Source organism: Aquabacterium sp. A08 (assembly GCF_011742065.1).
This window is the reverse complement of the sequence record NZ_JAAQQT010000520.1, coordinates 1-43251: the sequence shown is the minus strand read 5'-3', so window position 1 is coordinate 43251 and position 43251 is coordinate 1. Positions and strand designations below refer to the sequence as shown.

Genomic DNA, 43251 nt, shown 5'->3' with positions numbered 1-43251 from the left:
CTGGGCAAGCCCAACCTGTTTTGGGGCGTGACCGCGGGCAACATGGACTCCATGATCAACCGCTACACGGCGGACCGCAAAATCCGCTCCGACGACGCTTACACCCCCGGCGACGTGGGCGGCAAGCGCCCGGACCGCGCCGCCACCGTGTACAGCCAGCGCTGCCGCGAGGCCTACAAAGACGTGCCCATCGTGCTGGGCGGCATCGAAGGCAGCCTGCGCCGCATCGCCCACTACGACTACTGGACCGAAACCGTGCGCCGCAGCGTGGTGCTGGACAGCAAGTGCGACATCCTGCTGTACGGCAACGCCGAGCGCGCCCTGGTGGAGGTGGCGCACCGGCTGGCCAAGCGCGAGCCCATCGAGTCCATCACCGACGTGCGCGGCACCGCCTTCGTGCGCCGCAGCACGCCCGAGGGCTGGTTCCAGATCGACTCCACCGAGGTGGACCAGCCAGGCCGGGTGGATGCCCACACCAACCCCTACCTGATGGTGTCGGAGCAGGCCAAGGCCCAGGGCCAGAGTTGCGCCCGCGACGACGAAGCGCAAGCCCAGGCCGACGCGGCCAACGCCCAGCGCACGGCCGATGCCGCGCTGGACGCCGCCGGGGGGCACGCCGTCGGCCACAAGGCCCAGGCCGGCGCGGTGCAGCCCTTGCGCTTTGTCAGCAACCCGGCCTTGCCTTTCCAAGGCAAGCCGCCGCGCGACAAGACCGTCATCCGCCTGCCCAGTTTCGAGCAGGTCAAGGCCGACCCGGTGCTGTACGCCCACGCCAACCGGGTGCTGCACCTGGAAACCAACCCCGGCAACGCCCGCGCGCTGGTGCAGGCCCACGGCAGCGGCTCGTCCGCACGCGACGTCTGGGTCAACCCCCCGCCCATCCCGCTGACCACGGCCGAGATGGACCACGTGTTCGACCTGCCTTACGCCCGCAGCCCGCACCCCAGCTACGCCGACGAACACGGCCGCCACGACGGCGCCACCAAAATCCCGGCGTGGGAGATGATCCGCTTCAGCGTCAACATCATGCGCGGCTGTTTCGGCGGCTGCACCTTCTGCTCCATCACCGAGCACGAGGGCCGCATCATCCAGAGCCGCTCGGAAGACTCCATCATCCGCGAGCTGGAGGACATCCGCGACAAGGTCGAGGGCTTCACCGGCGTCATCTCCGACCTGGGCGGCCCCACCGCCAACATGTACCGCATCGGCTGCAAAACGCCCGAGATCGAGGCCGCCTGCCGCAAGCCTTCGTGTGTGTACCCGGGCATCTGCTCCAACCTCAACACCAGCCACGACCCACTCATCAAAATCTACCGCCGCGCGCGGGCGCTCAAGGGCATCAAGAAGATCCTGATCGGCTCCGGTCTGCGCTACGACCTGGCGGTGAAAAGCCCCGAGTACGTCAAGGAACTGGTGCAGCACCACGTCGGCGGCTACCTGAAGATCGCGCCCGAGCACACCGAAAGCGGCCCGCTGTCCAAGATGATGAAGCCCGGTATCGGCAGCTACGACCGCTTCAAGCAGATGTTCGAGAAGTACAGCGAGGAAGCGGGCAAGAAGCAGTACCTGATCCCGTACTTCATCGCCGCCCACCCCGGCACCAGCGACGAGGACATGATGAACCTCGCCCTCTGGCTCAAGCGCAACGGTTTCCGCGCCGACCAGGTGCAGACCTTCTACCCCAGCCCCATGGCCACCGCCACGGCCATGTACCACACGGGGCTGAACACGCTCAAGGGCATCCACCGCGACGAGCGCGCCGAGCGGGTGGACATCGTCAAAGGCGACAAGCGCCGCCGCCTGCACAAGGCGTTCTTGCGCTACCACGATCCGAACAACTGGCCGCTGCTGCGCGAGGCCTTGAAGCGCATGGGCCGTGCCGACCTGATCGGCAACGGCAAGCAGCACCTGATTCCCACCTTCCAGCCGCTGACGGACGGTGGCTACCAGAGCCCGCGCCGCACCAATTCCACGCCGTCGGCCAAGCCGGGCGGCGCCCCGGCCGCGGGCGCAGGGGGGCGCACCGCCAAGGCACCGGTGCGCGGCCAGTTGCTGACGCAGCACACCGGTCTGCCGCCGCGCGCCGGTGTGGCCGGTCCCGCCATTGGGCGGCCTGCCGCGCCCGCCAAGCCGGGTTCACCCGTGGGCAAGGGCAAGCGCCGGGGCTGAACCGGCTGATGCCGCCCCGAGCGGCGGCGGGGCGCCACCCTAGAATGCGGCCATGGCTTTGTTCACAGACCCCAGTTCGGTCACCCACGGCATCCAGCTGGCCGTGGCGCCGGTGTTTTTGCTCACCGCCGTCTCCGGCATGATCGCTGCGGTGGCGGGGCGGCTGGCCCGCATCATCGACCGGGCCCGGGTGCTGGAAGAGCGCCTGCAGGGCCAAGCCGAACGGGACGCCCCGGCCCTGCAGGAACTGGCGCGCCTGCGCCTTCGTGGCCTGCTGGCCAACAGCTCCATCGCCAGCCTGACGCTGTGTGCCTTCCTCATCGGGCTGACGATCCTGCTGCTGTTCCTGGGCGAAACCACCGATTTCCAGAGCAACCGCGGCGCCATCCTGAGTTTTTTGGGCGGGGTGCTCTGCTTCATGCTGGCGCTGGCCTGCTTCCTGGCCGAAACCGTGCTGTCCACCCAGATCATGAACTTCGGCCAGGGCCTGCGCCGCTGACGCCTCACGGCCGGACCCCGTGCCGCGGGCTGCGCCGGCCGGTCCCTGCCGGGCCCGGCGCCTGCGGGCTTACTGGCCGAAGTCCAGCGGCAGGCCCACGTAGTTTTCGGCGATGGTGCGCGCGCCGTTCTCGCTGTGGATCAGGTAGTCCAGCTCGGCGTCCTGGAACTTCTGGCCGATCTCGCCGTTTTCCGGGAAGTGGTGCATCAGGCTGGTGAACCACCACGAGAAGCGCTCGGCGCGCCAGATGCGCTTGAGGCATTTCTCGGAATAGGCGTCCACGCCGGCCTCGGACTTCTCCTGGTAGAACTCGATCAGCGCGTTGGCCAGGTACTTCACGTCGGTGGCGGCCAGGTTCAGGCCTTTGGCCCCGGTGGGCGGCACGATGTGGCCGGCGTCGCCCGCCAGGAACATGCGGCCAAAACGCAGCGGTTCGGTCACAAAGCTGCGCAGCGGGGCGATGCTCTTTTCAATCGACGGGCCGGTCACCAGCTGCTCGGCCGCTTCCGGGTCCAGGCGGCGCTTGAGTTCGTCCCAGAAGGCCTGATCGGACCACTGCTCCACCTGGTCGGTCAGCGGCACTTGCAGGTAATAGCGGCTGCGGGTCAGGCTGCGCTGCGAGGCCAGGGCGAAGCCGCGAGTGCTGTTCGCGTAAATCAGCTCGTGGTGCACCGGCGGCGTGTCCGACAGCAGGCCCAGCCAGCCGAAGGGGTAGACCTTCTCGAATTCCTTGATCGCGCCCTTGGGCACGCTGGCGCGGCAGACGCCGTGGAAGCCGTCGCAGCCGGCGATGAAGTCGCACTCGATCGTCTGGCTCTGGCCGTCTTTGTCGTAGGTCACGCGCGGGCGGTCGGTGCCGTAGTCGTGCACCGCCACGTTCGTCGCCCCGTACACGGTGGTCAGGCCGGCGGCGGTGCGGGCGTCCATCAGGTCGCGGGTCACCTCGGTCTGGCCGTACACCATCACCTTCTTGCCGCCGGTGAGTTTGTCCATGTCGATGCGGTGGCGCTGGCCCTGGAACAGCAGGTCGAAACCGGTGTGCACCAGGCCTTCGGCGTGCATGCGGGTGCCCACGCCGGCTTCGTCCAGCACGTCCATCGTCACCTGTTCCAGCACGCCGGCGCGGATGCGGCCGAGCACGTAGTCGGGGCTCTGGCGTTCAACGATGACGGCATCGATGCCGGCCTTGTGCAGCAACTGGCCGAGCAGCAGACCGGACGGGCCGGCCCCGACGATGGCAACCTGGGTACGCATGAAACATCTCCTGTGGGGTGAAAGTTGAGCGCCATCGTAGGCGCCGAACCCGCCGGGCAGAAGGGGTGGTGTCGGTGTTTTGTGCGATCAGCGAACGCTTTGTGCGATCATCGCGCAAATGTTTGGATGCCGATCCCCGCAGGAGCCGCGCCGTGGCGATTGAAAAAACCGATTTCATTGAGGGCATGGCCAAGGGCATGGCGGTGCTGGAAAGCTTTGACACCGACCGCCAGCGCCTCAACGCCACGCTGGCCGCGCAACGCACCGGCCTGACCCGCGCCGCCGCGCGCCGCCACCTGCTGACCCTGGCCCACCTGGGCTACCTGGACAGCGACGGCAGCTATTTTTGGCTGTCGCCCAAGGTGTTGCGGTTTTCCGGCAGCTACCTGGCCAGCGCGCGGCTGCCGCGCGCGGTGCAGCCGGTGCTCAACCGGTTGGCGGCGCAGTCGCGCGACGCGTTTTCGGTGGCGGTGCTGGAGGGCGATTCGGTCGTCATCGTGGCGCGCAGCGTGTCGCTGGCCGCCTCGAACGGGGCGCTCGACTGGGACGGCAGCTCGCTCGGCCAGCCCGTCCCAAGGGTGCAGGCCGTGCGCCTGCTGGCCCATGGCCTGCACCTGGGCGCGCGCCTGCCGGTGCACGCCACCTCCACCGGGCGGGTGCTGCTGGCCGCCTTGCCGCGCCCGGCCTTCACCGCCTGGCTCAAGGGCCGCGACCTGCCGCGCCTGACGCCGCACACCGTGACCGAGCCCCAGGCGCTGCGGCAGATCGTGGCGGCGGTGCGCCAGGCCGACCACTGCATCGCCAGCGAGGAGCACGAACTGGGCGTGCACGCGGTGGCGGTGCCGGTGCGCAACATGGCCGGCGCCACCGTGGCGGCGCTGAACGCGGTGGTGTCGCAGCAGCGGCTGCAGTCTGGGGTGGTGCAGCGCGAGTTGCTGCCCCTGCTGCAGGACGCGGCCCGCGAACTCCGGCCCCAGGTATGAAGCGTGGGTGGACGGGCAGGACGCGCGCGCTGTTCGCGGCGTTCCTGATCGGCTGGGCGCTGGCAGCGACGGTCCGCGTGCAGGCGGCCGAGGCGGTCTGGCTGACCGGCCGCGTGGTGGCGGTGGTCGATGGCGACACCGTGCAGGTGTACGACGGCACGCAGCGCCACACCGTGCGGCTGGCCGCCATCGACGCGCCGGAGCGCCGGCAAGCCCACAGCCAGCGCGCCCGCCAGCAGCTGGCGGCCTGGGTAGCGCAGCGCGAGGTGCTGGTCACCCACCGCCGCACCGACCGCTACCGGCGGCTGGTCGGGCAGGTTTGGCTCGACGGCGAAGACGTCGGCCTGCGTCTGGTGCGCGCCGGCTTGGCCTGGCACGCCACCCCCTACCAGCGCGAGCAGGACCCCGCCGACCGCCAGGCCTACGCGGCGGCGCAAGCGCAGGCCCGCGCCGAGCGGCTGGGCCTCTGGTCCGACGAGGCGCCGCAGCCCCCTTGGCTGTTCCGGCGCCAACCCCGCATGGCGCCCCCTTGAGCACCGACCTGGGGACGGTGCAGCCGGCGGACTCGCCCGCCCACGATCGGCGTTTTGGTTGAAATGTGGTGGCTAAATCCTTGTCGGGAATGGTATTTTTCAACTATCCCGAAAAACTGTGGATAACTTTGTTGAAAACCCCTGAAAATGCCGCGCCAAGGCTTGTGCGACAAGGCCTGCATTGGCTTGCCCACGATTTGTGCAGCGTGGACGTGTCCATACAAATCAACAACTTGGCGATGTTTTGGGGCGGCCCTGTCGATTTCCGGGGTCTGACCCGCAGGGCGCCGGGGCTGCGCCAAAAATGTGCATAAAAGTCCGGGGTTTGCACGCGTGGCGGCCATTTGGGGCGGGCAAACGGGCCGCAGCGGTCCCCAGGCGCTGGGGTCAAAGGTGTGGACAAGCTTGGGGCAGGTGCTGCAAGTGCTTGTCTGCCCAGGGGTTTTGTCGGCCTGCTTAAAGCGCAGGCAGTGCGCGCGGGCGCTTCAGGGTTCGACCAGGTGCCCGGTTTTCACCAGGATCAGGCAACCGGTCTCGCTGTAGGGCTGGTGCGCGCTCAGGTGCGGGCTGCGCAGCCAGGTGCCGGCGGGGTAGTGGCCGTGCTCGTCGGAAAACACGCCTTCCAGCACCCAGATTTCTTCGCCGCCGTGGTGGCGGTGGGGCTGGAACACCGTGCCCGGCGCCCAGCGCACCAGGGCCGTGTGCTGGGTGCCGAAGCTGTGCAGGGGCAGCACCGACAGCCCGGGCACCAGACCCGGACGGAACCCGGCCCGGCGCGTGTCCACCGCCAGTTGGGCCCCGTCGTCGGGCGACTGGTAGCGCAGCTTGACGAAGAGGGTGCAGCCCTCCCGCGAATACGGCGCATGGTGGGAGCCTGGCGGGTTCTTCAGGTAAGTGCCGGGGCCGTGGTCGCCGTGTTCGTCACTGAAGGTGCCGTCCAGCACCAGAATTTCCTCGCCCAGGTCGTGCCGGTGCGATCCGAAGCGGGCGCCGGGCGCGTAGCGGACGAGGGAGGTGGCGCGGGCCACCTCGCCACCGTCGCGCTCCAGCAGGCGCCGCTGCACCCCGGCGTGGGGCGACCCGACCCAGGGCAGTTGGGTGCTGTCGACCACGCAGCGTAGCGTCCAGTCGGCGTTCAGGCGGGTGGGGGGCTGGGGGGTGGCGCTCATGCGGCGATTCTCCTCAAACGGTCCCGCGCGGGCCGGGCGCGGCGTGCACAACCCCACGGCCCGTGCCGTCACCTGGGCGGGCCCGCCCGACCGGCCCTGCGCATGGGCTACAGTGGTGCCACCCTGGTTGTACCGGGTACGTGCCATTGGCCCCTGCCTGCATCGGTGGGCGCCGGACCGTGCCCCCATCGAAAGAATCCCCATGCAAACCCGCGCAGCCGTGGCCTGGAAGGCCGGCCAACCCCTGACCATCGAAACCGTGGACCTGCAAGGCCCCAAATTCGGCGAGGTGCTCGTCGAAATCAAGGCCACCGGCATCTGCCACACCGACTACTACACCCTCAGCGGCGCCGACCCCGAGGGCATCTTCCCCGCCATCCTGGGCCACGAAGGCGCGGGCGTGGTGGTGGACGTGGGCCCGGGCGTGACCACCCTGAAAAAAGGCGACCACGTCATCCCGCTCTACACCCCGGAATGCCGCCAGTGCAAGTTCTGCCTGAGCCGCAAGACCAACCTGTGTCAGCTCATCCGCGGCACCCAGGGCAAGGGCCTGATGCCCGACGCCACCAGCCGTTTCAGCCTCAACGGCGAGCCCATCTTCCACTACATGGGCACCAGCACCTTCGCCAACCACACCGTGGTGCCCGAGATCGCGCTGGCCAAGATCCGCCCCGACGCGCCGTTCGACAAGGTCTGCTACATCGGCTGCGGCGTCACCACCGGCATCGGCGCCGTCCTCTTCACCGCCAAGGTGGAAGCGGGCGCCAACGTGGTGGTCTTCGGTTTGGGCGGCATCGGCCTGAACGTGATCCAGGGCGCCAAGATGGTGGGTGCCGACAAGATCATCGGTGTGGACCTGAACCCGGGCCGCGAAGCCATGGCGCGCCAGTTCGGCATGACCCACTTCCTGAACCCGAAGGACATTGAGGCGGCAGGCGGCAACATTGTGGACGCCATCGTGCAACTCACGGATGGCGGCGCCGACTACAGCTTCGAGTGCATCGGCAACACGAAGGTGATGCGCCAGGCGCTGGAGTGCACCCACAAAGGCTGGGGCCGCAGCATCATCATCGGCGTGGCCGAAGCGGGCGCCGAAATCTCCACCCGCCCGTTCCAGCTCGTCACCGGCCGCAAGTGGGAGGGCTCGGCCTTTGGCGGCGCGCGCGGCCGCACCGACGTGCCCAAGATCGTGGACTGGTACATGGACGGCAAGATCGACATCGACAGCCTGATCACCCACAAGCTCAAGCTGGAGCAGATCAACGAAGGCTTTGACCTGATGAAGCGCGGCGAGTCCATCCGCGCGGTGGTCGAGTTCTGAGCGCGTGGCGATGCACCCCCTGACCCCCACCGATCCCTGCAGCCCTTGCGGCGCGAGCGTTCCCGCTGAAGTCGTTGCTCCCACGCTGCGCAGCGAGCACGCCTGCTTCGGCGGCGTGCAGCGCTTCTACCAGCACGACTCGGCCACCATCGGCCTGCCGATGCGCTTTGCCGTCTACCAGCCGCCCCAGGCCCAACAGGGCCCGGTGCCGGCGGTGGTCTACCTCGCGGGGCTGACCTGCACCGAAGAAACCTTCACCGTCAAGGCCGGTGCGCAACGCGTGGCCGCCGAGCTGGGGCTGGCCCTGCTCATGCCCGACACCAGCCCGCGCGGCACCGACGTGCCCGGTCAGTCCGACGCTTGGGACTTTGGTGTGGCGGCCGGCTTTTACCTGGACGCCACCCAGGCGCCGTGGTCCGCCCACTGGCGCATGGAAAGCTACCTGCTGGACGAGTTGCTGCCGTTGCTGGGCGAGCACCTGCCCATCTCGGTGCGGCGCTTGGGCCTCATGGGCCACTCCATGGGCGGGCACGGCGCGCTCACCCTGGCCTACCGCCACCCGGACCGTTTTCGCAGCCTCAGCGCCTTTGCGCCCATCTGCGCGCCCATGCAGTGCCCGTGGGGCCAGAAAGCCTACACCGGCTACCTGGGCGAGGACCGCAGCGCCTGGGCCGCGCACGACGCGACCGAGCTGATCCGCCAGCGCCACGCCAGTGGCCTGCCGCCTTTGTTTCCCCAAGGCATCTTGGTGGACCAGGGGCTGGCCGACCCATTCCTGGCCGAACAGTTGCACCCGCACCTGCTGGAACAGGCCTGTTCAGAAACCGCCCAGCCCCTGACCCTGCGCCGCCACGCCGCTTACGACCACGGCTACTACTTCATCGCCAGCTTCGTGGAAGACCATTTGCGTCACCACGCGGCCAGTTTGTAGATCGCTGCGCGGTCGGGAGACCGCCGGGGTTGCGGCGTTTGACCCCAAGTCTCAGGGCACATGGCGCCCTGTTGGCTTGTCAGTCCGCTGCAAGGGCGCCACAGATAATTATGAATTCACTTGCGCCACGCAGGGTGCAGTGCCCCAGTCCCGGAGACCCCCATGACCGCACCGACGAGCTACCACGACTTCTTCCGCCGCTCCATCGACGACCGCGACGCCTTCTGGGCCGAACAGGCCCAACTGATCGACTGGCACAAGCCCTACGACCGCGTCTGCAACTACGACAACGCGCCCTTTGCCCGCTGGTTCGAGGGCGGTCAGACCAACCTGTGCCACAACGCGGTGGACCGCCACCTGAAAGACCGCGCCGACCAGAACGCGCTGATCTTCGTCTCCACCGAAACCGACACCGAAAAAGCCTACAGCTTCCGCGAACTGCACACCGAGGTGCAGCGCATGGCCGCCATCCTGCAAAGCCTTGGCGTGGGCAAGGGCGACCGGGTGCTGATCTACATGCCCATGATCGCCGAAGCCTGCTTCGCCATGCTGGCCTGCGTGCGCATCGGTGCCATCCACTCGGTGGTGTTCGGCGGCTTCGCCAGCCACAGCCTGGCCAGCCGCATCGACGACGCCCAGCCCAAGCTGGTCATCAGCGCCGACGCCGGCATGCGCAGCGGCAAGGTGGTGCCCTACAAGCACCTGCTGGACGAGGCCATCCACCTGTCCGTCAACAAGCCCGCCAAGGTGCTGATGGTCAACCGCGGCCTGGCCGCGTTTGCGCCGGTGGCCGGCCGCGACGAGGACTACGCCACCCTGCGCGACCAGCACCTGAACGCGCAGGTGCCGTGCGAGTGGGTGGACAGCACCCACCCCAGCTACATCCTCTACACCAGCGGCACCACCGGCAAGCCCAAGGGCGTGCAGCGCGACACCGCCGGCTACGCCGTGGCCTTGGCCGCGTCCATGAAGCACATCTACATGGGCAACCCGGGCGAGACCTATTTCTCCACCTCCGACATCGGCTGGGTGGTGGGCCACAGCTACATCATTTATGGCCCGCTGCTCAACGGCATGGCCACCATCATGTACGAAGGCCTGCCCACCCGCCCGGACGCCGGCATCTGGTGGCAGCTGGTCGAAAAGTACAAGGTCAGCGTCATGTTCTCGGCCCCCACCGCCGCGCGCGTGCTCAAAAAGCAGGACCCGGCCTACCTGAGCAAGCACGACCTGTCCAGCCTCAAGGCGCTGTTCCTCGCCGGCGAGCCGCTGGACGAACCCACCGCCAACTGGATCGCCGAGGCCATCGGCAAGCCCATCATCGACAACTACTGGCAGACCGAAACCGGCTGGCCCATCATGGCCATCTGCAACGGCGTCGAGCGCGCGCCCACCAAGTTCGGCTCGCCGGGCAAGGCGGTGTACGGCTTTGACGTGCGGCTGATCGACGAAAACACCGGCGAAGAGATCACCGAGCCCAACAAGAAGGGCGTGATCGCGGTCAATGGCCCGCTGCCGCCCGGCTGCCTGCAAACCATCTGGGGCGACGACGAGCGCTACGTCAAGACCTACTGGTCCAGCATCCACAACAAGGTGATGTACTCCACCTTCGACTGGGGTGTGAAGGACGCCGACGGCTACTTCTTCATCCTGGGCCGCACCGACGACGTGATCAACGTCGCCGGCCACCGCCTGGGCACCCGCGAGATCGAGGAAAGCCTCTCCAGCCACCCGGCCGTGGCCGAAGTGGCCGTGGTGGGTGTGGCCGATCAACTCAAAGGCCAGGTGGCGGTGGCGTTCGCGGTGCTCAAGGACGCGTCGCTGGCCGCCACGGCAGAGGACGCCGGCAAACTGGAAGCTGCGATGATGAAGGTGGTAGACGAGCAACTCGGTGCGGTCGCCCGCCCGGCGCGGGTGCGCTTCGTCCACGTGTTGCCCAAGACCCGCTCCGGCAAGCTGCTGCGCCGCGCCATCCAGGCGGTGTGCGAAGGCCGCGACCCCGGCGACCTGACCACCATGGACGACCCGGCCGCGCTGCAGCAGATCAAGGACCTGCTGGCCTGACCCCCAGCCACCCGGGCTCTGCCTGGGCGGTTGCGCGCGCCGTGCCCCCTGGTGGGGCACGGCGTCTTTGTTGGTGGCGGCAATCGGGTTATCATGCCCATCAGAGATCTTAGGGCTTGGTTATATATGCAGGAAATCATCGATCCAGCGGCCGGTGTCGAAAAGGCCCGCGTGTTCGAATTGGCCGCCGAATTGTTTGGCATTTTGGCCACGCCCATGCGTTTGCGCATACTCAGTGCTTTGTGCGACAAGGAAAAATCGGTGTCCGAATTGCTGGCCGACATCGACACCACCCAGCCCAACCTGTCGCAACACCTGAACCTGCTGTACCGCGCCGGCGTGCTGGCCAAGCGCAAGGAAGGCACCCAGGTCATCTACCGGGTGCAGAGCGAGAAGGCGGTCACCCTGTGCCGCACGGTGTGCACCCAGATCGCCATCGAAATGGACGAGCCCTCGGCCATCCCCGCCGCCGACCGGCTCTCGCCGCGCATCGGCGGCTGAACCCGGGCAAGCCCTCGGGTGTGCCGGCGCGGCGCCGGCCTACAATGGGGCATGACTGCTTCTGTACCTTGTCGCCTGTGGTGGCGCAGCGCCTGCCTCGCCGCCTTGGCTGTTGTGGTGCTGGCCGGTTGCGGCAGCGTGAATGTGGGCTTCAGCATCCCGGTGGGCCCGCACACCGGCGTTGGCGTGTCGGTCGGCTCTGACGGTCGCGTCGGCGTGGGCGTTGGGGTGTCCGCCGGCGGTGGCACGGTCAGTGTCGGCACCTCCGGTCAGTTGCCTGTCAACAAAGACGACGACACTGCCGAAAAGAAATAAATCATTGAACGCCACGCCCCACCGGCCACGCCGGTTTCCAGCGGGTGCGGCGTCGGAGACAAGCACAAAAGCATTGCTATCCCCAGGCGAACGATGGCACAATGTCGGATTGCACAGGTCCTTCCAAACACTGTCGCATCCGCCAATCGGTCCAGCCGTGTCGCGGAAGGTTTTTCCAACCAGCTAATGTTTCCCAAAGGGGAACGGAGGTCAGCGAATCCATGAGCGAGACGAACAGCGTCTACGTTGCCTACAACGGCAACTCGTATCTCTTCGGCGGCAACGCGCCGTATGTGGAAGAGATGTACGAAAACTACCTGGCCGATCCCACCAGCATCCCCGATTCCTGGCGCGCCTACTTTGACGCGCTGCAGAACGTGCCCGCCGTGGACGGCAGCGACGCCCGCGACGTGCCGCACCAGCCGGTCATCAACGCCTTCGCCGAGCGCGCCAAGCAGGGCGTGACCCAGGTGGTGATTGCCGCCGGCGCCGATTCCGACCTGGGCCGCAAACGCGTGTTCACCCAGCAGCTGATCGCCGCCTACCGCAACGTGGGTCAACGCTGGGCCGACCTCGACCCGCTCAAGCGCGCCGAACGCGAGTACATCCCCGAGCTGGACCCGACCTTCTACGGCTTCTCCGACGCCGACCTGGAAACCGTGTTCAACACCAGCAACACGTTCTTCGGCCGGGAAACCATGCCGCTGCGCGAGCTGATGAACGCGCTGCGCGAGACCTACTGCGGCACCATCGGCGCCGAGTACATGTACATCACCGACCAGACGCAAAAGCGCTGGTGGCAGGAAAAGCTGGAAGCGATCCGCAGCAAGCCCAACTTCACCGCCGACAAGAAAAAGCACATCCTCGAACGCCTGACCGCGGCCGAGGGCCTGGAGCGTTTCCTGCACACCAAGTACGTGGGCCAGAAGCGCTTCTCGCTGGAAGGTGGCGAGAGCTTCATCGCCGCAATGGACGAGCTGATCCAGCAGGCCGGCGCGCAGGGCGTGCAGGAAATCGTCATCGGCATGGCCCACCGCGGCCGCCTGAACGTGCTGGTCAACACCCTGGGCAAGATGCCCAAGGACCTGTTCGCCGAGTTCGACCACACCGCCCCCGAGGACCTGCCCGCCGGTGACGTGAAGTACCACCAGGGCTTCAGTTCCGACGTGTCCACCCCTGGCGGCCCGGTGCACCTGAGCCTGGCGTTCAACCCGTCGCACCTGGAAATCGTCAACCCGGTGGTCGAGGGCTCGGTGCGCGCCCGCATGGACCGCCGCGGCGACCCGCAAGGCAAGCAGGTGCTGCCGGTGTTGGTGCATGGCGATGCCGCCTTCGCCGGCCAGGGCGTGAACCAGGAAACCCTGGCGCTGGCCCAGACCCGTGGCTACACCACGGGCGGCACGGTGCACATCATCATCAACAACCAGATCGGTTTCACCACCTCCGACCCGCGCGACCTGCGCTCCACGCTGTACTGCACGGACATCGTCAAGGGGGTGGAGTCGCCGGTGCTGCACGTCAACGGCGACGACCCCGAAGCCGTGGTGCTGTGCATGCAGTTGGCGCTGGAATACCGCATGACCTTCCGCCGCGACGTGGTGGTGGACATCATCTGCTTCCGCAAGCTGGGCCACAACGAGCAGGACACCCCCTCGCTGACCCAGCCGCTGATGTACAAGAAGATCGCGGCCCACCCCGGCACCCGCAAGCTGTACGCCGACAAGCTGGCCGCACAGGGCCTGGGCGACACGCTGGGTGAGGACATGGCCAAGGCCTACCGCGCCGCGTTGGACGAAGGCCGCCACACCGTGGACCCGGTGCTGACCAACTTCAAGAGCAAGTACGCGGTCGACTGGGCCCCGTTCCTGGGCAAGAAGTGGACCGACGCCGGCGACACCGCCATCCCGTTGACCGAGTGGAAGCGCCTGGCCGAGAAGATCACCACGCTGCCCGACACCGTGACCCCGCACCAGCTGGTCAAGAAGGTCTACGCCGACCGTGCGGCCATGGGCCGTGGCGAGGTGAACGTGGACTGGGGCATGGGCGAGCACATGGCGTTTGCCTCGCTGGTGGCCAGCGGCTACCCGGTGCGCCTGTCGGGCGAGGACTGCGGCCGCGGCACCTTCACCCACCGCCATGCCGTCATCCACGACCAGAACCGCGAGAAGTGGAACGAAGGCACCTACATCCCGCTGCAGAACGTGGCCGAGAACCAGGCCCCGTTCGTCGTCATCGACTCCATTCTGTCGGAAGAGGCGGTGCTGGGCTTTGAATACGGCTACGCCGGTTCCGACCCGAACAGCCTGGTGATCTGGGAAGCCCAGTTCGGCGACTTCGCCAACGGTGCCCAGGTGGTGATCGACCAGTTCATCGCCTCCGGCGAAGTGAAGTGGGGCCGCCTCAACGGCCTGACGCTGATGCTGCCGCACGGCTACGAAGGCCAGGGCCCCGAGCACAGCTCGGCCCGCCTGGAGCGCTTCATGCAGCTGGCCGCCGACACCAACATGCAGATCGTGCAGCCGACGACGGCCAGCCAGATCTTCCATGTGCTGCGTCGCCAGATGGTGCGCAACCTGCGCAAGCCGCTGATCATCATGACGCCCAAGTCGCTGCTTCGCAACAAGGACGCCACCTCGCCGCTGACCGAGTTCACCAAGGGCAGCTTCCAGACGGTGATTCCGGAGCAAAACGCCGAGGTGGTGAAGAACGCCGCGAACGTCAAACGCGTCATCGCCTGTTCGGGCAAGGTCTATTACGACCTGGTCAAGAAGCGCGAAGAAAAAGGTGCGCAAGACGTGGCCATCATCCGCGTCGAACAGCTCTACCCCTTCCCGCACAAGGCCTTCGGGGCCGAGCTCAAGCGCTACCACAATGCCACCGACATCGTGTGGTGCCAGGACGAGCCGCAGAACCAGGGCGCCTGGTTCTTCGTGCAGCACAACATCCACGAGAACATGCTGGACGGTCAGCGCCTGGGTTACGCCGGCCGCGCCGCGTCGGCTTCGCCGGCCGTGGGTTACGCCCACCTGCACCAGGATCAGCAGAAGCACCTGGTGGACGCGGCGTTTGCCAAGCTCAAGGGCTTCATCCTGACCAAATAAGTTCCCGAACAGAACAACGCATACAAGGACCGTTACATCATGGCTATCGTAGAAGTCAAAGTGCCGCAGTTGTCGGAGTCCGTGGCCGAGGCCACGCTGCTGCAGTGGAAGAAAAAAGTCGGTGACACCGTCGCGGCCGACGAAATCCTGATCGAGATCGAGACCGACAAGGTGGTGCTGGAAGTGCCTGCGCCTGGCGCCGGCGTGCTGGCCGAATTGGTGGTGGGCGACGGCGGCACCGTCGTGTCCGACCAACTGATCGCCCGCATCGACACCGACGGCAAGGTGGCCGCCGCGGCGCCCGCGGCCGCCCCGGCCGCTGCTGCAGCGGCTCCGGCGCCCGCCGCGGCTGCTGCCACCGGCAAGGACATGAGTGGCGTGGCCATGCCCGCCGCCGCCAAGCTGATGGCCGACGCCGGCATGGCCGCCGGTTCCGTGGCCGGTACCGGCAAAGACGGCCGCGTGACCAAAGGCGACGTGCTGGCCGCGGCCGCCGCGCCCAAGGCCGTGGCCGCCCCGGTGGCCATCCCCACCGGCGCCCCGACCAAGGTGCTGCCGCAGGTGGCCGCTCCCACCGTGGACCTGGGCAACCGCCCCGAGCAGCGCGTGCCGATGAGCCGACTGCGCGCTCGCGTGGCCGAGCGCCTGCTGCAGTCGCAGTCCACCAACGCCATCCTGACCACCTTCAACGAAATCAACATGGCCCCGGTCATGGACATGCGCAAGCGCATGCAAGAGCGTTTCGAGAAGGAACACGGCGTCAAGCTGGGCTTCATGAGCTTCTTCGTCAAGGCGGCCGTGCACGCGCTGAAGAAGTTCCCGGTGCTCAACGCCTCGGTCGATGGCAACGACATCGTTTACCACGGCTACTTCGACATCGGCATCGCCGTGGGCTCGCCCCGTGGCCTGGTGGTGCCCATCCTGCGCAACGCCGACCAGATGAGCTTCGCCGAGATCGAGAAGAAGATCGCCGAATTCGGCCAGAAGGCCCGTGACGGCAAGCTGGGGATCGAAGAGATGACCGGCGGCACCTTCTCCATCTCCAACGGCGGCACCTTCGGCTCCATGCTGTCCACGCCCATCATCAACCCGCCGCAATCGGCCATCCTGGGCGTGCACGCCACCAAGGACCGCGCCGTGGTGGAAAACGGCCAGGTGGTGGTGCGCCCGATGAACTACTTCGCCATGTCCTACGACCACCGCATCATCGACGGCCGCGAAGCCGTGCTGGGCCTGGTGGCCATGAAGGAAGCGCTGGAAGACCCGGCGCGCCTGCTGTTCAACATCTGAGCCTCGGCCCATTGAACACAACGCCCCTTCGGGGGCGTTTGTCCAACCTCACAGGAAAACAACATGTCTCAAGCCTTTGATGTCGTCGTGATCGGTGCCGGCCCCGGTGGTTATATCGCCGCGATCCGCGCCGCCCAACTGGGTTTCAAGGTCGCCTGCATCGACGAATGGAAAAACGCCGCCGGTGGCCCGGCCCCGGGGGGCACCTGCACCAACGTGGGTTGCATCCCGTCCAAGGCGCTGCTGCAGTCGAGCGAGCATTTTGAGCACGCCAACAAACACTTTGAAGAACACGGCATCAGCACCGGCAAGGTGACGATGGACGTGGCCAAGATGGTGGGCCGCAAGGACACCGTCGTGAAGCAGAACAACGACGGCATCCTCTACCTGTTCAAGAAAAACAAGGTCGCCTTCTTCCACGGCCGCGGTTCCTTCGTCAAGGCGGTGGACGGCGGCTACGAAGTGGCCGTGGCCGGCGACAAGCCCGAAACCTTGGTGGGCAAGCAAGTGGTGGTGGCCACCGGCTCCAACGCGCGCCAACTGCCGGGCGTGCCGTTTGACGAAGACAAGGTGCTGTCCAACGACGGCGCGCTGCGCATCGGCGCGGTGCCCAAGAAGCTGGTGCTGATCGGCTCGGGCGTGATCGGCCTGGAAATGGGTTCGGTCTGGCGCCGCCTGGGTGCCGACGTGACGGTGCTCGAAGGCCTGCCGACCTTCCTGGGCGCGGTGGACGAGCAGATCGCCAAGGAAGCCAAGAAGGCCTTTGACAAGCAGGGCCTGAAGATCGAGCTGGGCGTGCAGGTGGGCGAGGTCAAGGTCGGCAAGAAGTCCGTGACCGTGAACTACACCAGCGCCAAGGGCGAGGCCGTGGCGCTGGAAGCCGACAAGCTGGTGGTCTCCATCGGCCGGGTGCCCAACACCACCGGCCTGAACGCCGAAGCCGTGGGCCTGGCGCTGGACGAGCGCGGCGCCATCGTGGTGGACGCCGACTGCAAGACCAACCTGCCCGGCGTGTGGGCGGTGGGCGACGTGGTGCGCGGCCCGATGCTGGCCCACAAGGCGGAAGAAGAGGGCGTGGCGGTGGCCGAGCGCATCGCCGGTCAGCACGGTCACGTCAACTTCAACACCATCCCCTGGGTCATCTACACCAGTCCGGAAATTGCCTGGGTCGGCCGCACCGAGCAGCAGCTCAAGGCCGACGGCGTGGCGTACAAGGCCGGCACCTTCCCGTTCCTGGCCAACGGCCGCGCGCGGGCGCTGGGCGACACCACCGGCATGGTCAAGTTCCTGGCCGATGCCAAGACCGATGAAATCCTGGGCGTGCACATCGTCGGCCCGATGGCGTCCGAGCTGATCTCGGAAGCCGTGGTGGCGATGGAGTTCAAGGCTTCGGCCGAGGACATTGCCCGCATCTGCCACGCGCACCCCAGCCTGAGCGAAGCGACCAAGGAAGCCGCGCTGGCGGTGGACAAGCGCACGCTGAACTTCTGAGCCGGGCCATGGCGCACGCACCCCAACCCGCCGCCGCGGCCGGCGCGCCGGCCGCGTTCGGTCCGGTGCGTGCGGCCTACGAAGCCGAACTCCAGGCCCGTGGCTACCAGAGCGACCCCGCCCAGCTGCGGGCGGTGGACGCGCTGGAGCGCTGCGCGGCCGAGTGGTCGCACTTCAAGCAGCGCCGTTCCAACGCGCTGAAAAAATTCATCAACCGCCTGCCGATCCCGCAAGGGGTGTACATGTACGGCGGGGTGGGGCGCGGCAAAAGCTTCCTCATGGACTGCTTTTTCAACGCCGTGCCGCTGCGCCGCAAGACGCGGCTGCACTTCCACGAATTCATGCGCGAGGTGCACCGCGAGCTGGTGGACCTGCAGGGCACGGTCAACCCGCTGGACGTGCTGGGCCAACGCATGGCCAAGCGCTACCGCCTGATCTGCTTCGACGAATTCCACGTGTCGGACGTGACCGACGCCATGATCCTGCACCGGGTGCTGGAGGCGATGCGCAAGTACGGCATCGGCATGGTGACGACCAGCAACTTCCACCCGGACGGCCTGTACCCGGACGGCCTGCACCGCGACCGCATCCTGCCGGCGATCGAGCTGCTCAAGCAGACCATGCAGGTGCTGAACGTGGACCACGGCACCGACTACCGCCGCCGCACCCTGGAGCAGTTGGAGCTGTACCACTGCCCGCTGGGGCCTGACAGCGAGGCGCTGATGGAGGCCAACTTCGAGCGTCTGGCCGAGGCCCACGACGAGTCGCCGGTGCTGCACATCGAGTCGCGCGAGATCCGGGCCATCCGCAAGGCGGGCGGGGTGGTGTGGTTCGACTTCCGCACGCTGTGCGGTGGGCCGCGTTCACAAAACGATTACCTGGAAATTGCCGCGCAGTTCCACACCGTGCTGCTGAGCAACGTGCCGCACATGCCGGTGAACATGGCGTCGCAGGCGCGGCGCTTCACCTGGCTGGTGGACGTGCTGTACGACCGGCGCATCAAGCTGGTGCTGTCGGCGGCGGTGCCGGCCGAGCAGCTCTACACCGAAGGGCCGCTGTCGCACGAGTTCCCGCGCACCGTGTCGCGCCTCAACGAGATGCAGTCGCAGGAGTACCTGTCGGAAGAGCGCCGGGACGTGGACACGTCCCTGACCTGAGACCGGCCTCAGGCGCCCACCAGGGGCTCCAGTTTCAGCGCGATCAGGGACAGGTTGTCGCCCGTGCCTTCGGCGCGTTCCCGGGCGGTTTTCACCAGCAGTTCGCAGGCGGTGCGCGGCGGCAGTTGTTGCAGCACGCGGCCCAGTTCCTCGTCGCTGAAGTAGTGCCACAGCCCGTCGCTGCAGGCCAGCAGCGCGTCGCCGGGGCGCAGCGCCAGGGTCTGGGCATCGACCCGCGGCGCCGCTTCGGTGCCCAGACAGTGCTGCAGCATGTTGCTGCGTGGGTCGAAGCGGGCCTGGTCGGCGGTGAGCTCGCCCAGGTCCACCAGTTTCTGCACGTAGGAGTGGTCGCGGGTGCGCGTCTGCAGCGCCGCGCCGCGGAAGTGGTAGAGCCGCGAATCGCCGGAGTGCGCCCAGTGGCAGACGCCGCCGGGCAGCAGCAGAAAGGCGGCCAGGGTGCTGTGTGGTTCTTCCTCGGCCGACACGGCGGTGAGGCGGATGACGGTGTGCGCCTCCCGCGCCAGCCGCTGCAAGAAGGCCGGGCCGTCGTCGCTGCGCGGGTCGAAGCGCTCGAACAGCTGCTGCGCGGTCAACATGACCTGGTCGGAGGCCTTGCGCCCGCCGCTGCGCCCGCCCATGCCGTCGGCCACCACGCCCAGCAGGCAGCCGGGGTGGCGCGGGTGCGCGGTCAGGCTGAGCTGGTCTTGCTGGTAGGCGCGGTCGCACTGGTCCAGCCCGGTGGCCGCGGCGATGCGGTAGGGACCCACGGCGGGGGCGGTGGACGGGGCCTGAGTCGGCGGGGTGGCGTGTGCGGTCACGCCGGGATTATGCCCGGCCCGCCAGCGGGCGGCCGGCTTCAGTAGCGCTGGGGCACCAGCATCTCGGCCGGTACCGGGTGGCGCAGGTAGTCCGGGTTGCGCACACGGGCCGGCAGCACCACCTCTGGGCGCTGGACCTCGTGGTAGTCGAAGCGCGACAGCAGGTGGTGGATGCAGTTGAGCCGGGCCTGCTTTTTGTCGTCGGCCGGCACCACCCACCACGGCGCTTCCGCGATGTGGGTGCGCTCCAGCATGGTTTCCTTGGCGCGGGTGTAGTCCTCCCAGCGGCGGCGGCTTTCCAGGTCCATGGGGCTGAGCTTCCACTGTTTGAGCGGGTCGTGGATGCGACCGAGAAAACGCAGGTGCTGCTCGTCGTCGGTGATGGAGAACCAGTACTTGATGAGCACGATGCCCGAGCGCACCAGCATGCGCTCGAACTCGGGCACCGAGCGGAAGAATTCCTCCACCTCGTCGTCGCTGCAGAAGCCCATGACCTTTTCCACGCCGGCGCGGTTGTACCAGCTGCGGTCGAACAGCACGAGTTCGCCAGCGGCCGGCAGGTGCGGCACGTAGCGCTGGAAGTACCACTGGGTGCGCTCGCGGTCGTTGGGGGCGGGCAGGGCCACCACGCGGCAGACGCGCGGGTTCAGCCGCTGGGTGATGCGCTTGATCACGCCGCCCTTGCCCGCGGCGTCGCGGCCCTCGAACAGGATCACCACCTTCTGTTTGGTGGCGGCCACCCAATCCTGCAGTTTGACGAGTTCGCCCTGCAGCTGGAACAGTTCGCGGAAATAGGCCAGGCGGGCGGCCTTGTCGTCGGGGCTGTGCGCCGCGTCGGCGCCGGCGTGGGTGGCGTCGCGGTCCTCGATCTCCAGTTCCAGCTCTTCGTCGTAGCTGTCGAGCAGGTCGCGTTCGATGCGGCGCAGGAGTTCGTCGTGGGGCAGGGCCATGGTCGGTGCGGAGGGTTGGGGATGGCCCAGCGTAGTGCGCCACGGTGACGGATGTGTGACAACACGGTGTCGGTGGTGCGTGGGTGCCCCGGCCCCGCCCGGGGCCGGTGGCCGCTGCGCCCGGAGTGCGGTGGGTGGCGTCAGGGGCCTGGCTCGGCGGTGCCTGCCGAAGGGGCGGGGGACGGGACGCGCCGCAGCAGCGCCTGGCCGGCGCGCACGCGCTGGCCCGCGGCCACCCCGTCGGCCAGTGCCCAGCCGGGCGGCACGAACACCAAGATGGTGGAGCCGTGCTCGAACCAGCCCATTTCATCGCCCTTGGCGTACCGCGCCGCGCAGGGAATGGCGTGGGGGCCGCGGTAGCCGAGGTGCAGCCGCACGTCCAGCGCGTGCAGCCGGATGCTGGCCACCAGCACCGCAGCCACCGGCACCAGCGTCAAGCGGCTGCCGTCGGCCGCCAGCCGGGTTTCGATCACCGCGCGCTCGTTCTTGCAGAACAGCCGCTCCACCCGCCGCAGCGCAATCGGGTTGACGTTCCAGGTGTCGCCGCTGATGTAAGTAACGCGTTCGACCGCCAGGTCGTGCGGGGCGTGGAAGCGGTGGTACATGCTGGAGGTCAGGCGCAGCGTGACGAACTGGCCGTCGGCGTGGCGCGCGGCCAGTTCGGCCGAACCCATCAGGTCGGCCAGGGTGTAGGGAAAACCTTTGGCCTGCCACACCTGCTGCCCTTGCACCGGTCCGCATTCGCCGACGATGGCGTCGCACGGGCTGGCCAGCAGCGTCGGGTCGGGCACGAACGGCCGCGCGCCGGGGCGCAGCGCGCGGGTGAAGCAGGCGTGCAGGCTGTCAAACTCCTGCTGCGCCGATTCGCTCAGGTCCAGGTCGGTGAACCAGCGCCACACGGCGATGGACAGGCGCGTCAGCCAGCGGCTGCGGATGCGGCTGTAGCGTCCCATCAACCGCGTCAGCGCCAGGCGCGGAATCCGGTTGGTGAGCAGAAAATTCAGGTCTTCCTGCAGCAGCAGGCGGTCGCGCCAGGAGGGGGTGTTCATCGGTTTGTCAAACGGTTGGCCTACAACTGTCACCACCCCACTTGAAAGCTTGATGACATGCCCCTTGACCCGACCCTGGCCGCTGGCGCCCTGGCCACCGCCGCCGCCCTGTGGCGCCCCGTGCGCCAGCGCCTGCAACTGTCGCGCGCCAAGCACCGTTCGCTGGCCGGGCATGCGCGCCTGGCCAAGCGGGTGGCCCGCCTGGTGCCCGGTTACGCCCACGACGAGACCACCTTCTTCCGCGCCGACGGCGCCCCCGACGCGGTGGCCGCCCAGCGCCGCGCCGGGTTTGAGCGGCTGGGTCGGGTGCTGCGCGAACGCTCGCCCCAGACCCTGGCCCTGACGCAGCAGGCCCGCCCCGGCCTGCCCGACCTGCAGTTCACCGGCCGCTACCGGGTGCCGTTCCAGTTCAGCCCCCTGGTGCGGGCCGGTCTGCCCATCGGTGCCTTCTGGGCCGAGGCCGCCGGCGTGCAACTGCGCGACCTGGACGGCCAGTGGCATTACGACCTGGCCGGCTCCTACGGCGTCAACGTCTTCGGGGTGGACTTTTACAAAGCCTGCATGGCCGAAGGCGCACAGTTGGGCAGTGCCCTGGGCCCGGTGCTGGGGGGGTACCACCCGGCCGTGGCCGAGGTGGCGCAGCGCTTGCAGGCCATTTCCGGGCTGGACGCGGTGAGCTTTCACATGTCGGGCACCGAGGCGGTGATGCAGGCGGTGCGCCTGGCGCGCTACCACACCGGCAAGCGCCACCTGGTGCGCTTTGCCGGGGCCTACCACGGCTGGTGGGAGGACGTGCAGCCCGGCCCCGGCAACCCGCTGCCGCCGCGCGAAACCTACACCCTGCAAGACATGGACGAGCGCAGCCTGGCGGTGCTGCGCAGCCGCGGCGACATCGCCTGCGTGCTGGTCAACCCCCTGCAGGCGCTGCACCCCAACCGCAACGCCCCGGGCGACTCCACCCTGGTGGACGGCAGCCGCAGCGCCGGGTACGACCGCGCCGCCTACACCGACTGGTTGCGCCGCCTGCAGCGGGTGTGCAACGAACGCGGCATCGTGCTGATCCTGGACGAGGTGTTCGTGGGCTTTCGGCTGGCGCCGGGCGGGGCGCAGGCCCATTTCGGGGTGCAGGCCGACCTGGTGTGCTACGGCAAGACCCTGGGCGGCGGCCTGCCGGTGGGCGTGGTCTGCGGGCGCGCCGCACTGATGCAGCGCTACCGCGACGACCGCCCGGCCGACCTGTGCTTTGCCCGCGGCACCTTCAACGCCCACCCCTACGTGGTGGGTGCCATGCTGGCCTTTTTGCGTCGGCTGGACACGCCCGAGGTTCGGGCCATTTACAACGGCCTGGACGAGCGCTGGGCCGCGCACGCCCAGCGCTTCAACCAGGCCCTGCAAGCCGAACAGCTGCCGCTGCGGGTGGATGCGCTGGGCAGCATCTGGACGGTGAGCTACACCCAGCCCGCGCGTTACCACTGGATGCTGCAGTTCTACTTGCGCGAACAAGGCCTGGCGCTGAGCTGGGTGGGCACCGGGCGCTTCATTTTCAGCCTGAATTACACCGACGCCGACCTGGCCGAGGTGACCCGCCGCTTCGTGCGGGCCTGCCAGCAGATGCGCGCCGACGGCTGGTGGTGGACCGCCCCCGGGCTGACCCACCGCGGCATCCGGCGGCAGGTGCTGGGCGAAATGCTGCGCGCCCGCTGGGGCTGAGGCCCAGGCCGGGTGGGCCGGCGGGGCCCACCCCAGGCGTCAGCGGCTGCGGTGGCCGGGTTCCAGCCACTGGCCCTGCAGCAGGTACCAGGGGGCCTTGTGGTATAGCCGGATGTCGTGGAAGGGGTCGGTCACGATCTTGACCGCCCAGACCAGGCCGGTCTGCAGGTTGTGCTGCAGCGCCAGTTGCAGCACCCGCAACAGCAGCCCGCCCAACCCCACGGCCAGCCACACCAGGCCGACGTTGTGGGCAAAGCCGCGCCAGTCGGTGTGCGGCTCCAGCAGGCCCAGCAGGTCGGGCTGTGCCCACACCAGCAAAGGCGACAGCGCCCACACCGCCATCAGCACCACCTTGCGCCGCAGGTTGTAGCCGACCTTGATGTCTTCCTTGTGCTCGTGGGTGGCCTGGTTGATCGCGTCGTAGCCCTTGGGCTCGAAAAAGAAATGGCCGGCCTGGCGGCTGACCATGGACCAGCCCCAGGCCACCAGCGCGGCCAGCGCCGGGTCGGTGAACAGCAGGCCATAGGCCACGACAAAGCCCAGGGCGCTGAGCAGGTGCAGGCTCTGGTTGATGCGGCTGTGGTGGTAGTAGCGGTGGTCGTCCCAGCGCTGGGTGCGCAGGGCTTGCAGGAAGTCGTTCATGGGGGCGTCCTCGGAGGGGTCAAACAACAGCGCCGCTGCGCAGAGCGGCACCGAAGGCATGCTGGCCACCCGTCGTGAAACGCGCGTGACAAGGCCGGCGCTGTCACGGCGCGGTCGGGCGTGGGGCCTTGTCACACGGCTGTTACGTGGCTGCGGGAGCATGCCCGGATGCACGCCACTTCCCAGCCTCTGGTCATCGAAAATTTCCCGCCCTTGCAGCGTTCGCTGCGCATTGCGGTGGTCACCGAAACCTACCCGCCCGAGGTGAACGGCGTGGCGCTGACGGTGGACCGCCTGGTGCGTGGCCTGCAGGCGCGCAACCACGACCTGCAACTGGTGCGACCGCGCCAGGCCCGGCTGGAGCAGGGCGGGGCAACGCCCGGCTTCGAGCAGGTGCTGCTGCGCGGCCTGCCCATCCCGCGCTACCCGCACCTGCGCATGGGCATGCCGGCCAAAAAACCGCTGACCGCGATGTGGACCCTGCGCCGGCCCGACCTGGTGCACGTGGCCACCGAAGGGCCGCTGGGCTGGTCGGCGCTGCAGGCGGCGCGCAAGCTCAAGCTGCCGGTCAGCACCGATTTCCGCACCAACTTCCACGCCTACAGCCGCCACTACGGCATGGGCTGGCTGGAAAAGCCCATCGCCGCTTACCTGCGCAAGTTCCACAACTTGGCCCACTGCACCATGGTGCCCACCCCCGGCCTGCAGACCGAACTGGCGGCGCTGGGCTTCGAACGCCTGTTGGTGGTGGCGCGCGGAGTGGACACCCAGCGTTTTCTGCCGGCGCGGCGCAGCGCCGCCCTGCGCGCCCAGTGGGGTGTGGCCCCGGACGAGCTGGTGGCGCTGTCGGTGGGTCGCCTGGCGGCCGAAAAAAACCTGCACCTGCTGGCCCAGGCCCACGCCGCCATGCGCGCTGTGAACCCGCGCTGCCGCCTGGTGGTGGTGGGCGACGGCCCGGAGCGCGATGCCTTCGAGCAGGCCTGCCCCGACGCCATCTTCGCGGGCTCGCGCAGCGGCACCGACCTGGCCGACCACTACGCCAGCGCCGACGTGTTCCTTTTCCCCAGCCTGACCGAGACCTACGGCAACGTCACGCCCGAGGCGCTGGCCAGCGGCCTGGCGGTGCTGGCCTTCGACCACGCCGCGGCGGCGGAGTTGATCCGCCACGGCCACAACGGTCTGCTGGCGCCGTTCGGCGACGCCGACGCGTTTGTGCGCCGCGCCGCCGACCTGGCCGGCGATCCGGCCCTGGTGCAGCACCTGCGCGCGGCGGCGCGCGCGTCCACGCTGGCGCTGGACTGGAGCCAGATCGTGGCGCAGGTGGAGGCGGTGTGGCTGCGGCTGCTGCGCCAGCACGCCGAGGGGGCCGGGGCCCCCCAGCCCGGGGCGCTGCGCTGGGGGCCGCCGGTGTCCGGCGCCTGATCCGCGCTCAGAGCGGCAGCGCCTGGCCCGGGGGCACCGCGGCCTGGGGCCGCCCGCTGCGTGCCGCGTCCAGCCGGGCCTGGCCCAGCGCGTTGCGCCGGCCGATGCCGATGTGGGCCACCCCGCCGGCCTGCAACTGCGCCGGGTCGTACAGGTTGCGCCCATCCAGAACCACGGCGTCGGCCATGTGCGCGACGACCCGGGCCCAGTCGGGGTTGTGGAAGCATTTCCACTCGGTCAACAGCAGCAGGGCGTGGGCGCCGTCCAGGGCGTTGTGCGGGTCGTCCACCAAACGCAGGCCCGGCCAGGCGTGCAGCGGGCCGCCCAGGTCCTGGGCCAGGCAGCGGCGCGCCTCGTCGCCGGCCACCGGGTCGTGCGCCACCACCTCGGCGCCGCGGCGCAGCAGTTCGCTGACCACCGTGCGGCTGGGGGCTTCGCGCATGTCGTTGGTCTGGGGCTTGAAGGCCAGCCCCCACACGGCAAAGCGCCGGCCGTGCAAGTCGGGGCCGAACAGCGCCAGCAGGTGCTGCACCAGCCGCTGTTTCTGGGCGCGGTTGACGCGCTCCACCGCCTCCACCACCCGCAGGCGCAGGCCCTGTTCGGCGGCGGTGTGGACCAGTGCCCGCGTGTCCTTGGGAAAACAGCTGCCGCCATAGCCCATGCCGGCGTACAGAAAGCTGTGGCCGATGCGGTGGTCGGCGCCGATGCCGCGGCGCACCGCGTCGATGTCGGCCCCCACCTGGTCGGCCAGCAGCGCCATTTCGTTCATGAAGGAAATGCGGGTGGCCAGCATGGCGTTGGCCGCGTACTTGGTCAGTTCGGCGCTGGGTCGGTCCATCCAGACGGTGCGTTCGTGGTGCCGGTTGAAGGGCGCGTACAGCTGGGTCAGGGCGGCGCGCGCGCGCTCCGCTTCGGGGCCGTCGGGCAGGCCCACCACGATGCGGTCGGGCCGCATGAAGTCGTCGATGGCGGCGCCTTCCTTCAGGAATTCCGGGTTGGACACCACCGCGAACGGCGTTTGCCCCAGGCTACGGCGCCGCAGTGCCTCGGCGATGGCGGCCTGCACCCGGTCCCCGGTGCCCACCGGCACGGTCGATTTGTTCACCACCACCTGAAAACCGCGCAGGTTCCGGCCCACCTGGCGCGCCACGTCCAGCACGTGCTGCAGGTCGGCCGAGCCGTCTTCCTGCGGCGGCGTGCCCACGGCGATGAACAGCACCTCCGCTTCGGGCACCGCCTGCGCCAGCGCGGTGGTGAAGCGCAGCCGCCCGGCTTGCTGGTTGCGCCGCACCAGCTCGTCCAGCCCGGGTTCGTAGATCGGCACGCCGCCGGCCTGCAGCAGCGCCACGCGGCCGTGGTCGCGGTCCACGCCCACCACCCTGTGCCCCAGGTCGGCCAGACAGGCCGCCGTCACCAGGCCCACATAGCCGGCCCCTACCACGGTCACGTTCATCGCAAGCTCCTTGTGTCGAGGCTTTCATGCTGGTGGCCGGTGGTGACCGGTGCGTGACGGTTGGGTGACGCGCCGGTGAAAGCCCGGCAGACCGGTGGTGGGTGGGTGTCATGCCGCCTTCACCGAACTGCCACGGCCGCGACATGCAGCGGGCGAAGAATCCTCAGGCAACAAGGAGCCGAGCATGAAAGAACCGCCCATCCCGACCCTGGACCTGGCCCCGGCCATGAACATCGCGGCCTGGCTGCGCCCCCCGGCCAGCGGTCTGACCGGCCTGGCCCCCGTGCTGGACCGCCCAAGCGCGGCCGCGCCCTGGGGGGACGCCGCCCGTGCCCCGGATGGGCAGGAGGCCCCGGCGGCGCGCGCCGACACGTTGGACGTCAGCTGGGCCCGCCACCAGGACGAGGTGCGCGAGGCCCAGCGCCTGCGCCACGCCGTGTTCGCCGACGAAATGGGCGCCCGCCTGCCGCAAACCCTGCCCGGCCACGACGTGGACCTGTTCGACGACTACTGCGAACACCTGCTGGTGCGCGACGCCGCCAGCCGCCAGGTCATCGGCACCTACCGGGTGCTGACCCCGGCCCAGGCCCAGCGTGTCGGCGGTTTTTACAGCGACACCGAGTTCGACCTGACCCGCCTGCGCGGCATCCGCGACCGCATGGTGGAACTGGGCCGCAGCTGTGTCCACCCCGACCACCGCCACGGCGGCGTCATTCTGGCGCTGTGGGGAGCGCTGGCCGAATTCATGGCCCGCAACCAGCTCGACACCATGATCGGCTGCGCCAGCATTCCCATGCAGCACGCCGGCGCGCACGGCATGGTGGGGGGTGGCCACGCCGCCGCCAGCATCTGGCGCCAGGTGCGCGAACGCCACCTCGCCTCCATCGAATACCACGTGCGCCCGCGCCTGCCACTGCCGGTCGACGAACTCGACAGCGGCCTGGCCGTGGAGCCCCCGGCCCTCATCAAGGGCTATTTGCGCCTGGGCGCCAAGGTGCTGGGCCCGCCGGCCTGGGACCCGGATTTCAACGCCGCCGACCTGCCCATGATGATGCGCCTGGCCGACTTGCCCGCGCGCTACCGCAAGCACCTGTTGGGGACCTGATGCGCACCACCTGGGCCCCCGAAGGCATCGGGGTGGGGCCGCTGGCGCCGCCGCCTGAGTCGTGGAACGAGCCGCGCGAGGACGACCCCAACGACCCCGACGACGACAGCCCCGACCCGGGCACCGGGCACTGGCGCACCGTCTTTATTTCCGACGTGCACCTGGGCACCCCGGGCTGCCAGGCCAAGGCGCTGCTGGCCTTCCTCAAGGCCCACCCCAGCGACCGGCTGTACCTGGTCGGCGACATCATCGACGGCTGGCAGCTGCGCCGCCGCTGGTACTGGCCGCAGAGCCACAACGACGTGGTGCAGAAAATCCTGCGCCGCGCGCGCAAGGGCTGCAAGGTCGTCTTTGTGCCCGGCAACCACGACGAGTTCGCGCGCCACTTCATTGGCCACAAGTTCGGCGGGGTGGACGTGGTGGAAGACGCCGTCCACACCACCGCCGACGGCCGGCGGCTGTGGGTCATCCACGGCGACCATTTCGACGGCGTCATCCAGTACGCCAAATGGCTGGCCTACCTGGGCGACAACCTGTACGAGTTGACGCTGCGCCTGAACACCCACCTCAACTCCTGGCGGGCACGGCTGGGCCTGCCGTACTGGTCGTTGTCGCAGTACCTCAAGCACCGGGTCAAAAGCGCCCTGAACTACGTGCTGCAGTTCGAGGGCGCGGTGGCCGCCGAGGCACGCAAGCGCGGGCTTGACGGCGTGGTCTGTGGCCACATCCACCGCGCCGAGATGCGTGACATCGACGGCACCCTGTACTGCAACGACGGCGACTGGGTGGAAAGCCTTACCGCCCTCGTCGAGCACCACGACGGCCGTCTGCAGCTCGTGCACTGGCCCCTGCGGCCGGCGGTCGGGCAGGGCGCGGTGCCGGCCGCCCGCGTGCCGGCCTGAACGGGTGGGACTTTCACCTCCGTGTCACACATTTGTCATCTGTCTGCTCAATAATGTCCGGTTGCAGCCATAACGAGAAACCCACCCGGCCATGAGTGTGAACAGCGCGCCCAAAACCCCTTTCCTGGACCGAGACCAGAGCATCCTGGCCTTCAACGAGCGGGTGCTGGACTGGGCCCGCCGGCCCGAGGTGCCGCTGCTGGAGCGGCTGCGCTACCTGGCCATCGTGTCGTCCAACCTGGACGAATTCTTCGAGGTGCGCTTCGCCCCGCACCTGGCCGCTTTCCAGACCAACGAGCAGCGCGGCGCCATCACCGCGCAGACCTACCGCGAGGTCTCGGCCAAGGTGCACGACCTGGTGGCGCAGCAGTACGCCATCTACAACGACGAGGTGCTGCCGGCGCTGGAGAAGCGCGGCATCAAGGTGGTGGCCCACGGCGAACGCAACACCCACCAGCGCCGCTGGGTGAAGGAGCATTTCCTGCAGGAGGTGCAGCCGCTGCTGCTGCCCATCGGGCTCGACCCGTCGCACCCCTTCCCGCAGGTGGCCAACAAGTCGCTCAATTTCATCGTGCGCCTCACCGGGCGCGACGCCTTCGGCCGCGAGAACGAAATCGCCATTGTCAAGGTGCCGCGTGCCTTGCCGCGCTACGTGCGCATCCCCGGCGCGCGCGGCAGCAAGCAGGCCAACTTCGCCTCCATCTCCAGCATCATCCGCTCGCACCTGAACGACCTGTTCCCGGGCCGCACCGTGACCGAGTTTTCGCAGTTCCGAGTGACCCGCCATTCCGACCTGGCGGTGGACGAGGAAGAGGTGAAAAACCTGCGCACCGCCCTGCGCCTGGGCCTGCAGCAGCGCCACTACGGTCAGGCCCTGCGGCTGGAGGTGTCGGCCGGCTGCTCCGAGTTCCTGTCCGACTTCCTGCTGCAGCAGTTCGCGCTGCCGCCGCAGTCGCTGTTCCGGGTGCCGGGGCCGGTCAACCTGGTGCGCCTGAACCAGCTGATCGACCTGCTGGACGCGCCCAACCTGAGATTCGAGCGTTACTTGCCCGGCTGGCCGGTGCAGCTCACCCCGGGGCAGTCGTTCTTCGAGCGCCTCAAGCAGGGCGACGTGCTGATCCACCAGCCCTACGAAAGCTTCGACGCGGTACTGGCCTTTTTGCGCGAGGCGGTGGAAGACCCGCACGTGCTGGCCATCAAGCAGACCATCTACCGCACCGGCGCCAAGGGCGAAATGGCCGACCTGTTGCGCGAGGCGGTGCGCCGCGGCAAGGAAGTGACCGCGGTGGTGGAACTCAAGGCCCGTTTCGACGAAGAGGCCAACATCAACCACGCCGAGCGGCTGGAGTCGGTCGGGGCGCAGGTGGTGTACGGCATCGTCGGCCTCAAGACCCACGCCAAGATGCTGCTGGTCACCCGGCGCGAGGACGGCCAGATCCGCCGCTACGCCCACGTCTCCACCGGCAACTACAACCCGGGCACGGCCAAGCTCTACACCGACCTGAGCTACCTGACCGCCGACGAGGCGCTGACCGCCGACCTGGACCAGGTGTTCCTGCACCTGGCCAGCCAGAACCGCCTGCCCAAGCTGAACCAGGCCATGATCGCGCCCTTCCACCTGCACAAGGGCATGCTGGACCGCATCGACGCCACCGTGGCCGCGGCCAAGCAGGGCCAGGAGGCGCGCATCATCCTCAAGATGAACGCGCTGACCGACGAACCGCTGGCGCGTGCGCTGGCGCTGGCCTCGCAGCAGGGGGTGCAGATCGACATCCTGGTGCGCGGCGCCTGCATCCTGCCGGCGGGTGTGCCGGGCTACACCGACAACGTCCACGTGCGCTCCATCATCGGCCGCCTGCTGGAGCATTCGCGGGTGTTCTGCTTCCGCATGGGCCAGCACGAGGAGCTGTGGCTGTCGAGTGCCGACTGGATGAACCGCAACATGCTGCGCCGCATCGAGCTGGCCTGGCCGGTGACCGACCCGGCCCTGCGCCACCGCGTCATGGAGGAGTGCATCCACCAGTACCTGCAGGACACCCGCGACGCCTGGCGGCTGCAGCCCGACGGCACCTACGCCAAGGTGGGCACGGTCGGCGCCAAAGGCAAGCCGGCGCTGCACTCGGCCCAGTCCACCCTGATGGGCCGTTACGGGAGCAAGGCATGAGCATGGACCTGATCCTCTGGCGCCACGCCGAGGCCGAGGACCTGGAGGAGACCGACGACGGCGGTGGCGCCGACCTGTCGCGCCGCCTGACCACCAAGGGCGAGCGCCAGGCCAGCCGCATGGCGAGCTGGCTGGACCGCCAGCTGCCCGAGGGCGTGCGGGTGCTCAGCAGCCCGGCGGTGCGCACCGAACAGACCGTGATCGCCCTTGGCCGCAAATACCGCCTGCGCGACGAACTGCGCCCCGACGGCACGGTGGACGACCTGCTGGCCGCAGCCCAGTGGCCCGAGGGCAAGCAGGCCGTGCTGGTGGTCGGGCACCAGCCCACCCTGGGTCAGACGGTGGCGCGGCTGCTCGGGCTGCAGGCGCCGGAATGCTCCATCCGCAAGGGCGCGGTGTGGTGGCTGCGCCAGCGCGAAAAGAACGGGCAGCTGCAGACGGTGCTGCTCACCGTGCAGACCCCCGAACTGCTCTGAGCCCGTGCCCGCCCAGGCGGGCAGGGCACGCCGGCGCCGTCAGCGCAGGTCGACCGCGAAGCGCCAGGTCGAGCGCTGCCAGGCCAGCACCTCTTCTTCCAGCAGCCAGGCCGACTGGGGGTACTGCCGCGACCAGCCCGGCACCGTGGTCAGCTTGAACTGCCGCGCCTTGTAGCTCAGGCGCAGCGCGCCCGTGTCCGGGTCTTTGCGGGCATGGCACAGCAGCACCGCCAGGCGCAGGCACAGCAGCTGTTTGGCAAACAGCTCGTCGTCCAGCTCGGCCTCCAGCTTGCGCAGCTTGCCGCGCTGGCCCAGCACCAGCTGGCTCATGCGGTGCAGCTCGGGCAGGGCAAAACCGGGCGCGTCCACGTGGTCCAGAATGTAAGCGCCGTGGCGGTGCGCGTCGCTGTGCGAAATGTGGGTGCCGATCTCGTGCAGCCGCGCGGCCCAGTCCAGCTTTTGCGAGTAGCGGCCGTTGTGCGCGTCGGCCGTGGCGATCTGGGCGAACAGGTGGGTGGCCACGCGGCTGACCCGCTGCGCCTGCGCCTTGTCGGTGGTGAAACGCTCGCCCAGCCAGCGCACCGTGCGTTCGCGCACGTCGGTCTGGTCGTTTTCGCGGTCGATCAGGTCGTACAGCGCGCCCTGGCGCAGCGCGCCGTCGGCGCGGTGCAGGGTGTCGAGCTCGAACAGCTCGAACAGCGCCAGCAGCACGCTCACCCCACCGCCCAGCACCGGGCGCCGGTCTTCTTTCAGCCCGTCGAGCTTGAGTTCGTCGGCGTTGCCGGCGCGCACCATGCGCTCGATCAGCCAGTCCAGCCCGGGCCGGGTGATTATGCCCGGCGGAAAGCCGTTGCACTGCAGGATCTCCATCACCGCGCCCACCGTGCCCGACGAGCCGTAGGCCACGGTCCACTGGTCGGCCGGGAAGGTCTCCAGCGCCTCGTCCAGCACCGCCTTGGCGGCGATGGTGGCGGTCTGCAGCAGCGCGGCGGTGAACTGGCCGCGCGGAAAGTAGCGGGTGGACCAGGCCACGCTGCCCAGCCGGTAGGACTCCATGCGCAGCGGCGTGTAGCCCTGGCCCAGGATGATTTCGGTGGAGCGCCCGCCGATGTCCACCACCAGCCGGTGTTCGTCCGACTGCGGCAGCAGGTGCGAGGCGCCCTGGTAAATCAGCCGCGCCTCTTCGTGGCCCGAGACCACGTCGATGCCAAAGCCCAGCAGCGCCTGCGCCTTGCGCAGGAAGTCGTCGCGGTTGCGCGCCTCGCGCAGGGTCTGCGTGGCCACGGCCCGCACCTGGTTTTTCTTGAAGCCCTGCAGCCGCTCGCCAAAGCGCGCCAGGCATTCCCAGCCGCGCTCCATGGCCACCAGGCTCAGGTTTTTGTGTTCGTCCAGGCCGCTGCCCTGGCGCACCACTTCCTTCAGGTACTCCACCCGTTCGATGTGGCCCGAGTCGTAGCGCCCGATTTCAAGGCGAAAGCTGTTGGACCCGAGGTCCACCGCCGCCAGTAAGGTTCCGTTTTGCATGCCGTTCAATCTCTTGAAGGGGGGCCAGCATACCACCGAAGCCCGGTGTAAACCCTGACCCGCTGGTCGGCATGCACCTTTTTGGGCGCCTCGTTCCCACCCCGTCAGCGACTTTCCACCGACTTGTCACATGACTGTCACACAAGCTTCCTAAAGTCGGCTTCATTCCTTCAACAACCCTGAGGACACCATGAAGCGCAACTTTCTGAAGACCATCGCCGCCGCTGCGGTTGCCACCGCCACCGTCGGTTTCAGCGGGCTGGCCATGGCCGCCGACATCACCGGCGCGGGCGCCACCTTCCCCTTCCCCATCTACGCCAAGTGGGCCGAAGCTTACAAGAAAGACACCGGCACCGGCCTGAACTACCAGTCCATCGGTTCCTCCGGCGGCATCCGTCAGATCCGCGCCAAGACCGTGGCCTTCGGTGCCACCGACGCCCCGGTCAAGGGCGAAGACCTGGACAAGGACGGCATGGTGCAGTTCCCCGCCATCATCGGCGGCACGGTGCCCGTGTTCAACCTGGAAGGCTTTGGCAAGGGTGAACTGCGCGTGACCGGCCCGGTGCTGGCCGAGATGTTCATGGGCAAGATCAGCAAGTGGAACGACCCCAAGCTGGCCGCGCTGAACCCGGGCAAGAAGCTGCCCGACCAGACCATCACCATCGTCCACCGCGCCGACGGCTCGGGCACCACCTTCAACTGGACCGATTACCTGTCCACCGTCAGCAAAGAGTGGGCCGACACCGTGGGCAAGGGCGCGGCCGTCAAGTGGCCGGCCCCGACCTCGGTCGGCGGCAAGGGCAACGAAGGCGTGGCCGCCAACGTTTCGCGCGTCAAGGGCTCGCTGGGCTACGTGGAATACGCCTACGCCAAGCGCAACAACATCCCGGTGATGCAGCTGCAGAACAAGAACGGCAAGTTCGTGATGCCGGGCGACGACACCTTCGCCGCCGCCGCCGCCGGTGCCGACTGGTTCAGCGTGCCGGGCATGGGCCTGTCCATCGTCAACCAGCCGGGCGACAACGCCTACCCGGTGGCCACCGCGTCCTTCATCCTGATGTACAAGGAACCCACCAACAAGGCCGAGAGCGCCGAAGTGCTCAAGTTCTTCGACTGGGCCTTCAAGAACGGCAAGCAAATGGCGCTGGACCTGGACTACGTGCCCCTGCCCGACAAGCTGACCGCCGACATCCGCAGCAAGGTCTGGTCGCAGATCAACAAGTAAGCCGCTGAACCCGCACCGCCCGCCGCCCACGCCCCTGTGGCCGGCGGGTTGTGGTGCAGACGGGCCGCGGCCCTTGTCGGAGTCAGAATGAACCTGGATACCACCATGAGCGCACCGCAAGCACCGGCCCAGACCGGTGGTTCCCGCATGCTCCAGATCGCGCGCCGCCAGCGCCTGGAAGACGCCTTGTTCCACCGCGTCACCCAGGCCTTTTCGCTGCTGGTGCTGCTCGCCCTCATGGGCATCATCGTCTCGCTGCTGGTCAATGCCTGGCCGACTTTCCAGAAGTTCGGCCTGCGCTTCATCTGGTACGTCGAGTGGGACATCATCAACGAAGAGTTCGGGGCCGCGATCGCCATCGTCGGCACCCTCATCAGCGCCGGCATTGCCCTGTTGCTGGCGGTGCCGCTGGCCTTTGGCGTGGCGCTGTTCCTGACCGAAACCTGCCCCACCTGGCTGCGCCGCCCGCTGGGCACGGCGGTGGAACTGCTGGCGGCGGTGCCGTCCATCATCTACGGCATGTTCGGCCTGTTCGTGTTCGCCCCCATCTTTGCCGACTACATCCAGGTGCCGCTGCAAGACCTGTTGGGCGGCATGCCGCTGGTGGGCTGGCTGTTTGGCGGCGCCACCACCGGCCTGGGCATCCTGGCCGCGGGCATCATCCTGGCGTTCATGGTGCTGCCGTTCGTGGCCGCGGTCATGCGCGACGTGTTCGAGATCGTGCCCGCCATCCTGCGCGAATCGGCCTACGGCATCGGCTGCACCACCTGGGAGGTGGTGCGCCGCATCGTGCTGCCTTACACGCAAAAGGGGGTGATCGGCGGCGTCATGCTCGGCCTGGGCCGCGCCCTGGGCGAGACCATGGCCGTCACCTTTGTCATCGGCAACGCCAACCGGCTGCCCACCTCGCTGTTTTCGCCGGGCACCTCCATCGCGTCCACCCTGGCCAACGAATTCGCCGAGGCGGCCGACTTCCACCTGTCCACCCTGTTTGCGCTGGGCTTCCTGCTCTTCGTCATCACCTTCGTGGTCCTGGCCCTGGCCAAGGTCATGATCCTGCGCGCCGAAAAGGCCAAGGGGCTCTGAGATGTCCTTCAACCACTCCCTCTACCGCCAGCGCCGCGCCGCCAATGCCGTGGGCTTGGCCCTGTCCATGGGGGCCATGGCCCTGGGCCTGACCGTGCTGCTGTGGATTCTGTACGTGCTGTTCACGAACGGCCTGGCCGCCGTGGACTGGAACCTGTTCACCCAGGACACCCCGGCTCCCGGCACCGAAGGCGGCGGTCTGCGTAACGCCATCGTCGGCAGCCTGATGATGCTGGGCCTGACGGTGCTGGTCTCCACCCCGGTGGGCATCTTGGCCGGCGTCTACCTGGCCGAGTACGGCGACACCAGCAAAACCGCCGAGCTGACCCGCTTCGTCACCGACATCATGCTGTCGGCCCCGTCCATCGTGCTGGGTCTGTTTGTGTACGCCATCGCGGTGGCCACTCTGGGCAACTTCTCGGGCTACGCCGGCAGCCTGGCGTTGTCGCTGATCGCCATTCCGGTGGTGGTGCGCACCACCGAGAACATGCTGCGCCTGGTGCCCGGCAGCCTGCGCGAAGCCGCCTTCGCCCTGGGCGCCCCGCGCTGGAAGGTGGCCACCATGGTGACGCTGCGCGCCGCCAAGAGCGGGGTCATGACCGGCCTGCTGCTGGCCGTGGCCCGCATTTCGGGCGAAACCGCGCCGTTGCTGTTCACCGCGCTGAACAACCAGTTTTTCAGCACCGACATGGGCAAGCCCATGGCCAACCTGCCGGTGGTGATCTTCCAGTTCGCCATGAGCCCCTACGACAACTGGATCCGCCTGGCCTGGGCCGGCGCCCTGCTCATCACCCTGGCCGTGCTGGTGCTCAACATCGTGGCCCGCGTGGTGTTCCGCGAAAAGGTCCAGGGCTGAGCCCGTCCCCGTCTGCAAGCTGAGGAATCCCCGACATGACCGACACCGCCATCGACACCAAGAACGCGCTGGAAGTGCGCAACCTGAACTTCTACTACGGCAAGTTCCAGGGCCTGAAAAACATCAACATGGACATCGCCGAGAAGAAGGTCACCGCCTTCATCGGCCCGTCCGGCTGCGGCAAGTCCACGCTGCTGCGCACCCTCAACCGCATGTACAGCCTGTACCCGGGCCAGCGCGCCGAAGGGCAGATCAACTTCTACGGCCAGAACATCCTGGACGCCAAGCAGGACCTGAACCTGCTGCGCGCCCGCATCGGCATGGTGTTCCAAAAGCCCACGCCGTTCCCCATGTCCATCTACGACAACATCGCCTTCGGCGTGAAGCTCTACGAAAACCTGAGCAAGGGCGACATGGAGGACCGGGTCGAATGGGCGCTGACCAAGGCCGCGCTGTGGACCGAGGTGAAAGACAAGTTGCACCAGAGCGGCCTGAGCCTGTCGGGCGGCCAGCAGCAGCGCCTGTGCATCGCGCGCAGCGTGGCGGTCAAGCCGTCCATCCTGCTGCTGGACGAGCCCACCTCGGCGCTGGACCCGATCTCCACCGGCAAGGTGGAGGAGCTGGTGCACGAGCTGAAGAACGACTACACCATCGCCATCGTCACCCACAACATGCAGCAGGCGGCGCGTTGCAGCGACTACACCGCCTACATGTACCTGGGCGAGCTGATCGAGTTCGGCGCCACCGAGCAGATCTTCTTCAAGCCCCAGCGCACCGAGACCGAAGACTACATCACCGGAAGGTTTGGTTGAGCACATGACGGACAAACACCTCTCCAGCCAGTTCGACGCCGAACTGAGCAACATCTCCACCCGTGTGCTCGAAATGGGCGGGCTGGTCGAATCGCAGCTGCGCCAGGCCATTTACGCCTTGCACCACCTGAGCCTGGAAACCACCGACCAGGTGCTGGAACTGGAACAGAAGGTCAACCGGCTGGAGGTCGAGATCGACCACGACATCACCTCCACCATGAGCCGGCGCCAGCCCACCGCGCGCGACCTGCGCCTGCTGGTCGGGGTGTCGCGGGTGATCGTGAACCTGGAGCGTGCCGGCGACGAGGCGGCCCGCATCGCCCGCATGATCAAGTCCTTCATCGAAGCCGGCGCCCCGCGCACCCTGCCGGCGAGCGACCTGGCCGGCAGCGCCCAGCACGCCGCCGACCTGCTGCAGCGCACCCTGGACGCCTTTGCCCGACTGGACGTGACGGCCGCGCTTGCTATCATCGACGAGGACGACCACCTGGACGCCGAGTACGAAGGCTACTTGCGCAAGCTCATCACTTACATGATGGAAGACCCCCGCACCATCTCCACCAGCCTGAACCTGCTGTTCCTGGCCAAGGCCGTGGAGCGGGTGGGCGACCACGCCAAGAACATCGCCGAGGCCACCATCTACGTGGCCAAGGGCGCCGACGTGCGCCACACCACGGCGGCGCAACGGGAGTCGGCGGTCCAATGAGAAAGCTGCCCCGCGTCTTGGTGGTGGAGGACGAACCGGCGATCGCCGAACTGATCGCCGTCAACCTGCGCCACAACGGTTTTGCGCCCACTGTGGTGTTTGACGGCACCGCCGCCCAGCGCGAGGTGGATGCGGTGCTGCCCGACGTCATCCTGCTCGACTGGATGCTGCCCGGCGAAAGCGGGGTGCAGCTGGCCCGGCGCTGGCGCCAGCACGAACGCATCAAGACGGTGCCCATCATTCTGCTGACGGCGCGCACCGAAGAGAGCGACAAGGTCCAGGGCCTGGACGCCGGCGCCGACGACTACGTCACCAAGCCGTTTTCCACCCAGGAGCTGCTGGCCCGCATCCGGGCGGTGCTGCGCCGGCGTGCCCCCGAAATCGTCAACGACACGGTGCAGGTGGGCGAGCTGAGCCTGGACGCGGCCACCTACCGCGTCACCCACCAGGGCCGCGAGCTCAAGGTGGGGCCGACCGAGTTCAAGCTGCTGCACTACCTGATGAAGCACCCCGAGCGGGTACACACCCGCGGTTCGCTGCTGGACCGCATCTGGGGCGACCACGTGTTCATCGAGGAACGCACCGTGGATGTGCACGTCAAGCGCCTGCGCGAGTCCCTGGGCAGCGCAGGCACTATGATCGAGACCGTGCGTGGGGCGGGTTACCGCCTCACCGCCCAAGCCGCCGCCAAAACCAAGACCGACACCACCCCCGCATGATCCGTCGCCCCCTGGAGTTGTTTGCCTGCACATTGACGGGGGGCTTGCTGGCCATGGTCTATGGGGACAGCCGCTGGGCCGGCGTGGCCGGCAGCCTGGCCGGCGCGTCGCTGTGGGTGACGCTGGACAACGTGCGCGCCGCCCGGGTGCTGAACTGGTTGCGCCACGGCCACGCGGTGCGCCCGCCGCGGGTGTCGGCGGTGTGGGCCGAGGTGGTGGAGCGCAGCCGCAAAGGTTTCAAGGCGCTCAACCGCAAGGCCCGCAAGAGCGAGGCCCGGCTGCAGGAGTTCCTGGCCGCCATCCAGGCCTCGCCCAACGGGGTGCTGCTGCTGGACAAAAATGCCACCATCGAGTGGTGCAACTTCACCGCAGCCCAGCACCTGGGCTTCGACTCCAAGCGCGACCTGCGCCAGCAGATCCGCAACCTCATCCGCGACCCGGCCTTTATCGCCTACCTGGGGTCTGGGGACTACGCCAAGCCGGTGGAAATCGACGGCCGCGACGCCTACCCGGGCCACCCACAGCGCATTTCCATCCACATCCACGTCTATGGCAAGGGCCGCCGGCTGATGCTGACCCGCGACATCACCGCGGTGGAGCAGGCCGAGGCCATGCGCCGCGACTTCGTGGCCAACGTCTCGCACGAGATCCGCACCCCGCTCACCGTGGTCAGCGGCTTCATCGAAACCCTGCAGCACCTGGACGTGGGGCCGGACGACCGCCAGCGCTACCTGGCCCTGATGGCCCAGCAGGCCCAGCGCATGCAGACCCTGGTCAGCGACCTGCTCACCCTGTCGCGGCTGGAAGGCAGCCCCATTCCCGGTTCGGGCGAGTGGGTGCGCTCGCAAGAGTTGCTGGACCAGGTGGTGGGCGAGGCGCGCGCGCTGTCCGATGTCGTGGCCCAGGGGCGGCACGACATACTGGCCGAGCCCAGCCCAGTGCTGGAAATCGCCGGGGCCCGCTCGGAACTGGTCAGCGCCATGTCCAACCTGCTGAGCAACGCGGTGCGCTACACGCCGCCGGGCGGCGAGATCCGCGCCGGCTGGCGCGCGCTCGACGACGGCGGTGCCGAGTTTTACGTCAGCGACACCGGACCCGGCATCGAGGCCGAACACCTGCCGCGCCTGACCGAGCGTTTTTACCGGGTGGACCGCAGCCGTTCCCGCGAAACCGGAGGCACCGGCCTGGGGCTGGCCATCGTCAAGCACGTGGCGCAGCGCCACGGGGGCCAGATGGCGGTGGACAGCGTGGTCGGCGCCGGCTCCACCTTCCGCATCACCTTGCCCCCCAGCCGGGTGCTGGTCGACTGAGGCGCGGGCCGCCCGCTGTCCTGACAGGCGGATCAGGGCTGGTACTGGGCTGGTACTGCAGGCACGCCTCAGGGGCGCCGTTCAAACACCATCAGGTGGTCGCGGTTTTCGCGCAGGCGGGGCACGCTGGCCATCAGGCTCCAGGCTTGCAAAGCGTCCGGTGGCAGGTGGCGGTAGGCCGCTGGGTGCAGCACCAGGCGCGGGCAGTCGGTCGCGTCGGGGCTGCTGGGTTGCCAGCGGCGCAGCGGCAACCCACCGTGGTGCTGCAGGCCGGTGATCTGGGCCGCGTCCAGCCCGTGCACCAGCACGCAGGCGCCGGGCGGGGTCACCGCCGCAATGCGCCGCGAAATCGGGGCCTGGCCCAGGCCAAAGTTCAGCAGGGGCAGCCACAGCGTCATCAGCAGCAGCCAGCACAGGGTGCTGCCCGAGGCCGACAGCACCAGGCTTTTCCACAGCGCCGGGCGGTGCCGGCCGATGCGCCAGGCCAGCACCCCGAGCCAGGCCACGGTGGCCAGCAGCGCGGGCAGGAACTGGCCCCAGGCAAAGGCGGGCTCGAAACCCGGCACTAGCTTGGCCACGTTGGCCGCCGGCTTGGCCGGTGTGCCGGTCATCATGGCCAGGTAAATGACCCAGACGATGAGCGCCCCGCCGGTGAAAAACACCAGGGCGAACCAGTCGATCAGGGCGGTGACGGTGCGCGACAGCGTGGGCAGCGCCAGCGCCGCCAGGCAGGCCAGGGCGGGCAGGGCCGGGAGCAGGGCGCGGTCGGCGTCGCGCCCGCCGAGCCAGAACACACTGCCCAGCGCGGCCAGCACCCACCACAGCGGCAGCAGCAGGTGGGCTTCGCGCCAGCGGCGGCGCCAGCGCCAGACGGTCCACAGCGCCAGCAGGCCGGCCGGCCAGGTGAACCACACCAGCAGCCGCCCCAGGCTGCGCCAGCTGTCGGTGTCGGTCCAGGCCCGCAGGCCAGGCATGGGGCTCGGCGACCAGCCATCCAGCCAGACGCCACTGGCCGCCGCCCCCGCGGTGCCCAAGGCGCAGGCCAGCCACAACCCCCGCCCGCGCCAGCCCTGCAGGCCGGCGGTGCCCGTCAGCGGTGCACCCAGCAGCCAGACCAGGCCCAAGGCCAGGGCCAGGCCCGGGGCACCGCTCCACGACAGGCCCAGCATGCCCAGCCACCAGACGGCCACGCTCAGGCTCAACCAGCGGGCGTGCGGGCTGACCAGCCGCGCCGCCGCGTAGAGCAGCACCGCGCTGAAGCAGAGCTGCGCCGGGCTGGGGGTGGTTTCGTGCGCCAGCTGGGCCAGGCCCAGGCTGGCGACCAGGGCCAGCAGCGCGGCATCGGCCATGGCGCGGGCATAGTCCACCGGCCGCGCCTCGCCACCAAAAGCGAAGCTGACCGGCTGGGCGCCGGGCACCCGGGCCAGGTGGTACATCGCGTACCAGGTGCAGACCAGGGTGGCCACCAACATGGCCCCCACGGGCAGGCGGGCCGCCAGCTCGGCCGGCAGCCCCGGCAGGGCGCGCACCAGCCAGCCCCCCAGCCCGTAGGGCAGCCAGCCCGCCAGGGCCGCTGCCTGGCCCAGCACCTGGGGCTGGCCCAGGTGACCGGGGTGTTGGGACAGGTCGAGCATGGCGCCGAAAGCGGCCAGTTCGTCGTGGCGCCAGGGTTCGCGGCCCAGCAGGCCGGGCAGCACGTAGGCCAGGCCCAGCAGCAGCAGCACCCAGCGGGGCAGCCGCCGGGCGGCCAGTTGGGTGACGATGGCGGGCGTGGTGGGCATGGAGGGAAACTATAGCGGCATCAACAAAAAAGCAGCCCTGCGGCTGCTTTTTTGTGGGGACGACCGGAATTATTTGGTCGTGCGGGCGAAGCGGTTGCGGAATTTCTCCACGCGGCCGCCCATGTTGTCCACCGACTTCTGGGTACCGGTGTAGAAGGGGTGCGATTCGCTGGAGGTGTCCAGTTTGAACAGCGGCAGTTCACGGCCGTCGTCCAGCTTGATGGTTTCCTTGGTGTTCGCGCAAGAGCGGGTGACGAACTGGAAGCCGTTGGACAGGTCCACGAAGCACACTTCGCGGTAGTTGGGGTGAATGCCTTCTTTCATCACTGTTTCCTTGTGGGGCTAAGGGTCGTTGGCCCCGGCAACCGCGGCAGCCGCCACCGGCCCATCCGGTGCACTTTCCGCAAAGCCTTGGATTATATGGGTTTTTAAGGCCTTCGATCAACCGCCGCGGCGCATCAGGTCGAAGAACTCGGAGTTGTTCTTGGTCTGCTTCATGCTCTTCAAGACCATTTCCATGGCCTCGATCTCGTCCATGTTGTACATGAACTGGCGCAGGATGCGGGTTTTCTGCAGGATCTCGGGCTGCAGCAGCAGTTCTTCGCGGCGCGTGCCGCTGCGGTTGAGCTGGATCGAGGGGAACACGCGCTTTTCGTAGAGGCGGCGGTCCAGGTGGATCTCGCAGTTGCCGGTGCCCTTGAATTCCTCAAAGATCACCTCGTCCATGCGGCTGCCGGTGTCCACCAGCGCGGTGGCGATGATGGTCAGCGAGCCGCCTTCTTCCACGTTGCGCGCGGCGCCGAAGAAGCGCTTGGGGCGTTGCAACGCGTTGGCGTCCACGCCGCCGGTCAGCACCTTGCCGCTGCTGGGCAGCACGTTGTTGTAGGCGCGGGCCAAGCGGGTGATCGAGTCCAGCAGGATCACCACGTCTTTTTTCAGTTCGACCAGGCGCTTGGCGCGCTCGATCACCATCTCGGCCACGTGCACGTGGCGGGCTGCCGGTTCGTCGAAGGTGGAGGCGATCACGTCACCGCGCACCGTGCGCTGCATCTCGGTCACTTCTTCCGGGCGCTCGTCCACCAGCAGCACCAGCAGTTCCACCTCGGGGTGGTTGGAGGTGATGGCGTGGCAGATGTGCTGCATCATCACCGTCTTGCCGCTCTTGGGCGGGGCGACGATGAGCGCGCGCTGGCCCTTGCCGATGGGCGCGATGATGTCGATCACCCGGCCGGTGATGTTTTCCTCGCCCTTGATTTCGCGTTCCAGCCGCATCTGCTGTTTCGGGAACAGCGGCGTCAGGTTCTCGAACATGATCTTGTGCTTGTTCTGCTCGGGCGGCAGGCCATTGATCTTGTCGAGCTTGTTCAGGGCAAAGTAACGCTCGCCGTCTTTCGGGATGCGCACTTCGCCTTCGATCATGTCGCCGGTGTGCAGGTTGAAGCGGCGGATCTGGCTGGGCGAGATGTAGATGTCGTCGGTGCTGGCGGTGAAGCTGGTGTCCATCGCCCGCAGGAAACCGAAACCGTCGGGCAGCACTTCCAGCACGCCGTCGGCGTTGACCAGTTCCCCCGCCTTCGCCCGCTTCTTGATGATGGCAAACATCAACTCCTGCTTGCGCATGCGCCCGGTGTTTTCGATTTCCAGGGCTTCGGCTTGCTTGAGCACTTCAGACACGTGCAGTGCCTTGAGTTCGTTCAGGTGCATGGGATCACTCCTGCGAGGAGTCCAGAGAATGTGGGGGGAGGGTGCGGTTCGCGGCTGCA

Annotated in this window: 37 protein-coding genes; 26 read left to right on the top strand and 11 right to left on the bottom strand. The window is 68.2% G+C overall.

The window, feature by feature from the left end:
* On the top strand, positions 1-2169 hold a 2169-nt coding region (locus tag HA630_RS03450; RefSeq protein ID WP_166832351.1), incomplete at its 5' end, for a YgiQ family radical SAM protein.
* 52 nt (positions 2170-2221) lie between these two features.
* On the top strand, positions 2222-2668 hold the full coding sequence (locus HA630_RS03445) for a DUF2721 domain-containing protein (protein WP_166832350.1): 447 nt from the start codon (positions 2222-2224) through the stop codon (positions 2666-2668).
* Between the two features lie 69 nt (positions 2669-2737).
* On the opposite strand, the gene pobA is transcribed toward HA630_RS03445, so the two are convergent.
* Positions 2738-3922, bottom strand: a complete 1185-nt coding sequence (pobA, locus tag HA630_RS03440; protein ID WP_166832349.1) for a 4-hydroxybenzoate 3-monooxygenase — start codon at positions 3920-3922, stop codon at positions 2738-2740.
* Positions 3923-4107: 185 nt separating this feature from the next.
* Here pobA and HA630_RS03435 point away from each other — a divergent pair, with 185 nt between their 5' ends.
* Both HA630_RS03435 and HA630_RS03430 read left to right on the top strand, forming a co-directional pair.
* Positions 4108-4905, top strand: coding sequence for an IclR family transcriptional regulator C-terminal domain-containing protein (locus HA630_RS03435; protein ID WP_166832355.1), 798 nt, complete (start codon positions 4108-4110; stop codon positions 4903-4905).
* Positions 4902-5438, top strand: a complete 537-nt coding sequence (locus HA630_RS03430; RefSeq protein WP_166832348.1) for a thermonuclease family protein — start codon at positions 4902-4904, stop codon at positions 5436-5438. Before HA630_RS03435 ends, HA630_RS03430 begins: the two co-directional genes overlap by 4 nt.
* A 485-nt stretch (positions 5439-5923) precedes the next feature.
* Here HA630_RS03430 and HA630_RS03425 read toward each other — a convergent pair whose 3' ends face one another.
* Positions 5924-6607 carry a cupin domain-containing protein gene (locus HA630_RS03425; protein ID WP_166832347.1) on the bottom strand — a complete coding sequence of 228 codons (684 nt, stop codon included), beginning with the start codon at positions 6605-6607 and terminating at the stop codon, positions 5924-5926.
* 202 nt (positions 6608-6809) lie between these two features.
* On the opposite strand from HA630_RS03425, the gene HA630_RS03420 reads away from it, so the two are divergent.
* The 9 genes from HA630_RS03420 to zapE all read left to right on the top strand — a co-directional run bounded on the left by HA630_RS03420 (position 6810) and on the right by zapE (position 18778).
* The gene (locus HA630_RS03420) at positions 6810-7928 is read left to right on the top strand and encodes an S-(hydroxymethyl)glutathione dehydrogenase/class III alcohol dehydrogenase (RefSeq protein WP_166832346.1); all 1119 of its coding nucleotides are present in this window, start codon (positions 6810-6812) and stop codon (positions 7926-7928) included.
* 10 nt (positions 7929-7938) lie between these two features.
* Positions 7939-8859: an S-formylglutathione hydrolase gene (fghA, locus tag HA630_RS03415; RefSeq protein WP_166832345.1), complete on the top strand. Its 921-nt coding sequence runs from the start codon at positions 7939-7941 to the stop codon at positions 8857-8859.
* Positions 8860-9021: 162 nt separating this feature from the next.
* Positions 9022-10923, top strand: coding sequence for a propionate--CoA ligase (locus HA630_RS03410; RefSeq protein WP_166832344.1), 1902 nt, complete (start codon positions 9022-9024; stop codon positions 10921-10923).
* Between the two features lie 126 nt (positions 10924-11049).
* A complete protein-coding gene (locus HA630_RS03405) occupies positions 11050-11424 on the top strand; it encodes a helix-turn-helix transcriptional regulator (RefSeq protein ID WP_166832343.1) in 375 nt (124 codons plus the stop codon).
* 51 nt (positions 11425-11475) lie between these two features.
* Complete coding sequence (locus HA630_RS03400; protein ID WP_166832342.1) at positions 11476-11739, top strand: hypothetical protein; 264 nt, start codon at positions 11476-11478, stop codon at positions 11737-11739.
* 221 nt (positions 11740-11960) lie between these two features.
* On the top strand, positions 11961-14840 hold the full coding sequence (locus tag HA630_RS03395; protein WP_166832341.1) for a 2-oxoglutarate dehydrogenase E1 component: 2880 nt from the start codon (positions 11961-11963) through the stop codon (positions 14838-14840).
* A 39-nt stretch (positions 14841-14879) separates the two neighbouring features.
* Positions 14880-16130, top strand: a complete 1251-nt coding sequence (odhB, locus tag HA630_RS03390; RefSeq protein ID WP_166832340.1) for a 2-oxoglutarate dehydrogenase complex dihydrolipoyllysine-residue succinyltransferase — start codon at positions 14880-14882, stop codon at positions 16128-16130.
* Between the two features lie 63 nt (positions 16131-16193).
* Positions 16194-17621, top strand: a complete 1428-nt coding sequence (lpdA, locus tag HA630_RS03385; protein ID WP_166832339.1) for a dihydrolipoyl dehydrogenase — start codon at positions 16194-16196, stop codon at positions 17619-17621.
* 8 nt (positions 17622-17629) lie between these two features.
* Positions 17630-18778 (top strand): cell division protein ZapE, encoded by a 1149-nt coding sequence (gene zapE, locus HA630_RS03380; protein WP_166832338.1) that lies wholly within the window; start codon positions 17630-17632, stop codon positions 18776-18778.
* Between the two features lie 8 nt (positions 18779-18786).
* Here zapE and HA630_RS03375 read toward each other — a convergent pair whose 3' ends face one another.
* From HA630_RS03375 to asd, 3 genes are all read right to left on the bottom strand, one after another.
* A complete protein-coding gene (locus tag HA630_RS03375) occupies positions 18787-19596 on the bottom strand; it encodes a PP2C family serine/threonine-protein phosphatase (RefSeq protein WP_371809192.1) in 810 nt (269 codons plus the stop codon).
* Between the two features lie 38 nt (positions 19597-19634).
* Positions 19635-20546 (bottom strand): polyphosphate kinase 2, encoded by a 912-nt coding sequence (gene ppk2, locus HA630_RS03370; RefSeq protein ID WP_166832337.1) that lies wholly within the window; start codon positions 20544-20546, stop codon positions 19635-19637.
* A gap of 140 nt (positions 20547-20686) precedes the next feature.
* Positions 20687-21595: an archaetidylserine decarboxylase gene (gene asd / locus HA630_RS03365; protein WP_166832336.1), complete on the bottom strand. Its 909-nt coding sequence runs from the start codon at positions 21593-21595 to the stop codon at positions 20687-20689.
* Positions 21596-21652: 57 nt separating this feature from the next.
* Between asd and HA630_RS03360 the strand changes: the two genes are divergently transcribed.
* Positions 21653-23305: an aminotransferase class III-fold pyridoxal phosphate-dependent enzyme gene (locus tag HA630_RS03360; RefSeq protein ID WP_166832335.1), complete on the top strand. Its 1653-nt coding sequence runs from the start codon at positions 21653-21655 to the stop codon at positions 23303-23305.
* A gap of 39 nt (positions 23306-23344) precedes the next feature.
* Here HA630_RS03360 and HA630_RS03355 read toward each other — a convergent pair whose 3' ends face one another.
* Positions 23345-24007, bottom strand: coding sequence for a hypothetical protein (locus tag HA630_RS03355; RefSeq protein ID WP_371809191.1), 663 nt, complete (start codon positions 24005-24007; stop codon positions 23345-23347).
* Positions 24008-24115: 108 nt separating this feature from the next.
* On the opposite strand from HA630_RS03355, the gene HA630_RS03350 reads away from it, so the two are divergent.
* Positions 24116-25369, top strand: a complete 1254-nt coding sequence (locus HA630_RS03350; RefSeq protein ID WP_166832333.1) for a glycosyltransferase family 1 protein — start codon at positions 24116-24118, stop codon at positions 25367-25369.
* Between the two features lie 7 nt (positions 25370-25376).
* On the opposite strand, the gene HA630_RS03345 is transcribed toward HA630_RS03350, so the two are convergent.
* A complete protein-coding gene (locus HA630_RS03345) occupies positions 25377-26822 on the bottom strand; it encodes a UDP-glucose/GDP-mannose dehydrogenase family protein (protein ID WP_166832332.1) in 1446 nt (481 codons plus the stop codon).
* A gap of 184 nt (positions 26823-27006) precedes the next feature.
* On the opposite strand from HA630_RS03345, the gene HA630_RS03340 reads away from it, so the two are divergent.
* From HA630_RS03340 to HA630_RS03325, 4 genes are all read left to right on the top strand, one after another.
* Positions 27007-27927, top strand: a complete 921-nt coding sequence (locus HA630_RS03340; RefSeq protein ID WP_243855334.1) for a GNAT family N-acetyltransferase — start codon at positions 27007-27009, stop codon at positions 27925-27927.
* The gene (locus HA630_RS03335) at positions 27927-28829 is read left to right on the top strand and encodes a UDP-2,3-diacylglucosamine diphosphatase (RefSeq protein ID WP_166832331.1); all 903 of its coding nucleotides are present in this window, start codon (positions 27927-27929) and stop codon (positions 28827-28829) included. Before HA630_RS03340 ends, HA630_RS03335 begins: the two co-directional genes overlap by 1 nt.
* 91 nt (positions 28830-28920) lie before the next feature.
* A complete protein-coding gene (gene ppk1 / locus HA630_RS03330; RefSeq protein ID WP_166832330.1) occupies positions 28921-30993 on the top strand; it encodes a polyphosphate kinase 1 in 2073 nt (690 codons plus the stop codon).
* Positions 30994-30995: 2 nt separating this feature from the next.
* Positions 30996-31469, top strand: coding sequence for a histidine phosphatase family protein (locus HA630_RS03325; protein ID WP_166832352.1), 474 nt, complete (start codon positions 30996-30998; stop codon positions 31467-31469).
* Positions 31470-31508: 39 nt separating this feature from the next.
* Here HA630_RS03325 and HA630_RS03320 read toward each other — a convergent pair whose 3' ends face one another.
* Positions 31509-32993: a Ppx/GppA phosphatase family protein gene (locus HA630_RS03320; RefSeq protein ID WP_166832329.1), complete on the bottom strand. Its 1485-nt coding sequence runs from the start codon at positions 32991-32993 to the stop codon at positions 31509-31511.
* A gap of 190 nt (positions 32994-33183) precedes the next feature.
* Here HA630_RS03320 and pstS point away from each other — a divergent pair, with 190 nt between their 5' ends.
* The 7 genes from pstS (at position 33184) to phoR (ending at position 39707) form a co-directional block, all read left to right on the top strand.
* Positions 33184-34218, top strand: coding sequence for a phosphate ABC transporter substrate-binding protein PstS (gene pstS / locus HA630_RS03315; RefSeq protein ID WP_166832328.1), 1035 nt, complete (start codon positions 33184-33186; stop codon positions 34216-34218).
* Between the two features lie 87 nt (positions 34219-34305).
* Positions 34306-35304, top strand: a complete 999-nt coding sequence (gene pstC, locus HA630_RS03310; protein ID WP_166832327.1) for a phosphate ABC transporter permease subunit PstC — start codon at positions 34306-34308, stop codon at positions 35302-35304.
* A 1-nt stretch (position 35305) separates the two neighbouring features.
* The gene (gene pstA / locus HA630_RS03305) at positions 35306-36160 is read left to right on the top strand and encodes a phosphate ABC transporter permease PstA (protein ID WP_166832326.1); all 855 of its coding nucleotides are present in this window, start codon (positions 35306-35308) and stop codon (positions 36158-36160) included.
* Between the two features lie 35 nt (positions 36161-36195).
* Entirely contained in the window at positions 36196-36972 is a 777-nt protein-coding gene (gene pstB, locus HA630_RS03300) for a phosphate ABC transporter ATP-binding protein PstB (RefSeq protein ID WP_166832325.1), read from the top strand.
* A 4-nt stretch (positions 36973-36976) separates the two neighbouring features.
* On the top strand, positions 36977-37678 hold the full coding sequence (gene phoU / locus HA630_RS03295) for a phosphate signaling complex protein PhoU (protein ID WP_166832324.1): 702 nt from the start codon (positions 36977-36979) through the stop codon (positions 37676-37678).
* Positions 37675-38397, top strand: a complete 723-nt coding sequence (gene phoB / locus HA630_RS03290; protein ID WP_166832323.1) for a phosphate regulon transcriptional regulator PhoB — start codon at positions 37675-37677, stop codon at positions 38395-38397. The genes phoU and phoB overlap by 4 nt, the downstream gene beginning before the upstream one ends.
* Positions 38394-39707 (top strand): phosphate regulon sensor histidine kinase PhoR, encoded by a 1314-nt coding sequence (phoR, locus tag HA630_RS03285; protein WP_166832322.1) that lies wholly within the window; start codon positions 38394-38396, stop codon positions 39705-39707. The genes phoB and phoR overlap by 4 nt, the downstream gene beginning before the upstream one ends.
* 68 nt (positions 39708-39775) lie before the next feature.
* On the opposite strand, the gene HA630_RS03280 is transcribed toward phoR, so the two are convergent.
* The 3 genes from HA630_RS03280 to rho all read right to left on the bottom strand — a co-directional run bounded on the left by HA630_RS03280 (position 39776) and on the right by rho (position 43192).
* Positions 39776-41488: a hypothetical protein gene (locus HA630_RS03280; RefSeq protein ID WP_166832321.1), complete on the bottom strand. Its 1713-nt coding sequence runs from the start codon at positions 41486-41488 to the stop codon at positions 39776-39778.
* A 69-nt stretch (positions 41489-41557) separates the two neighbouring features.
* Positions 41558-41812: a type B 50S ribosomal protein L31 gene (locus tag HA630_RS03275; RefSeq protein ID WP_166832320.1), complete on the bottom strand. Its 255-nt coding sequence runs from the start codon at positions 41810-41812 to the stop codon at positions 41558-41560.
* A 117-nt stretch (positions 41813-41929) separates the two neighbouring features.
* On the bottom strand, positions 41930-43192 hold the full coding sequence (rho, locus tag HA630_RS03270) for a transcription termination factor Rho (protein ID WP_166832319.1): 1263 nt from the start codon (positions 43190-43192) through the stop codon (positions 41930-41932).
* Between the last annotated feature and the right edge of the window lie 59 nt (positions 43193-43251).

Excerpts from the sequence above, each read along its gene's own strand:
- HA630_RS03445 (WP_166832350.1), top strand. The coding sequence starts at position 2,222 with ATGGCTTTGTTCACAGACCCCAGTTCGGTCACCCACGGCATCCAGCTG.
- pstS (WP_166832328.1), top strand. The coding sequence starts at position 33,184 with ATGAAGCGCAACTTTCTGAAGACCATCGCCGCCGCTGCGGTTGCCACC.
- HA630_RS03360 (WP_166832335.1), top strand. The coding sequence starts at position 21,653 with ATGCCCCTTGACCCGACCCTGGCCGCTGGCGCCCTGGCCACCGCCGCC.
- pstB (WP_166832325.1), top strand. The coding sequence starts at position 36,196 with ATGACCGACACCGCCATCGACACCAAGAACGCGCTGGAAGTGCGCAAC.
- HA630_RS03430 (WP_166832348.1), top strand. The coding sequence starts at position 4,902 with ATGAAGCGTGGGTGGACGGGCAGGACGCGCGCGCTGTTCGCGGCGTTC.
- phoR (WP_166832322.1), top strand. The coding sequence starts at position 38,394 with ATGATCCGTCGCCCCCTGGAGTTGTTTGCCTGCACATTGACGGGGGGC.
- HA630_RS03340 (WP_243855334.1), top strand. The coding sequence starts at position 27,007 with ATGAAAGAACCGCCCATCCCGACCCTGGACCTGGCCCCGGCCATGAAC.
- HA630_RS03350 (WP_166832333.1), top strand. The coding sequence starts at position 24,116 with ATGCACGCCACTTCCCAGCCTCTGGTCATCGAAAATTTCCCGCCCTTG.
- HA630_RS03425 (WP_166832347.1), bottom strand. The coding sequence starts at position 6,607 with ATGAGCGCCACCCCCCAGCCCCCCACCCGCCTGAACGCCGACTGGACG.
- HA630_RS03400 (WP_166832342.1), top strand. The coding sequence starts at position 11,476 with ATGACTGCTTCTGTACCTTGTCGCCTGTGGTGGCGCAGCGCCTGCCTC.
- asd (WP_166832336.1), bottom strand. The coding sequence starts at position 21,595 with ATGAACACCCCCTCCTGGCGCGACCGCCTGCTGCTGCAGGAAGACCTG.
- HA630_RS03435 (WP_166832355.1), top strand. The coding sequence starts at position 4,108 with ATGGCCAAGGGCATGGCGGTGCTGGAAAGCTTTGACACCGACCGCCAG.
- phoU (WP_166832324.1), top strand. The coding sequence starts at position 36,977 with ATGACGGACAAACACCTCTCCAGCCAGTTCGACGCCGAACTGAGCAAC.
- pobA (WP_166832349.1), bottom strand. The coding sequence starts at position 3,922 with ATGCGTACCCAGGTTGCCATCGTCGGGGCCGGCCCGTCCGGTCTGCTG.
- lpdA (WP_166832339.1), top strand. The coding sequence starts at position 16,194 with ATGTCTCAAGCCTTTGATGTCGTCGTGATCGGTGCCGGCCCCGGTGGT.
- HA630_RS03420 (WP_166832346.1), top strand. The coding sequence starts at position 6,810 with ATGCAAACCCGCGCAGCCGTGGCCTGGAAGGCCGGCCAACCCCTGACC.
- pstA (WP_166832326.1), top strand. The coding sequence starts at position 35,306 with ATGTCCTTCAACCACTCCCTCTACCGCCAGCGCCGCGCCGCCAATGCC.
- ppk2 (WP_166832337.1), bottom strand. The coding sequence starts at position 20,546 with ATGGCCCTGCCCCACGACGAACTCCTGCGCCGCATCGAACGCGACCTG.
- HA630_RS03275 (WP_166832320.1), bottom strand. The coding sequence starts at position 41,812 with ATGAAAGAAGGCATTCACCCCAACTACCGCGAAGTGTGCTTCGTGGAC.
- HA630_RS03325 (WP_166832352.1), top strand. The coding sequence starts at position 30,996 with ATGGACCTGATCCTCTGGCGCCACGCCGAGGCCGAGGACCTGGAGGAG.
- odhB (WP_166832340.1), top strand. The coding sequence starts at position 14,880 with ATGGCTATCGTAGAAGTCAAAGTGCCGCAGTTGTCGGAGTCCGTGGCC.
- pstC (WP_166832327.1), top strand. The coding sequence starts at position 34,306 with ATGAACCTGGATACCACCATGAGCGCACCGCAAGCACCGGCCCAGACC.
- HA630_RS03335 (WP_166832331.1), top strand. The coding sequence starts at position 27,927 with ATGCGCACCACCTGGGCCCCCGAAGGCATCGGGGTGGGGCCGCTGGCG.
- ppk1 (WP_166832330.1), top strand. The coding sequence starts at position 28,921 with ATGAGTGTGAACAGCGCGCCCAAAACCCCTTTCCTGGACCGAGACCAG.
- fghA (WP_166832345.1), top strand. The coding sequence starts at position 7,939 with ATGCACCCCCTGACCCCCACCGATCCCTGCAGCCCTTGCGGCGCGAGC.
- HA630_RS03320 (WP_166832329.1), bottom strand. The coding sequence starts at position 32,993 with ATGCAAAACGGAACCTTACTGGCGGCGGTGGACCTCGGGTCCAACAGC.
- HA630_RS03405 (WP_166832343.1), top strand. The coding sequence starts at position 11,050 with ATGCAGGAAATCATCGATCCAGCGGCCGGTGTCGAAAAGGCCCGCGTG.
- HA630_RS03280 (WP_166832321.1), bottom strand. The coding sequence starts at position 41,488 with ATGCCCACCACGCCCGCCATCGTCACCCAACTGGCCGCCCGGCGGCTG.
- zapE (WP_166832338.1), top strand. The coding sequence starts at position 17,630 with ATGGCGCACGCACCCCAACCCGCCGCCGCGGCCGGCGCGCCGGCCGCG.
- rho (WP_166832319.1), bottom strand. The coding sequence starts at position 43,192 with ATGCACCTGAACGAACTCAAGGCACTGCACGTGTCTGAAGTGCTCAAG.
- HA630_RS03345 (WP_166832332.1), bottom strand. The coding sequence starts at position 26,822 with ATGAACGTGACCGTGGTAGGGGCCGGCTATGTGGGCCTGGTGACGGCG.
- HA630_RS03395 (WP_166832341.1), top strand. The coding sequence starts at position 11,961 with ATGAGCGAGACGAACAGCGTCTACGTTGCCTACAACGGCAACTCGTAT.
- HA630_RS03410 (WP_166832344.1), top strand. The coding sequence starts at position 9,022 with ATGACCGCACCGACGAGCTACCACGACTTCTTCCGCCGCTCCATCGAC.
- HA630_RS03355 (WP_371809191.1), bottom strand. The coding sequence starts at position 24,007 with ATGCCTTCGGTGCCGCTCTGCGCAGCGGCGCTGTTGTTTGACCCCTCC.
- phoB (WP_166832323.1), top strand. The coding sequence starts at position 37,675 with ATGAGAAAGCTGCCCCGCGTCTTGGTGGTGGAGGACGAACCGGCGATC.